Here is a 53,795-nt window from a genome sequence, read left to right on the forward strand (position 1 = left end):
CCTCGCGCGGAGAAGCCGGCGGCGCCGGACGCGGGCGCGCCGCCGATGAACCCGGCGCCGCAGAAGGTTCGGCATCCGGTGGACGGGCATTGGCGCGGCGGAAGGCATCGCCGCCGCGCGCGGCCCCGGCGGGCCGCGAGGACTCGCGGGCGCGCTGGGCGGCCTCCGCCTCCACCTTGCGCACGGCCTCTTCAAGCGAAAGCCGCTCGCGGGTGATCTCGGATTCGGAAAGCGGCGGCTGCACGCTGCGCAACTGCGCGATCAGCGCGGTGCGGGCCCGCTCGTAGAGCGCACGACGGCTCTCGCCGGGGGCACTGGGGTCCAGGCCGGCGATGGCGCGCGCGATCAGCGGGTAATAATCAGCCATGTTTCTTCGATACTTCTGCTCGATAGTGAGGCTCCGCCGGTAACATCCCGTTAAGCCTCAAACGGATTCTGGACCAGAATAGTATCCTCGCGTTCGGGGCTGGTGGAAAGCAAGGCAATGGGACAACCCACCAATTCCTCCACCCGGCGGACATATTTGATGGCCTGGGCTGGCAGATCCGCCCATGAACGCGCGTTGGCAGTGGGCTCCTTCCAGCCCTCGATGGTTTCGTAAACCGGCACCACCCGCGCCTGAGCGCCCTCGCCCGCCGGCAGATGGTCGATCTCCTTGCCGTCCAGCATGTAGCCGGTGCAGACCTCGATGGCGTCAAAGCCGTCGAGAATGTCGAGCTTGGTCAACGCCAACCCGGTGATGCCGCTGGTGCGGACGGTCTGCCGTACCAGCACGGCATCGAACCATCCGCAGCGGCGCGGGCGGCCGGTGTTGGTGCCGAATTCGCGGCCACGCTCGCCGATCCTGCGGCCGATCTCGTTGTCCTGCTCGGTTGGGAACGGGCCCTGCCCAACCCTTGTCGTATAGGCCTTGCAGATGCCGAGCACATAGCCGACAGCGCCCGGGCCCATGCCGGTGCCGGTCGCCGCCTGCGCCGCCACCGTGTTGGATGACGTGACATAGGGATAGGTGCCGTGATCGACATCGAGCAGCGCGCCCTGCGCGCCCTCGAACAGGATGCGCTTGCCCTCGCGGCGTTTGAGGTCGAGCAGCCGCCACACCGTTTCCGCGTAAGGCAGCAGCTGGGGCGCCAGCGCGCTGAGCTCCTTGAGGATTCCGCCACCGTCGATCTCCTCCAGCCCCAGTCCGCGGCGCAGCGCGTTGTGATGCGCCAGCAGCCGGTCGATCTTGTGCGGCAGCGCGTCGAGGTCGGCCAAGTCCATCAGGCGGATGGCGCGGCGACCGACCTTGTCTTCATAGGCCGGCCCGATGCCGCGGCGGGTGGTGCCAATCGCGGTGCCGGCGTTGGAGGATTCCCTGAGCGAATCGAGTTCGCGGTGCAGCGGCAGGATCAGGGTGACGTTTTCGGCGACCCGCAGATTATCAGGGCTGATGGCGACACCCTGGCCTCTCAATCTTGCGACTTCGTCGAGAAAGGCCTGCGGATCGAACACGACGCCATTGCCGATTACCGCAAGCTTGGAGGGACGCAGCACGCCGGACGGCAGCAATGCCAGCTTATAGGTCTCGCCATTGATGACCAGGGTATGGCCGGCATTATGGCCGCCCTGGAAGCGCACGACGATGTCGGCCTGCTCCGACAACCAGTCGACGATCTTGCCCTTTCCCTCGTCGCCCCACTGGGCGCCGACGACGACAACATTGGCCATTGCTACGAAGTTCCCTGCGAGTTCGGTCCAGCATGAAGGCGCCGGACGACCGGTACCCGCTCTTCCGGATCATGTTCCCCTGGTTTGCGATGATCTGGTCAGAAAACCGCTACACACTTTTCCGGATCATCCGCTAGGGCATGATCCGGAAAAGTGTGTAGCGGTTTTCCGAAAAGATCATGCCCAAACAAAGAGCTAGAGTGGGATGACGATTCGAAGAAGAGTCATCCCACTCTAGCCCGCCCAGCCAAAATCACGGCCGGAGGCCGTTTGCATGCACCGCAGCCCCACCGGATAAAGGAAGCGGCTGATCTAGGCAAGCAACAAGGCAGCCTCAAAGACACTTTATAATAGCTACAACCCGTTGATACAATGGGTAAATCCTAACCCCGCGGAACCTTCCTGCGACGGGCGGATGTCCGGGAGTATGTGGCCTGATGTCCAGAACCACCCGTGCGACCCTTGCGCTGCAACGGATTGGCGTGAAATTCAAGCTGCGAAGCTATGAATACGATGCCAATGCCGACAGCATTGGGCTGCAGGCGGCCGAATCGCTCGGCGTCGAACCGGCGCGCGTGCTGAAGACGCTGATGGCGGAGGTCGATGGCAAGCCGGTTTGCGCTGTGGTGCCGTCCGATCGCGACCTCAGCATGAAGAAGCTGGCGAGCGCCTTCGATGGCAAGGCCGCGAGGATGATGCGGCCGACCGACGCCGAACGGCTGACCGGCTACCATGTCGGCGGCATCAGCCCCTTCGGCCAAAAAAAGCAAGTTCCGATCGTGATCGAGGCCAGTGCGCTGGCCCATTCAAGCGTGTTCCTCAATGGCGGCCAGCGCGGGTTGCAGATCGAGATCGATCCCAATGACGTCGTGAAGGCCGCCGGCGCGATCGCGCGGGCGCTGACGGGGTAACCGGCCGTTACTGTCGCACCCCGCCTGCGACTGCGCCCACCACGTCGCCTCGACCATGGCCACCCTTGATGAACCCGACAAATCCGTGTCTGTGAACGAGGCCGGGCCTTGTTGCGGCCCGGCGACGATCGGCGGGCCAGCGGTTGCGGCACCATGGACAGGCCTTGTTTTCCGATGTCGCATCCCCAGCAGTTTTCGCTCGCGCGATCCATAAGCTGGCTCGCCAACCAGCCCTATCTCCTGCTTGGCGTCACGGCGCTATGCTGGGCCGGCAACGCCATCGTCGGACGCATGGCCGCCGGCCATATCGCCCCGGTCACGCTTTCCTTCCTGCGCTGGTCGCTTGCGTTCCTGATCATTCTGCCATTTGCCTGGAATCATCTGCGGCGCGACTGGCTCGCGATCCGCGGCCGCCTCGGCGTCATGACCGTGCTCGCGATCACCGGCATCGGCGCGTTCAACACGCTGCAATACTGGGCGCTCGAGCACACCCAGGCACTGAATACGCTGTTGCTGCAATCGGCGGCGCCGTTGGTGGTGGCGGTATGGTCGCTGGCGCTGTTCGGAATACGGCTGACGCTGGCGCAGGCCGGCGGCGTTCTGCTTTCGCTGGCCGGCGTATTGGTGATCCTGCTGCAGGGCGACCTCACCGCGCTGGCCAACGTCGCGTTCAACAAGGGCGACCTGATCTTCACCGTGGCGCTGGTGATCTTCGGGTTCTATTCGGTGCTGTCGCTGAAGCGCCCCGACATTCACGGCCTGTCCTTCGTCGCCTTTACCTTCGGCGTCGGCGCCGCCTGCCTGATCCCGTTGTTCATCTGCGAGCTTTTCACGCGCCCGCTGATGCAATTCAACGCCGCGAACCTGATGACGCTGGCCTATGTTGCGCTGTTTCCCTCGACGCTCGCTTACCTCTGCTTCAACCGAGGCGTGCAGTTGATCGGCGCCAACCGCGCCGCGCCGTTTTTTCACGTAGTGCCGGTGTTCGGCACCGTGATGTCGATCGCATTCCTGGGCGAGCACCCGCAGGCCTTCCACTTCGTCGGCTTCGCGCTGGTGCTGACCGGGGTCTTCGTGGCCTCGCGCAAGCCCTTTTCGTGAGCCGCGCGGTGACTTGGTGCTGCAAATCCGCTATCTCTAACGGCGTTCCCAAGTGAGGCGGGAACGGGTTCGCGTCGAGAAAACGCGTCAAACCAGGAATCTTGAGCGCGGTTCGGAAGGTTTTCGATGAAGGCGCGCGCCAGCAATCTGATGATCGGCACCTTGACCCTGGCCCTGATCGCCGGGTCGATCGGCACGTTGCTCGGCTACCAGAAGCTCGCGGGCATCAAGCAGAAGACGCCGTTCCGCGTCATCTTCGAAGGTTCGGCCAGCGGGCTGCGCAAGGGGGGCAGCGTGAATTTCGCAGGCATCCGGGTCGGCGAAGTGGTGTCGCTGAAGCTCGACCATCCGCGCCGCGTCGTGGCGCTGACCATGATCGACGGCAATACGCCGGTGCGCAGCGATACCCAGGTCGGCCTCGAATTCCAGGGGCTGACCGGGATCGCGGCGATTTCCTTCACCGGCGGATCGGACGGGGCGCCGCCGCCGCCGACCGGCTCGGACGGCATCCCCGAACTGATCGCGGACCCCGAGGGGACCCTCAACACCCAGGAAAAGATCCGCGTGGCGCTGCGCAATGTCGACAAAATCATCGCCGACAACGAGACTGCGGTGAAGGCGACGCTGCGCAACTTCGAGTCGTTCACCGCCTCGCTGTCGGGCAACAGCGCCAGGATCACCAGCATCGTTTCGACCGCGGAGTCCGGGGTCAATGCCGTCGACGACGCCCTGACCAAGACCAGGGATTTCCTGGGCAGGCTGGCCAGCGACAAATACGGCGGCGAGTTGCTGCCGACGGTGATTTCGATGCGCGAACTGATCGAAAGCTTCGACAAGAAGTCCGACGCGATGATCGCGGATGCGCGCAAGATGCTGGGTGACCTCAGCCAATCCATCAACACCAGCAGGTTCGGCAGCAGGCCTCCCGCCCGGCGCTAGACCGCCGAGTGAACCAGAACAAGGAATGGAACAACCGTGCTCGACAGATCCGCAGCCGTCACCGCGCCGCCCGCCACCGTAGCCCGCGTTTCGACGGCGGTTCCGCGCGCCCTGAAGAAATACCTCGCGCTCGACGATTTCGAGCCGACGGCGCGGCGCAGAATTCCGAAGTTTCTTTACGGCTACATCTCGGGCGGCGCCGAAACCGACGCGGCGGTGCGCGACAACCGCAAGGCGTTCGACGAATACGGCTTCGTGCCGCGCGTGCTCAACGACGTCTCCGGCCGCGACCAGACCACCACGCTGTTCGGCAAGGCCCACGCCTCGCCGTTCGGCATTCCGCCGATGGGCTCCTCGGCGCTCTGCGCCTATCGCGGCGACATCGTGCTGGCGCGGGCGGCGGCCGAAACCAACGTGCCGATGATTCTCAGCGCGTCGTCGCTGATCACGCTGGAGGACGTGCGGCGCGCCAACAACGCCGCCTGGTACCAGGCCTATCTCGCCGGTCTGCCGGAACGGATCGAACCGCTGGTCGATCGGGTCGCGGCAGCCGGCTACGATACTTTCGTCGTCACCGCCGACGTTCCGGTGCCGCCCAACCGCGAGAACAACATCCGCAACGGATTCCAGATCCCGCTCGCGATCACCCCGCGCGTGGCCTGGGACACGCTCACGCATCCGCACTGGCTGTTCGGTACCTGGGCGCGCACCGTGATCAACCACGGCATGCCGCATTTCGAGAACATGGACGCCCAGCGCGGCCCGCCGGCGCTGGCGAAGAACCTGATGCGCAATATCGGCCATCGCGACCAGCTCGCCTGGAAGCACGTCGAACTGATCCGCAAGCGCTGGAAGGGCCGGCTCGTGGTCAAGGGACTGGTCTCGCCGGCGGACGCCAGAATTGCCCGCGAGAGCGGCGTCGATGGCGTGATGCTCTCCAACCATGGCGGACGCCAGCTTGACTACACCATGTCCGGCTTGCGCACGCTGCCGGAGATCGCCGCCGAGGCCGGGGGCATGACGATCATGATCGACGGCGGCATCCGGCGCGGCACCGACGTCATCAAGGCGCTCGCGCTCGGCGCGCATTTCGTCTGGGTTGGACGGCCGTTTCTCTACGCGGCGATCGCCGGCGGCGAGGCCGGCGTGCGCCGCGCCATCACGCTGCTGCAGGCCGAGATCGACCGCGACCTCGCGCTGCTCGGCATCCGCTCGATCGGCGAGATCACGCCAGATCTGGTCAGGAAGTTCTGAGCTACTCCCGCGGTAGGAGGTCGTCGTCACCCGCCACCGGGTCTCGCCTTTGGCGAGCCCGATGACAGGCTCCGGCGGGTGACCCAGTATCCCAGAGGCCGCAGCTGGAGCCGAGAAGCTGCGGCGTACTGGATGCCCCGCTTTCGCGGAGCATGACAGACGGCGGATGTTGGTTCGGGCCGCTCCAGTCTCACCCCACCTTGAACTTGCTGTAGGCCTCGTTGGTCGCGATGATGATGTGTTCGGCGCAGCCATTGATGCGGTGCGGGTCGCAGCGCATCTCGTAGTCGTCCGACGTCATCATGTCGATGAAGGCTGCGACCGTCGGATAATACACCAGCGCCAGATAGTCCCACTGGTTGCCGGCCTCGGACCCGAGCGCGACCGCGCGCGCCTCGCCGGTCCACAACAGCGTGCCGCCGCGCGCCTTGATCATCGGCACGGTGAGCGCGCTGTAGCGCAAATAGGCGTGCCATCCCGATCCGTCGCCGTCCAGCGAGCGTTCGCGAAACCGCATCAGGTTCACCATCACCACCGGCCCCTGGTGGTCCATCTGCTCGAGGCCCCTGACATTCAGTAAGTCCACACCCATGATCGGCTCCTCGCCGGATTCGGCAATGCGCGGGATAACGCGAACGACATTGTAGCATTGCGCGCGCGGGGCTTGTTGCGCGGCGGAGAATCCGGCCCTAATCGGGTCAGGAGATCATGACCGACCCTGATTCTTCGCCGCCCGCCTTCCAACCGGTCCGGTGGCTGAACCACCAGCCCTATCTGCTCCTGACCCTGACATCGCTGTTCTGGGCGGGCAACATCGTGCTGGCACGACACGTTTCTGGCCACGTGCCGCCGCTGACGCTGTCCTGCGTTCGCTGGATCGGGACGTTTCTGATCCTGCTGCCATTTGCGTGGCCACATCTGAAGCGCGATTGGCCGGTGCTGCGGACGCATCTGCCGATGATGGTGCTGCTGTCAGCGACCGGGTTCGCCTACAATAATGCGATTTCCTACTGGGCCATGCAGTATACCGAGGCGCTGAACGCGCTGCTGATCCAGTCGGCGGGGCCGCTGTTCGTGGCGCTGTGGCTGCTGGTCCTGTTCGGCATCCGCCTCACGCCCGCGCAACTCGCCGGCATCACCATCTCGCTTGCGGGCGTGCTGACGATCATCCTGCGCGGCGACTTCGGTACGCTTGCCGGCATCAGTTTCAACCGGGGCGACCTGATGTTCGGCAGTTCGCTGGTGTCGTTCGGGCTGTATTCAGCGCTGATGCCGCGGCGGCCGGTGACGCACGCGCTGTCGCTGATTTCGTTCACCACCTGCTGCGGCGCGCTGCTGCTGTTGCCGTTCTCGATCTGGGAGTTCTCGACCGGCGTCAGGCTCAAGCTCGACCTCCTCTCGATGGCGACGCTAGCCTATGTCGTGATCTTTCCCTCCACGCTGGCCTATATGTTCTTCAACCGCGGGCTGGCGCTGATCGGGCCGAACCGCGCCGCCCCGTTCTTTCACCTGGTGCCGGTGTTCGGCTCGGCCATGGCGATCCTGCTGCTCGGCGAGCAGTTGCGGCTGTTCCACCTGGTCGGCTATGCGCTGGTGCTGGCTGGCGTCCTGATCGCCGCGCGGCGGGCGTCGGCCAGGGCGTAAGCGCGGCAGGCATGCCGGGAGCGCCATTGCCCGGCTTCCGCTTTGATCCCGGGCAGGCTAGCTTCCCGCCGATCCAACCCAGAAACGACCGAGGAAACGACTGAATGTTCGCACAATTTGAACGGCTTAGGCAGGTCGCGGCGACGGCGCCGCTGATGCTGGTGTTAATCGCCACGGCATCCGCCCAGGCCCCCTATCCGAACCGCAACATCACCCTGGTGCTGCCGTTCGCCGCCGGCAGCGGCACCGACACCACCACCCGCATCATCTCCAAGGAACTCGGCACCGCGCTCGGGGTCGGCATGATCATCGACAACAAGGCCGGCGCCAACGGCTCGATCGCGGCGAGCTATGTCGCGCGTTCCACCCCGGACGGCTACACGCTGTTCGTGACGACCAACACGTCGCATTCGGCCAATCCGTACCTCATGAAAAACATGACCTACGATCCGGTCAAGGATTTCACCCCGATCGCGCGAACCGGCGACCTGCCCTTCATCCTGCTGGTCCACCCGGACATTCCCGCCAACTCGGTGGCCGAATTGATCGCGCTCGCCAAGAAAGACCCGGGTAAGTACTCCTACGCCAGCGGCAGTTCGGCGGCGATCGTGTCGGGCGCGACGTTTGCCCGCCTCGCCGGGATCGACCTGCTTCACGTCCCCTACAAGAGCTCGCCGCCGGCGCTGACCGACCTGATCGCCGGCCGCGTCTCGATGATGTTCGTGGACGTCCTGACCGGCCTGCCGCACGTCAACGGCAAGGCTCTGAAGGCGCTCGCCGTCACCACCAAACAGCGCTCGGCGCTGTTGCCGGAATTGCCGACCATGGATGAAACGGTGAAGGGTTTCGACATTACCTCCTGGCAGGGCTATTTCGGCCCGGCCAACCTGCCCCGGGATATCGTCGTCAGGCTGAACGCGGAAATCCGCAAGGTGGTCGAGCGCCCCGACATCAAGAACCAGCTCGCCGAACGCGGCATGGAGGCGTTCTCGAGCACGCCGGAAGAGTTCGACAAGTTCGTGAAGGAGCAGCTGGTGGTCTGGGAGAAGCTGATCACGGCCGCCGGGATCGAGAAGCAGTAACGCGAGCCGGACACCAAGACGGCGGCGCTCGGCCGCCGTCGGCAACAACACCGAAGAATCAAGTCGGGAGCAGGATATGGCAAAGTTCAGGGTGGTGACGCCGAAAGGCGCGAGCTTCACGGTAGCCGGCGGTGGCTATGATTATGAGAAGGAGGCGCTCGACCCGATCGGCGCCGAAATCGTCGAGGCGCCCGCCAACGAGGCCGAGTTCATCGCCGCCGCCAGGACCGCGGACGCGATCTACGCCAAGGGCATGCCGATCACCAAGGCGGTGATCGACAGCTTGCAGAACTGCAAGGTCATCACGCTCGGCAGCGTCGGCGTCGACAGCGTCGACGTCAAGGCCGCCACCGCCCGCGGGATCCCCGTCACCAACGTCCCCGACACCTTCATCGAGGAGGTCGCCGACCACGCCATGATGCTGCTGCTGGCGGGCTTCCGGCGGCTCGTCGAGCAGGACCGGATGGTGCGCTCCGGTCGCTGGACCGAGGGCCGCCCGGCGCTCTTGAAGATTCCCCGGCTGATGGGACAGACGCTGGGTTTCGTGTCGTTCGGGCGGGTCGCGCGCGCGGTCGCCAAGCGCGCAGCGCCATTCGGGCTTCGCATGATGGCCTACGATCCCTTCATCCAGGAGACGCTGATCTCCGACCATGGCGTGATCCCGGCGACGCTGTCGGAGGTGCTGTCACAGTCCGATTTCGTCTCGATGCACGCCCCGGCCCGGCCCGAGGTTCATCACATGCTGGGCGAGAAGCACTTCCGGCAAATGAAGAAGAGCGCCATTTTCATCAACACCGGCCGCGGCGCCACGGTGGACGAGGACGCGCTGGTCAAGGCGCTGCAGGAAGGCTGGATCGCGCACGCCGCCCTCGACGTGCTGGAGACGGAGCCGCCGTCCCACAACAACCCGATGCTGTCGATGGACAACGTCACCCTGACCGCGCATGTCGCCTCGGCCTCGGCGCGGTTCGACGAGGCGCGCAAGCGCCGCGTCGGCCACGAATTGTCGCTGGTGCTGTCGGGGATGTGGCCGGTCAGCTGCGTCAACCCCTCGGTGCTGCAAGACACCGCGCTGCGGCGCTGGCAACCGGTCGGCATGGACCGTGGCCCCAACAGCTGAAGGCCGCGATCAACGCTTCGAAATGGCGGCGGCGTAAGCTCGCACGTCTGGCGTTGCCCACAGCCGTCACCGGGCCTTCACGGAACCGTCAGCGCGACGTCACATGCGTCCACCAGAACACCGCCTGACCCACATCAGGAGGCTGCCCATGCGGATGTCGTTTCTATGCTCCATTGCGTCGATCGCTCTCGCCTCCGGCGCCGCCTTTGCGCAAGGCGAAGGCGAGTTTCCCGCCACGCTGAAGGGCCACGCCCTGCTCCCGCCGGAATCGTTCGTCGATGTGCCCGCTGACGCGCCTGATGATCTCAGGACCGCCGGCAAATACACCACCGGTCGCAAGATCGACGCCATCGGCAGCGTGTTGGGAAAATCCCAGGAACGCCCGACCGGCGTCGCCCTGCCCTTCAAGGGTCAGCCGCTGCAGGGCCATTCCGGCATCAAGGTGATGCCGGACGGTTCGTTCTGGGTGTTGACCGACAACGGCATGGGCTCGCGCTTCAACTCCGCGGATTCGATGCTGCATTTGAACCGGCACAAGATCGACTGGGCGAGCGGCAAGATCGATCGCCAGGAAACCATCTTCCTGCATGATCCCGACCGGAAGGTACCGTTCCGCATCGTGCATGAGGACACCGCCAAGCGCTATCTCACCGGCGCTGATTTCGATCCTGAAGGCTTGCAGATCATCGGCGACACCTTCTGGATCGGCGACGAATTCGGGCCTTACGTCGTGAAAACCAATCGCAGCGGCAAGGTGCTGGCGGTATTCGAAACCATGGCCGACGGCAAGCCGGTGCGTTCGCCCGACCATTGGTCGGTGCAGTCGCCGGCCGCGCCCGGCATGAGCTACACCACCGTCAACCTGCGCCGCTCCAAGGGCTATGAAGGCTTTGCGGCATCGAAGGACGGCAAGTCCCTGTACGGCCTGCTGGAAGGTCCGCTGTGGGACGCCGAGAAGAAGGACTGGGAAAAGGTTGACGGCAAGGAAGCCGCGAGGATCCTCGAATTCGATGTTGCAGCGGAGAAATTCACCGGGCGCTTCTGGCACTATGTCTTCGAGCAGAACGGCAACGCGATCGGCGACTTCAACATGATCGACGCTACCACCGGACTGATCATCGAGCGCGACAACGGCGAAGGCACCGCCGACAAGGCCTGCCCGCAGGGTCAACGCGCCGAAACCTGTTTCCACGACATCGCCAGGTTCAAGCGCGTCTACAAGGTCGAACTCTCCGACGCCAATGTCGGCAAGGCCGTGCGCAAGGTCGCCTATGTCGACCTGATGAAGATCAGGGATCCCGACAAGAAGGCGCGCAAGCCGCTCAACGACGGCGTGCTGACCTTCCCGTTCTTCACCATCGAGAACGTCGACCGCGTCGACGACACCCACATCATCGTCGGCAACGACAACAACCTGCCGTTCTCGTCGAGCCGCGATCCCAACAAGGCCGACGACAACGAGTTCGTGCTGCTGGAAGTCGGCGATTTCTTGAAGGCGAAGTGAGCTTCGCCGCTTTCGTCACACCACAACTGTCATCGCCCGGCTTGACCGGGCGATCCAGTATGGCAGAGGCGTTTGTGATTGACCGCGAGGCCGCGGCGTACTGGATGCCCCGCCCGAGGCGGGGCATGACAGCGGGGCGGCCTCACGTATTCTTCGTCCGATAATCTCCAAACGTCGTGTCGCGCTGGTCAAGCTGCGCCTTGACGCTGGCGCCGTCGCGGCGGAACGTCGACATGTAGTTTCTGCTGGCCTCCGTGGTGAAGGCCAGCGCCTGGATTTCGGTGCCGGCGCGCATCGCCGCGCGCGCGCCCATGATCTCCATGGCGCGGTGCACCGAGCGCTTGTTAAGCTGTTGCAGTTCGATCGGCACCTTGGCGGCGCGCTCGGCGAAATCCAGCGTGCGCGCTTCAAGCTCGGCCAGCGGAAACGAACGCGTCGCAAAGCCCCATTCGGCGGCCTCCCGGCCGGTCATCGCGTCGCCCGTGAGCATCAGCTCCATGGCGCGGCGCATCCCGACCAGCCAGGGATGATACTGCATGTCCGGCGGGCTCATCAGCCTAACCGGCGGGTAGCCGATCTGCGCGTCGTCGGCGACGAAGACGACGTCGCAGGCGGTTGCAAGCTCGGTGCCGCCGGCGAGGCAATAGCCGTGCACCTGCGCTACCACGGGCTTGGCGAGGTCCCAGATCGAGAACCAGCCTTCGAGGACATGGCGCGACCACTGGCCCGGCCCTGCGGCCGAGTGATAGGGCTGGCCGACGCGATTGTCCGCCGACAGGTCGTAGCCGGCCGAGAAACACGGGCCGGCGCCGCGAACGATCGAAATCGACACTTCAGGGTCGCGGTCGGCCTGTTCCAGCACCTCGAACACCTCCGCCCGCAGGCGGTTGTTGAGTGCGTTGCGCTTCTCCGGCCGATTGAGCGTGATGCGCCGGACCCGCGGCCGCGGATCGTCGACGATGATGTGTTGATAGGACATGCCTGGCTGCTCCCGAGCGCGGACCTGTGTTCGGTCCCTGGGCGCCTTCTTGCCCGAGATCGGCATCCAAGTCACGGCGGGGGTCACACCCCGAACGGATAGGTATCCGGAAGCCCCCTGATCTCGGCAGTGTCCAGCGGGGTCACCGCGCGGGTGTGGTCGAACCAGATGTACTCATCGAATTGTTGCGGCAGGTTGGCCCTGAAATAATGGCTGGCCATCTCGGTTTCGGGCCGGTAGATCACGCCGATCGCGCGCTCAAGCCGTTCCTTGCCGAGCCGGTTCGGACCGCACAGATCGACCCGACCGCGCAGGCCCAGCATAAAGCGAGCATGGCCCGTCGCATGGCATAGTCGCTCGTAGCTGTCCGGAAGCGCCGGCCGCACCTCCTTCACTTCCATCGGGCCATCCCACGCGGATGCCGCGGCAACCGTTCCGCTGTTGGTGCCAAACCCGACCATGTAGGCCTGTTCGCCGAACTGCTCGCGGCATAGCTGGCCGATATTGTGCTCGCCGCGCGCTGCCATCTCCGTGGCGCCGGCGTTCCCGACGTGAGAATTGTGCGCCCACACGACGGCCTTGCTGTCAGTGCCATGAAACGTCAGCAGGTTCTTCAGCGTTTCGAACATGTGGGTGTCGCGCAGGTTCCACGAGGCGCGCGAGCCGTAGTACATGATGCGGTAATAGCGCTCCGCGTTCGCCACCAGCCGGGCATTCTGTTCGGCATCGAGGAAGCGCTCGCCGTCATGCTCGGCATAGGCCCGGCGTTTGGCTTGAAGATCGCTCAGCGCGCGAACCACGTCGGGTTCGCAGGTCGGGTACGAGCCCGTCAGCGCGGCATGACCATAGGTGGCGGGATCGTGCTGCCACGGCGTCAGGCAGCCGTAGCGCTCGCGGGCGACCCTGGCCGACCGCGGATCGACCTCGTCGAGATAATTCAAGACCGAGCGAATCGAATCGTAGAGGCTGTAGAGATCAAGACCGTGAAATGCGACGCGCTGGCTCTTCTCCAAGGTCCCGTTGTGCTTGCGCAGCCAGTTCACGAAATCGCGCACCTCGGTGTTGCGCCACATCCAGGTTGGAAATCGCGCGAACGCCGTCCATTCCGACGGCGGATACTGGAAATGCCGCACATAGTGATCCACGCGGGCGGCGTCGGGCCAGTCCGCCTCGATGGCGACAAACCGGAAGCCCTTCTTGACGATGAGTTCGCGGGTGATCCGTTCCCGCATCCGGTAGAATTCGCTGGTGCCGTGGGTCGCTTCGCCGAGCAGCACGATGCGCGCCGATCCGATCCGCTGCAGCAGCGAAGTGAGGTCGGCGGTCTCGATCGACGGAAACGATTCCGCGGCATCCGCGAGGTCCCGGACCAGCACCTCCTCGCCTGGCGAAGGGAGCCGCGGCGCCCGGCGTTTTCGCGCAGGTTCCGCGCCAGACACAACCGGCCAACCCTGTTCCCCGATCAACGGAACGAAACGGACGTCAGCGATATCTTCGCTGCGATATCGTTCTTTGGAAATCCGGGTGACGCGCACCAGTTCCTGGGCGCGCTGATCGACGCCGACCGGAATCACCAGCCGCCCGCCGATTTTCAGTTGCTCCTTGAGTTGTGCCGGCACCTGCGGGCCGCCGGCCGCCACCACGATCGCATCATAGGGCGCGTGCTCGGGCCAACCTCTGGTGCCGTCACCGTGCAGCACGTGAACATTGTCATAGCCGAGTTCCGCCAGCCTTGCCGCGGCTTGCTCGGCCAGCTGACCGATGCGTTCGACCGTATAGACCTCAGCCGCGATCTCAGACAGCACGGCGGCGGCGTAGCCGGAGCCGGCGCCGATCTCGAGAACCTTTTCTCCGCCCATAAGCGTCAAGGCCTCGGCCATGAAGGCAACGATATAGGGCTGGGAGATGGTCTGTTCCTCGGCGATCGGCAGCGGCGAGTCCTCGTAGGCGAACTCGCGCAGCCGTTCCGGCAGGAACAATTCGCGCGGAACCTTCCCCATCGCTTCGAGCACGAGTTCGTCGCGCACGCCGCGCGCCGCGATATTATCGGCAACCATCTGCCTGCGAAGCAACTCAAACGATTTCGCGGCCTCGAACTTGCCGTCCTTCGATGCTGGCGATCCCATGACAAGACGCCTCCGATGTCGCAACGAAACTCCGCGAAGCCTGCGGCAGGCTACGATCGCGGCGCGGCGGCCGGATTGATCAGCATCAAAGCCGGGAGCTGCCGCAGGACTCAAGCCGTCACAGGGCTGAGGTTTGCTGCGCCGGCGCCGGGCGCAGCGGAGCAAATTCCTCCGCGGTCAGCACCTCCTTTGCGATCAGGAGCCTGACGCCTTCGTCCAGATCATGCCGGTGCTTTTCCAGAATGTCGCGCGCACGGGCGTCGCCCTCCTCGACCAATTCGCGCACCGCAAGGTCAATCTCGCGTCCGGTCAGTTCGGCCGCGCTGACGACGGTATCCTGGGTGCTTTGCAGAAACGCCTGGGACCTGGAAGCGTAGGTTCGCTGTCCGATCTTGGCGTCCATTCCATGCTTGGTGACCATCTCCACCGCGATCTCGGTGGCCCGCTGCAGGTCGTCGGCCGCCCCGGTCGAGACGTCTCCGTCATAGATCAGCCGCTCGCACGCACGTCCTCCCATGAGGACGGCGATCCGGTTCTTCAGCTCGCGCACGGACAGCAGGAAGCGGTCCTCGGTCGGCCGTTGCATTGTGTAGCCGAGCGCGCCGACGCCGCGGGGAATGATGGACACCTTCTGCACCGGATCGACGCCGGGCAGGTTTGCAGCGACGAGGGCATGCCCCATCTCGTGATAGGCGACCCTTCGGCGCTCCTCTTTGCCCAGCACCCTGCTCTTTTTCTCGATTCCGGCGACGATCCGTTCGATCGCAACCGTGAAGTCGTCAAGGGACACGTCGTCGGCGTTGCGCCTGGTCGCGGCGATGGCCGCCTCGTTGATCAGGTTGGCGATATCGGCGCCGGTAAAGCCCGGGGTCAGCGCGGCGACCTTTTCCAGATCGACATCCCCGCCAACCCTGATCTTGCGAACATGCACCTTGAGGATGGCGAGACGTCCGTTCTTGTCGGGACGATCGACCAGCACCTGACGATCGAAACGGCCGGCCCGCAGCAGCGCGGGATCGAGAATTTCCGGCCGGTTCGTCGCCGCAAGCAGGATTACCCCCGCGCGAGGATCAAAGCCGTCAAGCTCCGCAAGCAGTTGGTTGAGCGTCTGCTCCTTCTCGTCATAGCCGCCGAACGCGCCGATCGAGCGGCTGCGTCCGAGCGCATCGAGTTCGTCGATGAAGATGATGCAGGGCGCCGCCTTGCGCGCCTGATCGAACAGGTCGCGGACGCGGGCTGCGCCGACGCCGACGAACATCTCGACGAATTCAGAGCCAGAAATCGAGAAGAACGCGACCCCGGCCTCGCCGGCTACCGCGCGGGCGAGCAGCGTCTTGCCGGTTCCCGGCGGCCCGACCAGCAGAATGCCCTTGGGAACGTGAGCGCCCAGCCGCCCGTAGCTCTTGGGGTCCTTGAGAAAGGACACGACTTCCTGCAACTCGAATTTCGCCTCGTCGACGCCGGCCACGTCGGCGAAGGTGACCTTGGTGTCGGTCTCGACATAAACCTTGGCGCGCGATTTCCCGATCGACATCAAGCCGCCAAATCCCTGGCGATCGGCCAGCCGGCGGCCGAGAAATATCCAGATCAGGTAGAACATCAGTGCCGGGACGATCCAGGACAGAATGGTCTGAAACAGCCCGCCCGAGGGGACGCCGGTCACGATGACGCCCTTGCTCTCCAGCTTCTCCGCCAGCGCCGGATCGACGCGGGCGGTGATGAAGCAGACCTGCCGCTCGGCAGCTTGTCCTTCAGTTTTCCCTGTATCATGTCCTGAGCGACTGTCACCTCGGCGACACTGCCCTGGGCGACCAGCCGCTCGAATTCGCTATAGGGAATGGTTTCGATGGAATTATAGGTCGCCAGCAGCCATTGCAGCGCCAACAAGGCGATCCCGGCCAGCAGGAAATATCCAACCGTAACCGCCTGTTTGCGCGCAGACGGGTCAGACTCCATCATGTTCTCCGCTCCCGTGGACCCAGGAGGCAGCTGCCCCCGGCCCCGGCTGAGGTGATGGAATTCTTAGCTGCTCACTTTCCGCTCCACTTGACCTGAATCAACGACAGCAGCGGGGCGGCGGCATTCGATTTGAATTAGCGTTTTATGAGGGAGGTCTATCATGCTTGTCCGTGACGTCATGGTTGCACCGGTTGTCACCGTCGGGCCCTCCGCAACCGTGCAGGAGGTTGCAAAGCTGTTTCTGCAGAAGAAGATCAGCGCCGTCCCCGTACTGGACGGCAAGGGCAAACTGGTCGGCATCGTCAGTGAAGGCGATCTGCTGCACCGCGTCGAGGCTGGTACGGAGCGGCACCGCTCCTGGTGGCTTCGCGCATTGGTCGATGGCGACACGCTGGCGAGCGAGTACGTCAAGTCCCACAGCCGCAAGGTTTCGGATGTCATGACCCGGGACGTCATCACGGTTTCCCCGCAAACGCCGCTGCATGAAGTCGCCGCCGTGATGGAGAAGAACGCCGTCAAGAGATTGCCCGTTCTGGAGAACGGTCAGCTGGTCGGCATCGTGAGCCGGGCCAATCTGCTCCAGGCGGTCGCCAGCGCGCGCCAGTTGCTCGACATTACGCCGTCGGACAAGGCCATCCGCGACCGCATCCTCGCCGGCCTGAAGAAGGAGGCGTGGGCCCATATCGGATTGTTAAACGTCACCGTCTCCAACGGCATCGTCGATCTCTGGGGCCTTGCAGATTCGGAAGCCGAGCGAAAGGCAATCAGGGTTGCGGCCGAGTCTGCCCCCGGCGTCGGCGCCGTTCATGACAATCTGGTCGTGTACCGGGGCGCTGGCTGGGCCTGAGCGTTCATCTGCGCGCGCACGGCCCCGATCATTGGCATTTGAACCGCCGCGTAGTCGTCCGGGAGACAAAGTTTGCCCTATGCTTCGATCGACGATCTCCCGCCTCCCCTACGAGCGCATTTGCCGCCGCATGCGCGGGAGATCTATCTCGCCGCTTTCAACAGCGCATGGCTGCAATACGCTTCGCGCGATCCGGCGCAGCGCGAGAGAACGGCTCACCGCGTCGCCTGGGCAGCGGTGAAGCACAAATACCAGAAGGTCGGCGACCGCTGGATCGTGCGCAAATCCGCCTGAGCGATCCTGATGAGAGCTTAGAACACCAGCGCCTTGGCCTGCTTCACCTGCGGCAATGCCTGCACCTTCGCCAGCACGTCGGCGGGCACGGGCCCGTCGATCTCGACCAGCGCGATGGCGTCGCCGCCCTGCCTGACCCGGCCGAGATGGAAAGTCGCGATGTTGATCTGGGCCGCGCCGAGCAGGCCGGCGAAGCTGCCGATGAAGCCCGGCTTGTCCTCGTTGGTGACGTAGATCATCGATTTGCCGAACTCGGCGTCGACCCGGATGCCCTTGATGTCGACCAGCCGCGGCTTGCCGTCGTGATAGACAGTGCCGGACACCGCGCGTTCCTGCCGTTCGGTGGTGACGGCGACGGTGATCAGGCTTTCATAATCGCTCTGCGCGGCGCGCACGATCTCGTCGACCACCATGCCGCGCTCCTTGGCCACCACGGGTGCCGAAACCACGTTGACGTCGCCCAGCATCGGCCGCAGCAGGCCCGACAGCACCGCCGAGGTGATCGCCTTGATCTTCATCTCAGCGACGTGGCCCTCATAGGTGATCTGCACCTTCAGGATCCCGCTCTCGGTGAGCTGGCCCGCGAACGAGCCGAGCTTTTCGGCGAGCTCAATGAAAGGTTTCAGTTTCGGCGCCTCTTCGGCCGTGATCGACGGGAAGTTGACCGCGTTGGAGATCGCGCCGGTGAGGAGATAGTCGGACATCTGCTCGGCGACCTGCAATGCCACGTTTTCCTGCGCCTCGGTGGTGGAGGCGCCCAAATGCGGCGTGCAGATCACGTTGGGATGGCCGAACAGGACGTTCCTGGTGGCGGGCTCCTCGGCGAACACGTCGAAGGCGGCGCCCGCGACATGCCTGGAATCGAGCGCATCGACCAGCGCCTGCTCGTCGACCAGCCCGCCCCGCGCGCAGTTGACGATGCGCACGCCCTTTTTCATCCTGGCGATGGCCGCCGCATCGATGATGTTCCGGGTCTTCTCGGTCAGCGGCGTGTGGAGCGTGATGAAATCGGCGCGCCGGAGCAATTCGTCGAGATCGACCTTTTCGACGCCGATATCCCTGGCGCGCTCCGGCGACAGGAACGGGTCGAAAGCGACCACCTTCATGCGCAGGCCGAGCGCGCGGTCGGCGACGATCGCGCCGATGTTGCCGCAGCCGATCACGCCCAGCGTCTTGCCGGTGATCTCGACGCCCATGAAGCGGTTCTTCTCCCACTTGCCGGCCTGGGTCGAGGCGTCGGCCTGCGGAATCTCGCGCGCCAGCGCCAGCATCAGGGTGATGGCGTGTTCGGCTGTTGTGATCGAATTGCCGAACGGCGTGTTCATAACGATGATGCCCTTGGCGGTGGCCGCGGGAATTTCGACATTGTCGACGCCGATCCCGGCGCGGCCGATCACCTTCAGGCGCGTCGCCCTGGCGATGATCTTGGCGGTCGCCTTGGTCGCCGAGCGGATCGCAAGCCCGTCATAATTGCCGATGACCTCGGCAAGCCTGTCCTTGTCCTTGCCGAGCTCGGGCTGGAAATCGACCTCGATGCCGCGATCCCTGAAGATCTGCACGGCGGCGGGAGACAGCGCGTCGGAAATGAGAACCCTGGGTTTTGACATCGGTTGGTTCCTTCCTTCCCTGAAGAAGGTTCGGCCTCCGGGGCCGGAATGAGTGAAAGTCGTTGGAAACTATTTCTTCTCCCTCTCCCCGTTCTCACGGGGGGAGGGTTGGGGTGAGGGGCAACTGCAGGCGAGGTGCGAGCGGAGAGAGCCCCTCACCCGGCGCCAGGCGCCGACCTCTCCCCGTAAGTACGGGGCGAGGTAAGAAGGAAACTATGCCGCCTTCGGCAAGGCCGTTTTGGTTTCGGCGAACGCCCAGTCGATCCATTGCGTCAGCAAGGCGACGTCGGAGGCTTCCACGGTGGCGCCGCACCAGATCCGCAGGCCCGCCGGCGCGTCGCGGTAATAGGCGAAGTCGTAGCCAGCGCCTTCCTTCTCCACCAGCGCCACCAGCTTCTTCGAAAACTCCGCCTGCGCATCCGCCGTCAGCGAGGTGATCGCGGGGTCGGTGAATTTCAGGCATACCGAGGTGTTGGAGCGGATCGACGAATCCTTCGCCAGGAAATCGATCCAGGGCGTTTTCGCCTTCCAGTCGGCCAGCACTTTGGCGTTGGCGTCGGCGCGCGCGATCAGCGCCTTGAGGCCGCCGATCGATTTCGCCCATTTCAGCGCGTCGAGATAGTCCTCGACGCACAGCATCGACGGCGTGTTGATGGTCTCGCCCTCGAAGATGCCCTGGTTCAGTTGGCCGGCCTTGGTCAGGCGGAAGATCTTCGGCAGCGGCCAGGGAGGCGTGTAGCTTTCCAACCGAGCCACCGCGCGCGGGCTCAGGATCAGCATGCCATGCGCGGCCTCGCCGCCCAGCGCCTTCTGCCAGGAGAACGTCACCACGTCGAGTTTGGCGAAATCGAGCGGCTGCGCGAACGCCGCCGACGTCGCGTCGCAGATCGTGAGGCCTGCGCGGGTCGCGCTGATCCAGTCGGCGTTGGGCACGCGAACGCCCGAAGTGGTTCCGTTCCAGGTGAAGACGATGTCGGACGCCGGATCGGCCCTGGCGAGGTCGGGAATGTCGCCATAGCCGGCATGCAATCTGGTGACGTCCTTGAGCTTCAGTTCCTTGACGATATCGCTGACCCAGCCCTCGCCGAAGGATTCCCAAGCGATGGTGGTGACCGGGCGCGCGCCCAGCAGCGACCACAGCGCCATCTCGACCGCGCCGGTGTCGGACGCCGGCACGATGCCGATCTTGTAGTCGGCCGGGACTTCGAGCACCTCGCGCGTCAGATCGATCGCGAGCTTGAGCTTCGCCTTGCCGACCTTCGCCCGATGCGAGCGGCCGAGTGCTGCGTCCTTGAGATTTTGCGGGTTCCAGCCAGGGCGCTTGGCGCAGGGGCCGGAGGAAAAATGCGGCACGTTCGGCCGCGAAGCGGGCTTCGCCACGGTCATGTTCTATCCTTCCAGATAGCAAGCCTCCCGTTGGGGGGAGGTGTCCCGCGGCGGTGATTAGGGGAATCACGCCCAATCGTCAAGAAACTTTGGCGGGAGCGGACTTGACCTTGGGGACTAGATGACAGCGGGGATCAGGCGCGATCCCGCGGATCGGGGGTGACATCTGCGCCCTCGGCCGCGGTTGATGCGGCTTCGCCAGAAAAGTTATCCCGCGCCTGCCCCAGCAACTCCGCGGCGTCCGAGATCAGTTTGACGGCCCGCCGCCGGCTCGCGACCTTCAGGATGCCCCCGTCGCCAACCCGCACGACGTAGTCGTTTCCAACCTGGACAATCGAATAATTCTTCATCGGACATCCCCGGACTGCCCACGCCCCATGGGAGCGGCCGGCTTAGCGGAGACGTTGGCGCCCGTAAAACCATGCGCGTCCGCATGGTTCATCGGTTGTTAACGCGATCGCAGTACGCGCATGGCACCGCCATTGATTCGCCCTGCTCCCGCCGCGATTGGTTCTGATCAAAATCGGATCGTCATGCCGACATGGCTGCGCGCGAATCCGATTCGCTCGTAGAACCGTTGCGCATCGACACGGGTGTGATGCGTGAGCATTTCAACCAGCTTGCAGCCCCGGCTTCGCGCTTCCGTGAGCGCCCATTGCACCAGCTGCCCGCCGATACCGCGACTGCGGCAATGGCTGGCGACGCGGACATCCTCGATCAGGCCGCGCGCGGCGCCTTGCGAGCTCAGCCCCGGCAGGATGCACAGCTGCAGGCAGCCGACAACGGCGCCCTCGCCGTCCTCGGCGACGACAAGAAGGAGGTTCGGGTCGTGCCTGATCCGATCGAACGCCGTGAAATAACTTTCCGGCAACGGATCCGCGATCCGCTCACGCGCCCCGCCGAGCGGGTCGTCCGCCAGCATGGCGACGACAATGCCGACGTCCTCGCGGCGGGCCGGACGTATCGTAACCTTCGAAAAAGCCATCGCGGTTTCCGGGGAGGTCAGCGCGCCGGCGGCAGGCCAAGGGATTTCTCGGTGCGGCCAATCCAGCGCCGCAACGCGGCGTAGCCGTCGAGATGGAAGCCGCCTTCATGCGCCAGCCGCGTATAGGCCAATAGCGATACGTCGGCGAGCGTGACGGTGTCGTCAACCAGGTACGGCGTGACGGCGAGCTGCTGCTCCATCCGCGCCAGCGCCGCATAGCCGCGCTTGACCTTGTCGGGATCGAGGTCGGACGCCGCCTTGCCCAGATAGAACATCTGGAAGCGGCAGACGGCGACGTAAGGCTCGTGGCTGTATTGTTCCCAGAACAGCCACTCGTCCATCTTGGCCTGCGCAAAGGCGTCGGACGGAATGAGATCGGAGCCGCGGGCGAGATAGCGGATGATGGCGTTGGACTGCGCCAGCGTGCGGCCGTCGTCGAACACCACCGTTGGCACCTGCCCGGCGCCGTTGAGCTTCAGGAATTCCGTCGTCCGCGTCTCGCCCTTCATCGTGTCGACGGCAATCCAGCTATAGGGCAGCGCCAGATGGTCGCACACCCATTTAACCTTCAGGCAATTGCCGGAATTGATGTCGCCGTAAATCTTCATGCGCGTCACCCCTGGTCAGGGTGACAGTGCAACAGCAGGCGGCGAATCTGTCAACGGCGGCGGGGTCGGCGCGGATCGGACTGGGTCAGAACTTGTAGCCGAGGCCGGCGCGCACCGTGTTGATGTTGGTTTCGACGTCCGACGCCACGCGGCGGTATTCGTACTCGGCGCGCAGGAACAGGCCGCTCAGCAGCATCACGTCGACGCCGGCGCCGGCGCTGTAGCCGTAAACGAGCTTAGTCTTGGTGGCGGTTGCCGTTCCCGACGTCGGACGCACAGGGTTAGGGAACGCCGAAACGCCGCGATCAAGCGTTTGGCTGCCAAGGCCGGCGCCGGCGAACAGGTAGGGCAGAAAGTTTCCCATGATATAGCCGCCGCGCACGCGTAGCGAGCCGAAATCGGAGAGCCGCACGGTTACGTTCGAATCGGTGACGCTCTGGATTGTGACATTGTCGGCCTCGTATCGCAGCCCCGCCGATTTCGTGACCGAGGCGATTCCGTCGCGGATGTAATTCACCTCGATGCCGACGACGACGTCCTCCCATTGCGAATTGTATCCGGCAAATGCTCCGTAGCCGGTGGGATTGCTGTGCGCGTTTGCGAGGGGACGCCAAGTGTAGCCGATGCCGGGCGGCGGAAGAAACGTCGACTGCAGGTCGCTGTTGATGTCGCTCGCCACCCGTGAGTTTACCGAGCCGTAACTTGCCTGACCGCCGAAATAATAGCCTTGCCAGCTGACGCTGCTTCTGGTCAGGCCTTCGGTGAAACTGCCGCGGAGGAACGGCAAGTCCGCCGCCTGCGCGCCGGCCGCCGCTCCGCACATCGCCGCCGCCACCAGAAAAAAACGACGCATTGCAACGCTCCATCGGCACTCCGAACTCGCGGACATCATCACCTGTTAACCTTAACCAATCGTTCTTGCGGCCCCGCTTGGCGCGATCTTGTCCGAAGCCGCGGCAGATTTTTCTGCCGGTGGCCACGCCCTGCGGACATCGCGCAGACAAGAACGCGGCGCGGAAAATTCCCGCGCCGCTTTCAAACCGTTAACGGATGGAAACCGGTTCAGCCTTTGCGCATCAGCGGCGGCGCGTAATATTGCGGGCTGATCAGATCCCAGCGCACGCCGAGCTTGAGGTCATGCGAGGTGATGCTCTTGAAGGTCATCGGGTTGTTGATGGCGTTGACGCCGTCGAAGGTGCGCAGGTCGCCGGTCAGGCCGTCGCCCATGTCGAGATAGCGATAGGCGAGTTCGACGGTGAAGTGCGGCGTGACCTGGTAGGCGAGACCGGCATGGACGGCCCAGGCCAGGTTCCACTTCGCGACATTGGCGCCATAGGCGAGGCCCGGCTGGGCGCCGGCGCCGTTGTTGGCGATCCCCTGGTCGGTGAAGCCGTTGATCGCGACCCGCGCGCCGCCGACGCCGGCGCCGATGAACGGGGTGACGTTCCACCAGGTGCCGAGATCGACATAGGCGTTGGCGAGGACCACCCACTCGTTCTTGGTGGCGTGGTAGGTGTCGGTGCCGACGCCGCCCGGATAGGTGATGCGGTCGGTGCCGAAAAACTGCGAGTTGCCGCGGTATTCACCGGTGACGTCGCCGCGGAACCAGTTGTTGAACTTGTAGCCGACGCCGAGGCCGAAGATGCCGGCGGAGTTGAAGTTGAGGTTCTGGGTCGACGAGGTGAGGCCGGCGTCGAGCACGTTGTTCAAACGGCTGACCCGCTGATTGCTGAAGCCGATGTCGCCGCGCAGGTACCAGCCGCCGAAATCTTCCACCGGGGCGGGATACATCGGAGGCGGCGCGATGGCCATGTCGGCGGCGAACGCCGCCGAGGAAAACACAACAGCCGCTCCGGCGGCGACGAGTGACTTAACGCTACGCATTGGCTTCGTCCTTTTTTCCCGTGAGGCAGAGTGCGGAGGCCCCACTTAAAAACTCAACGGGCGGACGATGGCATAGAATGTTTAAGCGGCGCTTAACCCTAATTGTTAAGGTTGACAATCTGTTACTGGTCGCTGAGGCGACGCATTTATCGAATGCGAAGGCAGACACATTCACCGCACCAATAATGGCGCGCGCCGTCACACATACTAACGACAGGTTACTCAGCGCGACTGCCGGGGCATCTTCGGCAGCAACACCGCGAGCAGCCCGAGCGCCGGCAGGAACGCGCAGAGCTGATAGACGAACGCGATCCCGCTGTTGTCGGCAAGCTTGCCGAGCACGGCGGCGCCAAGCCCGCCGATGCCGAAGGCAAAGCCGAAGAACACACCGGAGATCATTCCGAACCGGTGCGGCATCAGTTCCTGCGCGAACACGATGATCGACGACGTCGCCGAGGAAATGATCAGGCCGATGAACACGGTCAGCACGGCGCTTCCGACCAGACCCGCATAGGGCAGCGCCAGCGTGAACGGCAGCGCGCCCAGGATCGAGAACCAGATGACGTGTTTGCGGCCGAAGCGGTCGCCGAGCGGTCCGCCGAAGAAGGCGCCCACCGCGTTGGCGGCAAGGAAAATGAACAGATAGAGCTGGGCCGTCTGGGTCGAGACCTCGAACTTCTCGATCAGGTAGAAGATGTAATAGCTCGACAGGCTCGACACGTAGAGCTGCTTTGAAAACAGCAGCGCGACCAGCACCACCAGCGCAATCCGGGCGCGCCGAAAATCCGGCAGGTCTGGATGCCTGTCCACCGCCGCAGGCTTCCTGGCGCCGATCTGCGGCCGGTACCAGAGCCCGATCCGCCACAGGATCACGATCGCCAGAAACGCGATCGATGAAAACCAGGCGATGCTCGGCTGGCCGAACGGCACCACGATCAGCGCCGCCAGCACCGGCCCCATCGAGGTGCCGAAACTGCCGCCGAGCTGAAACACCGATTGCGCGAATCCGTAGCGCCCGCCGGAGGCCAGGCGCGCGATCCGCGCCGACTCCGGATGAAACACCGCCGACCCGAGCCCGACCAGCGCCGCCGCGATCAGGATGACAGGGTAGTGCCGCGCGGCGCTCAGCAGCAGCAATCCGAAAAAGGTGAAGCCCATCCCGAGCGCGAGCGAGAACGGCTGCGCCCTTCTGTCGGTGTAGTGCCCGACCACCGGCTGCAGCAGCGAGGCGGTGAACTGGAATGCCAGCGTGATCATGCCGATCTGCGCATAGTCGAGCGCGTAGGAGTCTTTCAGGATCGGATAGACCGAAGCGATCAGCGACTGCATGGTGTCGTTGAGGAAATGCGAGAAGCTGATGCCGGCAAGCACGACATAGGCCGGCCCCGCCGCGGTCGCCGGTGGCGTCACGCCCGCCACGTCCACCGGTGCGGCCGGCGCTGCCTCGGACACGCTGACGGGCTTGTTCAAAGGTGACGTCCCAGAGGATTCGCGGTTGGCGATGCCCGTCTTCTACGGCGCGCGCAGCCGCGCGACCAGCGCCAATAGCCGATGGCTGAAATGCGCTGCCATGCGTGACCGATCAGAAATCGCGCGCCGCTCATGTGGCCTAGGCGGCGCCGGCGTGACCCAGCGCATCGACGATCCGATCGACGACTTCCTCGACCAAGATGCGGTCGTCGCCCTCGCCCATCACGCGGATCACAGGCTCCGTGCCGGAGGAGCGGACCAGCAGCCGGCCGTGGCCGTTGAGGCGTCTTTCGCCGTCGACGATCGCCGATTTCACCTCGGCATGGTCGAGCGGCTTGCCGCTGCGGTAGCGCACGTTCTTGAGGATCTGCGGCAGCGGATCGAACAGATGGCAGACTTCCGACACCGGACGGCGCAGCTTCTGCACCACGGCCAGCACTTGCAGCGCGGCGACGAAGCCGTCGCCAGTGGTGGCGTAGTCGGATAGGATGATGTGGCCCGAGGGCTCGCCGCCGAGATTGTAGCCGTGCTTGAGCATCTGCTCCAGCACATGGCGATCGCCGACCGGCGTCCGCACCATGCCGAGCCCCTGGCCTTCGAGGAAACGCTCGAGGCCGAGATTGGACATCACGGTGGCGACGATGCCGGGCTTGGCGAGGCGGCCGTCTTCCTTCCAGCTTTGCGCAATCACCGCCAGCAGCTGATCGCCGTCGACCAAATGGCCGCGTTCGTCGACCAGGATGACGCGGTCGGCGTCGCCGTCGAGCGCGATGCCGATGTCGGCGCGCATTTCGCGCACCTTCCTGCTCAGGGCTTCCGGCGCGGTGGAGCCGCATTCCTTGTTGATGTTGAAGCCGTCCGGATCGACGCCGATCGCAATGACGTCGGCGCCGAGCTCCCACAGCGCTTCCGGCACCACCTTGTAGGCCGCGCCGTGCGCGCAATCGACCACCACGCGCAGGCCGTCAAGCGAAAGCTCGCGCGGCAGCGTGCGCTTGGCGAATTCGATGTAGCGGTCATGGACGCCGTCGATGCGGCGGGCGCGCCCGAGGCTGGCGCTCTGCGCCAGGCGGCGGTCGATCGGCTCGTCGAGCAACTGCTCGATCTGCATCTCGACGTCGTCGGACAGTTTGAATCCCTGCGGACCGAACAGCTTGATGCCGTTGTCCTCGAACAGATTGTGCGAGGCCGAAATCATCACGCCGAGATCGGCGCGCATCGACTTGGTCAGCATCGCCACCGCCGGCGTCGGCATCGGGCCGAGCAGCAGCACGTCCATGCCGACCGAGGTGAAGCCCGCCACCATCGCGTATTCGATCATGTAGCCGGACAGACGGGTGTCCTTGCCGATGACGACGCGGTGGCGGTGGTCGCCGCGCTGAAACACCAGTCCGGCGGCCTGCCCGACCTTGAGCGCAAGCTCGGGCGTGATCAGTCCGTTGGCGCGGCCCCGAATCCCGTCGGTACCGAAATATTTGCGGCTCATGCGACCCCCAGCGATTCCGGAGCGTCCTTGAGACCGTCACGGCCAGGAATCCCCGAACGCCCACCTGGCGTGCTCAGGTTATAATCCCTCAGCCGCTAAAATGGCTTCAAAAAATATGATGAATCGTTACCGCCGCGGGGAACCGAAAATACCACATAACCAGCTGTTGTCGCTGGACATTCCAGCCCAACCGATGACACCGGGAAGCACGGCGACGCTTCGCGGGCGGGATGGCGATACCGCCGCGGGGGGCGATTTGGCGGGCCGCTTAACCATGGTAGAGGACAACGCAGCGACAGCAAGGGGCCGGGGACGCCATGAAGCACATCACCTGCATCGAGGATCTGCGCCAACTGCACAAGCGCCGCGTTCCCAGGGCCTTCTTCGACTATGCGGATCGCGGCTCCTACACCGAGGACACGCTGCGCGCCAATTCCGAGGATCTGCAGCAGATCAAGTTCCGCCAGAGGATCCTGGTCGACGTCTCCAGGCGCCACCTCTCCACCACCATCCTGGGCGAGCCCGCCGCGATGCCGCTGATCCTCGCGCCGGTCGGCCTGCTCGGCATGCAGCATGGTGACGGCGAGATCCACGCCTGCCGCGCCGCCCAGGCCGCCGGCATTCCCTTCACCCAAAGCACGATGTCGATCTGCTCGATCGAGGACATCGCCGCAGCCGTGGACAAGCCGTTCTGGTTCCAGCTTTACGTCATGAAGGACCGCGGCTTCATCAAGTCGCTGATCGAACGCGCGATCGCGGCCAAATGCAGCGCGCTGGTGCTGACCGTAGACCTGCAGGTGATCGGCCAGCGCCACCAGGACATCAAGAACGGCATGGCGGTGCCGCCGGAATGGTCGCTGTCGAAACTGCTCGACTTCGCCAGCAAGCCGGCCTGGGTCGCCGGCGTGCTGCGCGGCAAGCGCCGCAGCTTCGGCAACATCGTCGGCCACGTCAAAGGCACCGAAGACCTCACCAAGCTTTCGGAATGGACGGCGTCGCAGTTCGACACCTCGCTGAACTGGAAAGACCTCGACTGGATCCGCAGCATCTGGCCGGGCAAGCTGATCCTGAAAGGCATTCTCGACGTCGAGGACGCCGAGGAAGCCGCCAAAACCGGCGCGCAGGCGCTGGTCGTGTCCAACCATGGCGGCCGCCAGCTCGACGGCGCGCCGTCCTCGATCGAGGTATTGCCCGAGATCGTCGACGCGGTCGGCTCGAAGATGGAGATCATGTTCGACGGCGGCATCCGCTCCGGCCAGGACGTGATGCGGGCGCTGGCGCTCGGCGCCAAATCCTGCATGATCGGCCGCGCCTATGCCTACGGGCTCGGGGCCGGCGGCCAGGCCGGCGTCGCCAAGGCGATCGACATCATCGCCAAGGAGCTCACCACCACCATGGGCCTGTGCGGCGTCAACACGATCGCTGAGATCGACGATAACGTGCTGGCGATCTGAGATACCAAACGCAGTCATTCCGGGGCGATGCAAAGCATCGGACCCGGAATCTCGAGATTCCGGATTCGCGTCTTCGACGCGCTCCGGAATGACGCTTAGCCTCACGCCGGCGGTGTGATCCCGTCACAGCCGACATGGACGCGGCCCGCCTCTAGCGCGCCATGTTGGCCAGATCCGCCTCGACCAGCGCGCGAAGCTCGGCCGTCACCTCGGGGCGTTGCCCGAACCACAGTTCGAAGCCGCGCACCGCCTGGTGCAACAGCATGCCGAGTCCGTCGGCCGTCTTCAGCCCGCGCGCCCTTGACGCTTCCAGCAACGGCGTCTGCAGCGGCACATAGACGAGATCGGCGACGACGGCGTGGGGCGGCAGCCGGCCGACATCGAGCTCGAGCGGCGGCTGGCCGTGCATGCCGAGCGAGGTGGTGTTGACCAGCAAGGCCGCGCGCGGCAGCAGCTCGCTGATTGCATCCCACGCCACCGGCACCACGTCCGCGCCGAACTGGTCCGCCAGTGCTTTGGCGCGCGCGATCGTGCGGTTGGCGACATGCACGCGCCTGATCCCGCGTTCGAGCAGGCCGAACACCACCGCGCGCGACGCGCCGCCGGCGCCCAGCACCAGCGCGTCCTCGCACCTCGCCCAGCCGGGCGCGCAGGTGTCGAGGTTGTTGATGAAGCCTTCGACGTCGGTGTTGGTCGAGCACAGCTCGCCGTCCTGGTACCACAGCGTGTTGGCGGCCCCGACGACGCGCGCCTGCTCGTCCGGCTTCGACAGCGCCAGCGCGCGCTCCTTGTGCGGAATGGTGACGTTGGCGCCGACAAAGCCGCGCAAGGACAGCCGGAACAGGAAATCCTTGAACTCGTCGGGCGGCACCGCCTCGATCACATAGCCACCCTCGATGCCGAGCTTGCGCAGCCAGTAACGATGGATCAGCGGCGAGCGCGAATGCGCGGCCGGCCATCCGATCAGGCAGGCGGCGCGGGGTTTGGTCACGACAGCAACCTCCTCAAAGACGTCGATGGCCGGGATGAACCCGGCCACGACGATCAATTTATCTTCCCCGGAGGTGTGTCAAGCCGAACGCGCCGCCGCGGCCGATGAGACCGCGGCGATCCTGACGGCTAATCACGCCGCAACCCGGTGCGCGGCGATGATCTGGTCGGCGGCGCGGCCGGTGACCTCGGCCATGCGGTCGAACTGTCGGGTAAAGCCGCCGGCGCCGGCGGTGGCCGAGCGCAATTCCACGATCAGGTCGCCGATCTCGGCCTCCGGCATGGTGGCGCGGACGCAATCCCATCCCGGCCAGTTCTCGCGGGTGTCGAAGCCCAGGATCTGGCCGCGCCGCGATGACAGAATGGCGTTGATCTTTGCCGTCGCCTCGGTCGGGCAGACGATCTCCACCAGGTGGATCGGCTCCAGCAGCACCGGCTGGCACTGCGGCAGCGCCTCGCTCATGCCGATCCGCGCCGCGGTGCGGAAGGCGAGGTCGGAGGAGTCGACGCTGTGGTAGGAGCCGTCGGTCAGCGTCACCTGGACGTCGATGACGGGGAAGCCGAGCGGGCCCTTGGCGAGGCCGTCCACCACCCCCTCCTCCACCGCGCCGATATAGTTGCGCGGCACCGCGCCACCGACCACCTTTTCGTGGAATTCGAAGCCTGAGCCGCGCGGCATCGGCTTGATCTCCAGCACCACGTCGCCGAACTGGCCATGGCCGCCAGATTGCTTCTTGTGGCGGCCGCGCTGGGTGATCGATTTTCGGATGGTCTCCTGATAGCCGATCGCCGGCGGTTGCGATTTGACGTTGACGCCGAAGCGCTCCTTGAGCCGTTCCAGCGCCACGCGCAGATGCATCTCGCCCTGCCCCCATAGCACGATGTCGTGGGTCTGGGCGTTGTGGATCATGGTCAGCGACGGATCTTCCTCGTTCAGCCGTAACAGCGCTTGGCCGAGCTTGACGTCGTCCTTGCGGTCGATCGCCGCAAGCGACATCGCCAGCACCGGCGGTGTCGGCGCGATGCGGACCAGCGCCGTCGGCGCGGTCTTGCCGCTCGCCAGCGTGTCGCCGGTCTTGATCGCGTCGAGCTTGCCGAGCGCGACCGTCTCGCCCGCCTCCGCCGTCGCCCGCTTGGTGTCGTGCCCACCGCTGACCCCAAGGATGCCGGAGACCCGCCCCGCCTCGCCGGAGGAGGATTGCAGGATGGCGCCGTCGTCGAGGCGGCCGGCCAGCAGCCGCGACAGCGACAGCTTGCCGCCGTGTTGCGCATGCAGGGTCTTGAACACATAGGCCAGCGCGTCCTTCGGCGAGGATGCGCCGAGGCGTTTCGCGGTTTCGCTCACGCCGGGCGCTTCATGCCGCAGCGCCTTCATCAGCCGCAGCACGCCGTTTTCGCGCGAGGCCGCGCCGAGCAGCACCGGACAGATCAGGCCCTCGCGCAGTTCGCGGGCGAGGTCGTCGAAGACAGTGTCGCGGGGCGGCGGGATATCTTCCAGCAACTGCTCCATCAGCACGTCGTCATGATCGGCGAGCTTTTCCAGCATCGAGAACCGCGCTTCCTTTTCGCGGTCGAGATTGCCGCCTTCGAGCGCGATGACTTCGGAAGGCTTGTGCTCGCGGTAGACGAAGGCGCGCTCCAGTGCCAGATCGACGAAGCCTTCGATCAGGTCGCCGTTCCAGATCGGTATCTGCCGCAGCACCAGCGGCACGCGCGAGGCCGGCTGCAGGGTCGCCAGCGTTTCGCGGATGCGCTTGCTGGCACGGTCGATCTTGTTCAGGAAAAGAAAACGCGGAATCCGGAGATCCTCCAGTTCGCGCAGGATGATCTGCAGCTGCGGCAGCTTCTTCTCGTCAGCTTCGCAGACCACGACCGCGGCGTCGACCGCCGGCAGCGCGGCCCGCATGTCGTGCGCGAACTCGATCGAGCCGGGACAATCGATGAAGGTGTAGCTGTCGCCCATGAAGCTGGTGGTGGCGGCGGAGAGGCCGACGCCCATCTTGTGGTGGCGCGCCTCGGGGCTGGCATCGCCGACCGAGGTTCCAGCTTCGACGCTGCCGGCGCTCTTGATGGCGCCGGTTCGCGCCAATATCGCTTCGAGGAGTGTGGTTTTACCGCTCTGGAAAGGGCCCACCAGCGCAATGCACCGTGGACCACGGGGACTTCTGACGTCTTGTCCCATTGCCGCCTCCTTGTTTGGAGCTCGGCCCGTGATTGGGTCGGCGGTGCCGATGCTCCGCCCGCCGCGGGATTTTGGCAAGCGGGAAAATGTCGCTGTGTTGCGGCGTCAAATGCTTTCCGCTTGGACCGCTCCCCGCAACGACGAGGGAGAAAGTTACCGCCCCGGCCGCAGTTCCAGGCTTTCCAGCCCGGCGGCGATGGCAATGCCGACCTGGCCCTGCAGGCTGAGCGGCTGCAGCGCGATCGAATTCGCGGAGCCGCCGACCAGCACGTTGCCGCCGACGCCGACGCCGAGCGTCGCACTGCCTTGCACCCCGACATAGTTGCCGGACAGGTCGCCCGGCCCGAGCCGCACCACCGGCGCGAACACCGCCCAGGCCAGGGCCGATTCCTGGGTGATGCCGAGATCGAGGCCTACTTTACGGATGGTGGCGACGTAGCGATCTTCCGGCATGCCGTCGGCACGCAATACGCAGCCGAGATTGGTGACGGACCCGACGATGAAGCCGATGCTGGCGCCGCCGCGGCACTCCAGCACCCCGACCTGCACGCGCTGCATCGGCTGCGCGTGCGCGCCGCCGATCGACGAAGCCAGAGCGGCGAGCGCGCCAAGGATGAGGAAACGACGCATGAAAAATCTCCGGCTGAAAACTGTGACACGAGCGAAGAACCAAGAAATGCGCCGTGCCCGCGGCGCTTTGCGATTTGTGCCACAGCCTCGCAGGCCATGCCAGACCTTAACGGGGCTGAAGCGGGCCGTCTCCACGCGTTCGTCATTCCGGGGCGGCGCGAAGCGACGAACCCGGAATCTCGAGATTCCGGGTTCGATGCTGCGCATCGCCCCGGAATGACAGTTCAATAATCCAGCAAAACGGTCCGCTTGCGCGGGCCTGTCTAGACCATAACCTCGCTGGTGGCGCCAGAATTTGCGCAGGGATACGCGACGCCCCCCGCGCCACGAGGGAGACCGGCTATCTCAGATTGCCGCAAAAGCGCTGGATGCGCTTGCAGGCGTCTTCCAGATCGGAGGTCTTGGTCGCGTAGGAAACCCGGAACGCCGGCCCGAGCCCGAACGCCGAGCCCTGCACGACGGCGACGCCTTCGCTCTCCAGGAGTTCGGTGACGAAATCCTCGTCGTTGGCGATCACCTTGCCGGAGGGCGAGGTCTTGCCGATGGTGCCGGCGCAGGACGGATAGACGTAGAACGCGCCCTCGGGCCGCGGGCATTCTAGCCCCTTGGCCTGGTTCAGCATGGCAACCACGAGGTCGCGGCGCTCCTTGAACACCTTGTTGTGGGCCGGGATGAAGTCCTGCGGACCGTTCAGCGCCTCGACCGAGGCCCACTGCGCGATCGACGACGGGTTGGATGTCGATTGCGACTGGATCGTCGCCATCGCCTTGATCAGTTCGGCGGGACCGCCGGCATAGCCGATACGCCAGCCGGTCATGCAATAGGCTTTCGATACCCCGTTCACCGTCAGGGTGCGGTCGTACAGTTTCGGTTCGACCTGTGCGGGCGTCGCGAACACGAAGTCGTCATAGACCAGGTGCTCGTACATGTCGTCGGTCATCACCCAGACATGCGGATACTTCACCAGCACGTCCGTGATCGCCTTCAACTGGGCGCGCGTATAGGCGGCGCCGGTCGGGTTCGACGGCGAGCAGAGAATGATCCATTTGGTCTTCGGCGTGATCGCCTTTTCCAGATCAGCCGGACTAAGCTTGAAGCCGTTCGCCGCGGTACAGACGATCGGCACCGACTCGCCGCCGGCCAGCGCCACCATTTCCGGGTAGCTCACCCAGTACGGCGCGGGGATGATGACCTCGTCGCCAGGGTTGATGGTCGCCATCAGCGCATTGTAGAGCACCTGCTTGCCGCCGGTGCTGACGATGATCTGGTTGGCCTTGTAGGTCAGCCCGTTCTCGCGCAGGAACTTGGCGGCGATCGCCTCCTTCAACTCGGGAATGCCGCCGACATCGGTGTACTTGGTCTTGCCGGCCTCGATGGCGCGGATCGCCGCCAGCTTGATGTTGGCCGGGGTGTCGAAATCCGGCTCGCCGGCGCCCAGCCCGATGACGTTGCGCCCCGCCGCTTTCAGCGCACGCGCCTTGTCCGTGACCGCGATGGTCGCGGACGGCTTCACACGGGCGAGCGCAGCGGACAGGAAGGGCATCATTGTCTCCTGGCAAACGTCGTGAATTCACGATTCCACGACGGTTCTGGATGGGATCGGGCCACCCTACGGCGCAGCGCGTTGCACCGCAAGAAGCTTGGCTGCGCCGACCCAAGCTTTAAACCGGCTCGGTACGGTCGGAGCAATGCGAGCGCAAGATTCAAAAACCGCGTCAAAATGGCTCACAAAAGGAAAGGGTTGCAAGTCTGCGATCCATCTAACGGAAAATGCCTTCACCCCTCGCCTGCAGTCTGAACCTGCCGCTCCGTCTGCGGCTCGCCCTGCATCGCGCGTGCCCGATCTTGTATGATTGGGCCGGACAACAGAATCATTCCGCCCGGGTGCAGTGCGGTAGAGGTTTTCGACTTTTTCGATGTGCAGGTCTTGCTCCATATTCGTATCGGCACCATTGTTTGGCCGCGTTGCGGCGCGAAAGCTTGCGGTTGATGCGCGGCGTGATCGCAGCCCCTGATCGAATGAAACCTGGAAGACATGTACAAGCTCTATTCGATGCAGCGTTCAGGCAACAGCTACAAGGTCCGCCTTGCGCTGGCGCTGCTCAACGCACCCTATCAGTCGATCGAAGTCGACATTCTCAGCGGCGAGAGCCGCACGCCGGAGTTTCTTGCGAAGAACCCGAGTGGGCAGGTCCCGCTGCTGGAAGTCGCCGACGGACGCTATCTCGCCGAGTCCAACGCCATCCTCTGGTATGTTTGCGGCGGCACCTCGCTGGCTCCGGAGTCGCGGATCGAGCGCGCCGAAGCGCTGCAATGGATGTTTTTCGAACAGCATGCGCTCGAGCCCAATATCGGCGCCGCCTATTTCTGGCTGTCGCTGGTCAAAGGCGGCCGCGACTTGCAGACCCACGCGCTTGAAGACTGGATGGAGCGCGGCTACGCGGCGCTTCAGGTGATGGAAAACCATCTCAAGACCCACGCCTATTTCGCCGCCGGGCAACTGACGGTCGCCGACATCGCGGTGTACGGCTACACCCACGTCGCCGACCGCGCGGACTTCGAACTCTCAACCTTCCCCGCCATTCGCGCCTGGTTGCACCGGGTCGAGCAAACCCCTGGTTTCGTCACCATGGACTGGCAGCCTGGAACCGAAATCAACGACCCCTCCCGCATCGCCGCCGGGGCGTGAGCGCCGACGCTGCCTGCAGAGTCTTCTCACTTTCGCGCGAGAACGCGCCTCCATGACAAAAATGCGCTGGAATGGCGTTAGTCTCTGAACGCCTTGGCCACTTTGACGCCGCATCGCGATCGGAGCGAGATGAAAACCCCTGCTGGACTTGCGACCGTCGCACTGACGGCAGCGACATTGTTTTCGGGATCAGTCCTGAGCCTCACCGGCGCGCGTGGCGAGGCGCCGACGTTCGCTTCGTCAGCGGGCGAACTCGAAGTCCGCACCATTGCGCGCGGCCTCGTCAATCCGTGGGCGCTGGCCTTTCTGCCTGATGGAACCATGCTGGTCACCGAGCGGCCGGGACGTTTGCGGGTCGTAAAGTCGGACGGAAACATCTCGCCGCCCGTCAACGGCGTTCCCGAGGTCTGGGCCTCCGGCCAGGGTGGCCTGCTCGACGTCGTCACCGACAGATCCTTCACACAGAACAGGACGATCTATTTCTGCTACGCCGAGCGGGCCGATGGCGGCGGGCGTACCGCGGTCGCGCGGGCGCGGCTCGGCGACGGCAACAGCCGCCTTGACGAGGTCAAGGTGATCTTCCGCCAGCAGGGACCGCTATCATCGGGCAATCATTATGGCTGCCGCATCGCTCAGGCGGACGACGGCAATCTGTTCGTCACGCTCGGCGATCACTTTGCTGCCCGCGATCAGGCGCAGTCGCTCGGCGATCATCTCGGCAAGGTGATCCGGATCGCGCCCGACGGCTCGGTACCGTCAGGCAACCCGTTCCTCGGCCGCGCCGACGCCAGGCCGGAAATCTGGAGCTATGGCCACCGTAACGCCCAGTCGCTCGCCATCCGTCCCTCTTCCGGCGAACTCTGGGAAATCGAGCACGGCCCGCGCGGCGGCGACGAGGTCAATGTGATCGGAAAGGGCAAGAATTACGGCTGGCCCGTGATCGGCTACGGCGTGGACTATAGCGGCGCCAGAATCCACGACGCCACCGCGAAGGACGGCATGGAGCAGCCGGTCAAGTACTGGGTGCCGTCGATTGCGCCGTCGGGCATGACCTTCTACACCGGCGCGCTGTTTCCGCAATGGTCGGGCAGCCTGTTCACCGGCGCCTTGCGCGGCGCGATGCTGGTGCGGCTGACGCTAAACGGAAACACGGTCACGGCGGAGGAACGCCTGCTGCAAGACCTGAACGCGCGGATCAGGGACGTGCGCCAGGGTCCGGACGGCGCGCTGTGGTTGCTGACGGACAGTTCGTCGGGCCGACTGTTGCGGGTGGCGCCGGCCGGGAAATGACCTGCGCTTGCGCCGGATTGATCTGGTCGGGCCGCACCGGTAACAGGGATGGGCCACCCGCGCGGCTCGGCGCCGCTCCCTCCATCGAGACGGAATCACCTGATGACCGGCGATCGCACCATCCGCTTCGTCACCCGCCAGGACTACGCGCAATGGCTGCCGCTGTGGGACGGCTACAACGCTTTCTACGGCCGTTCGGGACCGACCGCGCTGGCGCCCGAGATCACTGCGATGACATGGTCGCGCTTCTTCGACGACTATGAGCCGATGCATGCGCTGGCGGCGGAAAGCGGCGGCGAACTGCTCGGGCTGACGCATTACCTGTTTCACCGCAGCACCACCCTGATCGAGCCGAACTGCTATCTGCAGGATCTCTTCACCAGCGCCGCAGCGCGCGGCAAGGGCGTCGGGCGCGCGCTGATCAACGGCGTCTACGAACAGGCGAAGCTCGCCGGCGGATCCCGCGTCTACTGGCAGACGCACGAAACCAACCTCACCGCCATGCAGCTCTACGACAAGGTGGCGGAGCGCTCCGGCTTCCTGATCTATCGCAAGCTGCTGTGAGGCCCCGGTGGCGGATCTTGCCGGCGCCATATGGATGATCGAGCATGTCATGGGCGCGTAACACGACGCGGCTAGCCTGCGCCCGCGCGTGATCGGGCCCCCCGTCTTGGATCCCGCGCCCCAAGCGGTCCCCGTCAGTCGCCGCGCCTGACCGGGACCGCAATTTTTTTTGCCGACATCTGACCCTATTCTCCCAAGATAGGTGCCGCGCCCTGAGGTCGCGGTAGTCGCGCACCTTGCGGCCATTGTTGGCGCGGGCCACAATGCGGGCCTCTCGCCCCGCGCTTTTCCGACAGGATCAAATTATGCAAATTCGCAATCTCGGCGGCTCCGGCCTGCGCGTTTCCGCCGTCGGTCTTGGCTGCAACAATTTCGGCCAGCGCACCGATCTGGAAACCTCACGCAAGGTGATCCACAAGGCGATCGACCTCGGCATCACGCTGTTCGACACCGCCGACATCTATGCCGGCATGGGCGGCTCGGAGACCGTGCTCGGCGCCGTGCTCGGCGACCGCCGCAAGGACATCGTGCTGGCGACGAAATACGCCAAGCCCATGAGCAACGACGGCACCAAGCAGGGCGCCTCGCGCCGCTACATCATGTCGGCGGTCGAAGCCAGCCTGACCCGGCTGAAGACCGACTACATCGACCTCTACCAACAGCACGATTACGACCCGCTGACGCCGATGGAAGAAACCTTGCGCGCGCTCGACGATCTCGTTCGCCAGGGCAAGGTGCGCTACCTCGGCAATTCGAATTTTCCGGCCTGGCGCATCGCCGAAGCCGAACTGATGGCGCGGCAGATGAACCTCAACCGCTTCGTCTCGTGCCAGGACGAATACAGCCTGGTGGTGCGCGGCATCGAAAATGATCTGTTGCCCGCCGCGCAGGAATACAAGCTCGGCCTGCTGCCGTTCTTCCCGCTGGCGAGCGGGCTTCTCACCGGCAAATATAAGCGCGGCGCGGCAGCGCCCGCCGACACCCGCTTCGCCAAGGCGCCCGCGCTGAAGGATCGTTACGTCACGCCGCGCAACGAGGACATCGTCGAAAGGCTGCAGGCGTTTGCGCAAGTGCGCGGCCACACCATGCTCGAACTCGCCTTCTCCTGGCTGGCCTGCCGCCCGCAGGTCGCAAGCGTCATCGCCGGCGCCACCCGCGTCGAACAGATCGAGCAGAACGTGAAAGCGATCAGCTGGAACTTGAGCGCGGAAGAGATCGCGGAGATCGACGGGATCACGAAGTAACCCTCGTCATTCCGGGATGCGCCAAAGCCGCAGACCCGGAGTCCATTTCACCGCTGCCTATATGAGAATTGGGACGCCGCCCTGTCGATGACAAACCGCCTTGAAAACCAGTCCACGCGCCGCCTCGCCTGCGCCGGCTGCGGCGTCGAATTCGGCTGCAGCCCGTCCGGGCCGTGCTGGTGCAGCGCGGAGGCCTTCCGTCTGCCGATGCCGACCGACGGCGGTGACTGCCTGTGCCCGGACTGCCTGCGCAAGGCCGCCGCCGCGAGGCCCCCATCGGCCATACTTTCTGAGGGAGACCCGGTATGACCGAACAAACCATTCGCTTCGAGGACGGCGCAGGCTACGAGCAGATGATGGGCGTCTGGAGCCGGCTCGTGGGCGAGGTGTTTCTGCCCTGGCTGGCGCCGCCGCCGGGCCAGCGATGGATCGATGTCGGCTGCGGCAACGGGGCCTTCACCGAGTTGCTGGTCGATCGCTGCGCCCCCGCGGCGGTCGAGGGGATTGATCCGTCCGAGGGACAGCTTGCGTTCGCGCGCACGCGGCCCGCGGCGCGGCTGGCAAAATTCACCATCGGCGACGCCATGGCGCTGCCGTTCCCCGCTGCCAGCTTCGATATGGCCGTGATGGCGCTGGTGCTGGTGTTCGTGCCCGATCCGCGCAAGGGCGTCGAGGAGATGGTTCGGGTCGTGAGGCCGGGCGGCACCGTCGCGACCTACATGTGGGATATGCTGGGCGGCGGGTTTCCGCTGGACCCCGTTATTGTCGAGATGCGGGCGATGGGCCTCGCGCCGACCCGCCCGCCGCAGATGGAGGCATCCCGGACGCAAGCGCTGCGCGATCTGTGGAACGAAGCCGGCCTCCGGGAGGTGGCGACGCGGGAGATTACCGTGTGGCGCACCTTCGAGAATTTTGACCAGCTATGGTCGGCCAAGCAGAAGTCGCCGACGATTGGCCCGACCATCGCGGCGCTGAAATCTCGGGACCTCCAAACGCTGCAGGATCGGGTGCGGACCCGCCTGCCCGCCGACGCCGAAGGACGCATCACCTACGCGGCGACGGCGAACGCGATCAAGGGCCGCGTGCCGGCGTGACGCCCGCCGCCTCGGATGGCGTGACGCGTTCAAGAAAACACCCGCGCCGGCAGAAGCGGGCGCGGGTGATTCGGTAAACGAGTCGTTGAGTTTGCTTCCACCGGAAGAGTCCCGATCTGTCGGACTCTTCCGGCCTCGTTGATGGATATCAGTAACGCATCGCTGCCGGGCCGCCGAAGCGGTAGTTGATGCGGGCCGTCACCAGGTCCACGTCCTGACCGATGCTGTTGGTGGTGGCTACTCCGGCCGGAGCGGCGGCGAAGGCCAGCGTGTCGCGTTCGAGGAAGATGTGGTTGTATTCGACGCCGAACGACCAGTTTGGCGCGAAGCCGAACTCCATGCCGACGCCGACGGTGCCGCCCCAGCGCGTGTCGTCGGTCGAGTTGATCAGCGCGTTGCCGGCGGTGAAGGTATGGAAGTATCGGTTGTCGACCACCGCCGCGCCGCCCTTGACGTAGAGCAGGACGTTGTTCCAGGCGTAACCGACCTGGCCGGTGAACAGCCCGAACGCCCTGAGCCTGGAGTTGATGGTCAGGTCTCCGGGCGCGACGACGAAGGCCGGGGACGAAACCCGCGAGCCATCCAGATCAGCCCAATTGCCCTGCGCTTCGAGACCGAACACGAAGGCGTTGCTCTGCCAGCGATAGCCGACCTGGCCGCCCGCGACGATACCATCGGAATCATGGCAGCCTTGGTCGGCGGTGAATGGCGCGCCAGCGAAGCTAACGAAGTTCCAGCAATTGCGCGTCGTTCCGTAGCCGGCGTTGCCGCCGATGTAGAAGCCGCTCCAGTCGTAGACGGTAGCGACCGCCGGCGGCGGGGCCTTGGTATAGGGGCGGGCAGCCATGTCGGCCGCCGACGCTGAAACCACCATCGCGCCCGTCGCGGCAGCGACGGTGAGCGACAGCAAGGACAACTTCTTCATCTCATTCTCTCCTGATCGAATTGGTGACGGGAGAATAGGCTGATTTGTTCATCTTGCATGTATCCGGGGAGTCACATCGAACGGTAAGTGTTCCCAAGTTGGGTTCCATCGCGGGGCGGCCAGCCTACCGGTCTGCTTCCGTTGACTGCCTGCCATACCGGAGCTTCTCGCGCTCGAAGGCAATGTAGTCCTTGACCAGCTTCTCAAGGCTGCTGGCCAACAGCTGCCGGCGTGCAGGCGTATTCAGGCCGCGCTCGCTGGAAAGGGCAAAACCCGCCAGTTCACGGCACTTTTCAGTAACGGAATCGGACATGAGCATCCAAGAAAGAATATCGAATCTTTAGAGAAACGCTGGGGTCAACGTGGGAGAACGAGGGCCGTTGACCCTTGGATCACTCGCCCGTGGAAGTTGTTTTTTCAGCGGCATCTCGCAAAAAAGGTGGGAGTTCTAGGCGTCGTCGACGGCATCGCGGTTGCGCCACAAAGAAGTCAGGGAATGGTCACGATTGACTTCGACGTGTCGCCCCCAGCCTCGACCTGATGGGCCGCGCCGCTGCGGCCACGCTCGCGCAGCAACCTGGCCCCGCCCTCGGTTACCGTCACCTGCAGCCCCTCAATTGTCGGTCGGCGCGCGACATAACCGCGATCGACGGCGTCCTCCCAGATGGTCAGCCGCGGACACGAGGTCCGCCACGTTTCGATCACGTCGGAATAAGACCTTGGCTCGCGCGCGATCCATTCGACGAGATCGAGCAACAGCGCGTCCGTCGTCTCGGTCATCGGGCTCCTCCGCTCAAAAACCTTCAACTCAAAACGCCATCGCGCCCTCGCGCGTGACCAGCAGCCAGCTGCCATAGAGGATGTAATAGCAGGCGACCGTGGTGATCAACCGGTTGGCCCAGGTGCGAAACTGCAGGTCGCTCATCGCCTCGAGGATCCGCCGCGCCAGCGTGGTGCCGAGCATCGAGGCTGCGATCGCCACCGCCGCCAGCACCGGATCGAGGGTCGCGGCCTGCTCGATGATGCCGCCGAAATAGACCAGTTTGATGAAGTGGCTGGCGACCTGGCAGGCGGCTTTGGTGGCGACCACCTCGCGGCGGCCGAAATTGCCGCCGAGAAAGAAGGTGTCCATGAGCGGACCCGACACCCCGGTCATCAGCATCAGCCCGAGGCAGATGAAGCCGTAGAAGCTTCCCTGCCAGATGCTTTCGGGATTGGGCTTCAAATTCCTCGGCATCAGCCGTGCCATGAACGGCGTGACCCCGAGCAGCAAGAGCGCGATCGGCTTGTCCGGCACGTAGCGGGTGAGCGACCAGACGCCGAGCGCCAGCGCGGCGCCCATCAGATAGACCAGCACCGGCCGCCAGCGGATATGCGCCCGCCACAATATCGCGCGCCAGCCGTTCGAGGCCATCTGCGTGATCGCGTGCAGCACCATCGCGGTCGGCAGCGGCATCAGCGTCAGGAGCACGCCGATCAGGATCATGCCGCCGGCCATGCCGAACAGGCCCGACAGGAAGGCGGTGGCGACCATCAGCGCGCCAAGGGCCGCGATCATCAGCGAGGTCATCGAAGAATCTCCCGCGCAGGGCTGAAAAAATTGGCGCCCTGCCTCTTCTCCCTCTCCCCGCACTTTTGCGGGGAGAGGGTCGGGGTGAGTGGCTGCTTCCGCGAACCCGGTGACTTCCGGACTCGCGGAAACTCCCCCTCACCCGATATTCAAGCTGCGCTCGAATATCGACCTCTCCCCGCGAGCGGGGCGAGGTCAGGAAGCGAGCACTCTGAAATCACCCTAAGGCCCTTACGCCTACCCTTCTGCCTTGCTTGTCGCGCGCGCGCAAACCGGGTTACCGTGCCGGGCACCTTTTCCACGGCGTCAAGGCGTTCGAAGCGCGCCGCCAGGGCCCGCCATGCCGGACGAGAAAATCGAGACGCTGGTGATCGGCGGCGGCCAGGCCGGCCTGGTCATGAGCCATCGACTCAAGCAGCGCGGGCTTCCGCACCTCGTGCTGGAGCGGCGACGGATCGCCGAACGCTGGCGCAGCGAGCGCTGGGACGGGCTGGCATTCCAGTTTCCGAACTGGTCGGTGCGGCTGCCGGACTTTCCGTTTCCGCACGGCGATCCCGATGCGTTCGCGACCACCGCCGAGATCGTGAAATTCATCGACGCCTACGCCGAATTCGTCGCCCCACCGATCCGCTGCGGCGTCGAGGTGACGCGGCTGTCGCGGCGCGACGGTGCCGGCTTCGTCGCCGAGACGCCGAGCGGCGCGATCGAAGCCCGCAATGTCGTTGTCGCCACCGGCCCCTATCAGCGCGCGCTCATTCCGCCGCTGTTGCGCGGGCATCCGGTGTTTCAGGTCCATGCCAGCAATTACAAGAATCCCGAGCAGCTTCCCTCGGGCGCGGTGCTGGTGGTCGGCGCCGGCGCGTCGGGCGCGCAGATCGCCGAGGAGTTGCTGCGGGCCGGCCGCCGCGTCCATCTCTCGGTCGGCACCCACCGCCGGCTGCCGCGCCGCTACCGCGGCCGCGACCTGATCTGGTGGCTCGCCGAAATCGGCATCGACCGGACCCCGACTGCGCAGCGCGGTCCCTCGGTGTTGGGGCCGGTGATCTCGGGCGCCTATGGCGGCCGCACCATCGACCTCAGGCGCTTCGCCGCCGACGGCATGGTGTTGGTCGGACGCCTGACGGCCGCGCGCAACGGGGTGATCGAAATCGCGCCCGATCTCGCCGCCAATCTCGCAGGCGGCGATCTCGTCTATGCCGGCTTCCTCGACATGGTCGACGCCTATGTCAGGCAGCGCGGCCTCGATTTGCCTGACGATCCGGACGCGCGGGCGATGCTGCCCGATCCCGCTTGCGTCACCGTGCCGCGGCGCCGTCTCGACCTCGGCGCCGATGGGATCAGCGCGGTGATCTGGGCCACCGGCTACGGCGTCGATTTCGGCTGGATCGATCTGCCGGTTATCGACGGCGGCGGCGAAGCGGTGCACCGGGACGGCATCACCGCCCTGCCCGGCCTGTATTTCCTCGGCCTGCCCTGGCTGTCCAGGATGAACTCCTCGTTCCTGTCCGGCGTCGGCGACGACGCAGAGGTGATCGCCGAGCATATTCTCGCGCGGCGCTGGCGATGACGGCCGTTGCTTGAAAAACTTCACAACATGTGAAGCCGTTCACAACCGGCTCCGCCGCGCCGTGGTTGGCTGCCGCTACGGAAACCGCGGGAGACAGCCATGATCTATGCCGGCTTTGAAATTCAGTCGTTCGAGGCGGGCCAAGGCCTGTGGCACGCGCGGATTCAGCGAACCGACCGCAAACCTGTCGTGATCGACGGCACCGCGTTCCCGACGCTGGAAGTCGGTTTCGCGTGGTCGAATCCGGACGCCGCGATCGCCGACGCCAAGGCCCATATCGACCGCATGAGTCAGCGCTTCCACGCATAGCGCGTTTTCGCCGCGAAGCCGCCCTTTCCTCGCCGGCGGACTCGCCCCATATTCGCGGGATGGCGAAGAAACCAGACGCTCCCAAAAAGCCCGGCAAGATCCCGAAATCCAAAGCCCCCAACTCGAAGGCGCACCGGCCCGAGGTGCAGCCGATCGGGCCGGCGCTGGCCGAATTGCTCAATCCCGCCATCAACCGCGGAGACGCCGGCATGGGCTCCGGCACCGGCCTGCGGCCGCCACCCGACAATTCCTGGGACCGCCGCGCCGGCGGCGAAGCCGCCGCCCACCGCGCGCGGGCATCGACCAAAGGCACGAGCGGCGATGTGGCGAACAGCCCGTCGCGTGGCTTTCCCCCTCCCAACCCTCCCCCGCAAGCGGGAGAGGGCTCCAGGCGGCTCACACCGGGTGACGTCGAAAAAAATGAATCAGTGAATGCGCAACCTGCGTCCCCTCTCCCGCTTGCGGGGTCCGAGGCGGGCGAAGCTCGCTCTCGAGGTAAGGGTGGGGGTCTCTCCACACGGCAAGGCCTCCACGAATCCCCGCAAGCCAATTACGGCACCGCGGCGACCATCCCCACCCTCGATCCCGAACTGGCGCGGCAGCTCGGGCTGCCTACGGCGGAGGACGATGACGAGGCGCTGGCGCGGCCGCCGCGCAGCAAGATGGAGGCGTTCGGCGTCAAGGCCACCGCCGACGCGCTGGAAAGCCTGATCCGCGACGGCCGCCCGGAATTCAAGGGCGACGACGGCCAGGTCAGGATCTGGACGCCGCACCGGCCGCCGCGCCCGGAGAAATCCGAAGGCGGCGTGCGCTTTGCGATCAAGTCCGAATACGAGCCGAAGGGCGACCAGCCGACCGCGATTAGGGAACTGGTCGAAGGCATCAACCGCAACGACCGCACCCAGGTGCTGCTCGGCGTCACCGGCTCGGGCAAGACCTACACCATGGCCAAGGTAATCGAGGCGACCCAGCGCCCCGCCATCATCCTGGCGCCGAACAAGACGCTGGCCGCCCAGCTCTATGGCGAGTTCAAGAGCTTCTTCCCCGACAACGCGGTGGAGTACTTTGTCTCCTACTACGATTATTACCAGCCCGAAGCGTATGTGCCGCGCACCGACACCTACATCGAAAAGGACTCCTCCATCAACGAGCAGATCGACCGCATGCGCCATTCGGCGACGCGGGCGCTGCTGGAGCGCGACGACGTCATTATCGTGGCGTCCGTGTCCTGCATCTACGGCATCGGCTCGGTCGAGACCTATACCGCGATGACCTTCGCGCTGAAGAAGGGCGAGCGCATCGACCAGCGCCAGCTGATCGCCGATCTCGTCGCCCTGCAGTACAAGCGCACCCAGGCCGATTTCGCCCGCGGCACCTTCCGCGTCCGCGGCGACGTCATCGACATCTTCCCGGCGCACTACGAGGACCGCGCCTGGCGCGTGAATTTGTTCGGCGACACCGTTGAGAACCTTGAGGAGTTCGATCCGCTCACCGGCCACAAGCAGGACGAGCTCGAATTCATCAAGATCTACGCCAATTCGCATTACGTGACGCCGCGCCCGACCCTGGTGCAGGCGATCAAGTCGATCAAGTCGGAACTGAAGCTGCGGCTGGACGAACTCAACCACCACGGCCGCCTCCTGGAAGCGCAGCGGCTGGAGCAGCGCACCACCTTCGACCTCGAAATGATGGAGGCGACCGGAAGCTGCGCCGGCATCGAGAACTATTCGCGCTACCTCACCGGCCGCCGCCCCGGCGAGCCGCCGCCGACGCTGTTCGAATACGTGCCCGACAACGCGCTTGTGTTCGCCGACGAAAGCCACGTCACCGTGCCGCAGATCGGCGGCATGTTCAAAGGCGACTTCCGCCGCAAGGCGACGCTGGCCGAATACGGTTTCCGCCTGCCCTCCTGCATGGACAACCGGCCGCTGCGGTTCGAGGAATGGGACATGATGCGGCCGCAGACGGTGGCGGTGTCGGCGACCCCGAGCGGTTGGGAGCTGAACGAGAGCGGCGGCGTGTTCGTCGAGCAGGTGATCCGCCCGACCGGGCTGATCGACCCGCCGGTCGACATCCGCCCGGCGCGCACCCAGGTCGACGATCTCGTCGGCGAGGTCCGCGCCACCGCGCAGGCGGGTTACCGCAGCCTCGTCACCGTGCTCACAAAACGCATGGCGGAAGATCTGACCGAATACCTGCACGAGCAGGGCATTCGCGTGCGCTACATGCACTCTGATATCGACACCATCGAGCGGATCGAGATCATCCGGGATTTGCGCCTTGGCGCGTTCGACGCGCTTGTTGGCATCAATTTGTTGCGCGAGGGCCTCGACATTCCCGAATGCGCGCTGGTGGCAATCCTCGACGCCGACAAGGAGGGTTTTTTGCGCAGCGAGACCTCGCTGATCCAGACCATCGGCCGCGCCGCGCGCAACGTCGATGGCAGGGTGATCCTCTATGCCGACCAGGTCACCGGCTCGATGCAACGCGCGATCGCCGAGACCGACCGCCGCCGTGAGAAGCAGGTCGAGTACAACACCGAACACGGCATCACGCCGGAAAGCATCAAGAAGTCGATCGGCGACATCATGAACTCGGTCTACGAGCGCGACCACGTGCTGGTCGAGATCGGCGACGGCGGCATGGCCGACGACGTGATCAGCATCGGCCACAATTTCGAAGCCGTCCTCGGCGACTTGGAGACCCGCATGCGCGAAGCCGCCGCCGACCTCAACTTCGAGGAGGCTGCGCGGCTGCGCGACGAAGTCAAACGCCTCCGCGCCACCGAACTCGCTGTCGTCGACGACCCCACCGCCAAGCAGCGCACCGTGCAGGGCAAGGCCGGCGCCTATGCCGGCACGAAGAAATACGGCGAAGCCGCGAATCTGCCGGTCAGCGCGATGAAGAAGAAAGGCGTCTCTTCCGCACTCAAAGCCAGCCGCAGCGGCGGTGCGCCTGCTCCCTCGCCCCGCCCTTCGCGGGGTCGGGACGAGCGAAGCTCGCTCCTGGAGGGTCGGGGTGAGGGGCGCGACACGGGAGGTCCCTCCACCTCCAAAATCCACAAACCCCACCTCGACGAAATGCACGGCCCGGAGTCCCTGCCCTACCGCCCCGACCGCGCCACCCCGCGCAAGCCCGACCTCGGCGCCGGCAGCAAGATCATCCAGCCAACGGACTCCCGCCAGTCCGGCCCGGAGTTCGGCCCCGCGCCACGCTCGACCGGCGGCGCGCCGGGGCATCGGGGTGGGTGGAAGAAGCGGTAGGGAGTCGAACTGCGAAGCAATGTTGATCCTCACTACTAAGTTGCTCGTCATTGCGAGCGAAGGAATCCAGCTCTTCCTCTGGCTGGATTGCTTCGTCGCTTCGCTCCTCGCAATGACGCAGGAAGGGACAGCGCGCGGCTAGGCGATCATGTTCTGGTAAATTAAAGGAATTCCGCTACGCTGCCGTCATGAAACTTGGCTTCGAAGAATCCCAATCACCCTACACTGGCGGCACGCAGAAGGCCCGCGCATGGACCGAAGCCTGGGTGAGCGCGTGGGCGTATTGCCCGCACTGCGGCAATGCGAAGATGTCGCAATTCCCGAACAACAGCCCCCTCGCCGACTTCCTGTGCGGATCGTGCAGCGAGGAATTCGAACTCAAGAGCCAGAAAGGCAAGTTCGGCGCGAAGGTCGCCGATGGCGCCTACAAGGCAAAATGTGAGCGGCTTGCGGCCAGCAACAATCCAAACCTGTTGTTGATGAACTACGACCTGACATCGCTGTCGGTCGTCAATCTCCTGATCGTTCCAAAACACTTCTTCGTCCGCGAGATCATCGAAGAGCGCAAGCCTCTGGCGGCCACGGCGCGGCGAGCCGGCTGGATCGGATCGAATATCATTTTGTCGCGCGTGCCCGAGTCCGGCAAGATTCATATCGTGAAGAGTGGCGTCGTTCGCCCGAGGGACGCAGTCCTGGAAGAATGGCAAAGGACGCTGTTTCTGAGGAACGAATCTCCGGAAACGCGAGGCTGGCTGCTCGACGTGATGAAGTGCGTGGAATCGCTCGGCAAGCGTGATTTCACGCTTGATGAAGTCTATGCTTTCGAGCGGCATCTCGGCGAGAACTATCCGGGTAACCAGAACGTCAAGCCGAAAATACGACAGCAGCTCCAATATCTCCGCGATCGCGGATTTATCGATTTCGTTTCACGCGGAAACTATCGTTTGCGATCCTAGGAGACCCGCATGGCCTGGTTTTTGAATCGCTATAGGTGTGACCGTTGCAAACGTCGGTGGACCGATCAATGGTCCTGCATGTGCGACGATGAATGCCCGCATTGTGGCGCTCGCGATATGACGCCGTATGAAAGCGAGGAATTGACGACGTTGATCGAGCACGAGGGCAATGAGTTCGTCGTCTTGTGGTCGCCGGAAACGGCCGAGCACGATCCGGACTACCGCGAACTCGGCCGCTTCCCAAGCCGCGAGAAGGCTCTGGAATTCTTGGCGGCTGACGGATGACGGGATCGGCGCACAAACTCCCCCGTAACACCGCGCGCGACCGGATCACCCATCCCGGCCACGCGCTCCGCCGGAAAACCGCCCCCGCGGGCGCTGCGCGCAAACGCGAATTTTCCAAGCGGGATCAACGTGATTTGGGGCGTCCAGTCCTCGCCGCAAAAATAATCCGCTTCGCCGCGCCCCCAAATCAGCAGTAAAACTCCCGCCATCCCGACCCACCAGAGGGGCGTGCGCACGTCACGGACGTAGGGTGCGGGATGCGGTGGACGCGGCAGCGTCGGGCGCGCGAGGGAATTGCAGGGCGGGCTTTTGCCCGTGAGCGATCAGCCGGCGCGCAGACGAACGACGCTTAAACGCCTTCGCCAGAACTGCGGTCGGCGGCATACGGGCCGGTCGCAGCCTTTGGCGCCAGGAAGCCGTGGGACGGCCAAGTTGTGTGGTCCTGGCGCCCGTGGCTGGCGTCAAGCCGGCGGAGATCGTGAAAGCCCAACCGGGCTTGAGCGATCGTCAATTCGCCGGCGATGGAGGCAAGACGAATTCGTCTCCAGGGAGAGCGCAAAGTACGCCGTAAAACCATCGCGCAGGGAAGGCCGGGTGTTCCGGCGCACCTGTGGTCTACCGTGTGCGGTTTGCACACGACCGCGGGTGCTGAGGGCACCCGGCTTTCCCTGCGCCCTCTGACTTTCATGGCGCGAACGATCGATGCAAATCCCCGGGCGCGTGGCGCCGCGGGGTTTGCCGCTGTTTGAAATCTGAAAAAGAGCGCGCGGCGCACGACTCGGGAACGTCGCAGGAATCGCACCGCCCTCACCCCGACCTTCGGTTGCTGGTGTTCTGCGTCACGTTGCCATGGTCGCCCTGTTCACGCAGGTTGTTCTTCTCGTCGTCGCGATGGCCCTTGGTGGTGTCAACAGGCACGTCGGGTGTGCTGCCGGGGCCCTTGTGGCTGCGGTTGTCTTCGGGGACGGGCGGAACGGTCTTGGACATGATGGTCTCCGTTGCTGACGCGAGAGAGCAACGCGGGCGGCGACGCATCGGTTCCGGCCCCGAGAAATCGCATTGACGCGCGTTTGCCGGAGCGCCACCGGCCCACTCCCGAGAATGAACCAGCATTGCCGCAGATCGGCCCAGATGCGGTCACGATCGCTAGAACAGATGGCCGCTCACTGCGTCGTGCGGGGGACATCCGCGCATTAAAGCGAACAGGGAAATAGCCGATGAAAGCCAGCAGCCGCTCCGAACCGATCGAATCAGCACTTGAAATCGAAAGCGATCTCGTCGCCGAGACCGAGGTCGAGGCCGGGATCCGCGACTTCGTCCGCAACGACATCGCCTATCTGCGCCGGCCGACGGCCGCGGAGACCGCGCATGTCGATGGCGCCGCCGAGGCTACCGTCAACAACGTCAACTCGCTGATCCAGCGCGTCGCCGGCACTTCGCTCGGGGAAATCGAGAAGCTGATTGCCGAACTCGAAAGCCTGCGCGACCTCCTGCATGCCGAAGGCCAGCGGGTCCAGCGCGAGATCTCCGGCTACGCCCAGCTCAGCCAGGCCGCGATGAAGTCGACGCGGATGATCGCCGACAGCGTCTCGCAGTGGAAGCGCGCCGCCGACGGGATGCGCAACAGCTAAGGCATGATCCGGAAAAGCGTGCAGCGGTTTTCCGAAAAAGATCATGCTCAAGCAAAAAACTACAGCGGGATGACGGTTCAAAGAACAGCCAGCCCGGAATCACGCACCGCAGGCGTTGCAAAAATCTGACACTCCGCCGCGTTCCGCACGGGAGCGCGGCGGTTTCATTTGGCTGTGTTGGAATTGAACTTTATAGACACCCGAACTTCATCGATCCACGCGCGACAGGCGATTCGTGGCGTGACGAAAAATGTCTTGAGGAAAAACGGCGATGCAAAACGCTCAGCGCGACAACACCGATTCGATGCCGCTACGGCAATCGCCGCACGGCGTCGGCACGATCACGATCAGGTTTGTCGGATTGCTGACGCTCGCGATTGTGGCGATGACGCTGCTCTGGGGATAGATGCCAGGCGAATCACGCGCCCGGGTTTTGGCGTTTGATCCTCACTCAGAGACTGGCATAGGCGGCCGGCTCGGGCGTGTAACCGCGATCGGCATGGGTCGTCACCACCATGGTGGCGGTCAGCATCACCACCAGGGTGACGGTTGCAAAGATAAAGCCGACGAATTTCAGCCCGCTGTGATCTGCCATGGTCTCAACCCCTCGCGACGTCCCCGCCACAGATATGGCCGAGGAAAGTTCACAATGCGTTAGCGAGGCGCTTGTTCCGCATTTCCAGGCCTTGAGGGGCGAATCAACCGCGGGATTTGGTAACCATACCCGGTTGCCGGGTCAGATATCCGCGTTCCGCCGCGGCACAAAGGCGGTCGCCAGCATCGAATAAACAGGCTCGCCGCGCTGATTGGCGCCGCTGTTGCGGGCCTGCAGGATGCCCCATTCAGGGCGCTTCTCCGAAATCCGCTTCGATTCGATCACGCTGGAAAAGCTGATGGTGTCGCCGGCCAGCACCGGCCTGATCCAGCGCAGTTCGCGAAAACCCGGCGACGGCCCCCAGACCGCGACCGGCTCGCCACGCGCCGCCGCCTCCTTCATCTGGCGCTGGCCGTCGGCGACTAGGAGCTTCATGCAGACCGAGCCGACGTGCCAGCCCGATGCGGCAAGGCCGCCGAACAGCGATTTGCGTCCGGCCTCCTCGTCGAGGTGAAACGCCTGCGGATCGAACTGCGCGGCGAATTTCTTGATCGACTCCGCCGTGAAGGTGAATGCGCCGATCTCGCGCCGCGCGCCGATTTCCATGTCCTCGAAGAAACGCATCGCCGGCCCCTATTCCGCCGCGACGCCGGCGCGCCGCACGATGATCGGCGAAAGCATTTCGCACAGCGCCACGCCGGCCGCATTGCGCACCACGCCCTTGAAGGTCACGATGCCGGTGTCGGGGCGGCTGCGCGACAGCCGCGCCTCCGCAACCTCGATCTCGAGCGTGAGGTCGTCGCCCGGGCGCAGCGGCGCCAGCCAGCGCAGTTCGTTGACGCCGGGCGAGCCCAGCGAGGCGGTGCGGCAAATGAAGCCGTCGAACATCATCCGCATCAGGATCGCGCAGAGGTGCCAGCCCGAACCGGACAGTCCCTGCAGCATCGAGGCATTGGCGGCCGCCTCGTCCAGATGCATCGGCTGCGGGTCGTACTCAGCGGCAAACGCCAGCATCTCCTCGCGCGTGACGTGGCGCGGTCCGAAGCTGCCGAAATGGCCGGGCTTGAAATCTTCGAATATCAGCGTCGTCATGATGGGGGATGGACCTTGAGGGAGCCTGATTGTGGCCGCTATTTGCGGCAATCTCAACCCGCCCACCCCGATGGCGCGTTCGCCGCGGGCGAGCAGCGGCCCTGGCGCTCGCCCTGACTTGCCCGAAGCAGCGTTCGGAGCTAGCCCTTGTTCCATCTGGTTGTCTGACTCGCCGGGAGAACTACCGATGCTCGACTTTCAGGATCTGTTCCAGTGGGACCGCTTCATCACCCCCACGATCATCAAGACGTTCTACTGGCTGGCCATCTGCCTGATCGCGCTGTTCGGCATCGCCGGCATTTTTTCCGGCCTCGCGGAGATGGCGATCAGCCCGTTCGGCGGGTTCATCCGGCTGTTGTCCGCGATCACCGGCGTCGTGGTCGGCGTGGTGTTTTCGCGCATCGCCGCGGAATTCGTCCTGATCGTGTTCCGCATCAACGAGCATCTCGGCGCCATCCGCGACCAGGGCCAGATGCGGTAGGCAGCCCACCGTCATTGCGAGCCACCGGGTCGCGCGAATGCGCGCCCGATGACAGGCTCCGCGAAGCAATCCATCTATCCCCGCGTCAAAGTATGGATTGCTTCGTCGCTTTGTTTCTCGCAATGACGTGGAGAAATCTCAGGTATTGAAGCGAAAATGCATCACGTCGCCGTCGGCGACGACATACTCTTTGCCTTCCAGCCGCAGCTTGCCGGCGTCGCGGGCGCCGGCTTCGCCGTTCAGCGCGACATAGTCGGCATAGGCGATGGTCTCGGCGCGGATGAAGCCCTTTTCGAAATCGGTATGGATCACGCCGGCCGCGGCGGGGGCCCTTGTGCCGCGGTTGACGGTCCAGGCGCGCGCCTCTTTCGGGCCCACCGTGAAATAGGTGATGAGGTCGAGCAACTGATAGCCGGCGCGGATCAGGCGGTCGAGGCCGGCCTCCTCCAGCCCGAGCGTGTCGAGGAAATCGGCGCGCTCCTCGCGTGACAGGGTGGCGATCTCGGACTCGATCTTCGCCGAAATTACCACTGCGACCGCGCCTTCTTTCTTCGCATGCTCAAACACCTGCCTGGAAAAGCCGTTGCCGTCCTTCGCCGATCCTTCCTCGACGTTGCAGACGTACAGCACCGGCTTGGAGGTCAACAGGCCCAGCATGCCGAAGGCGCGTTCTTCCTCCGGCTTGCGCTCGAGAAACCGCGCCGGCTTGCCTTCGCGCAGCAGCACCAGCGCGCGGTTGACGAGGTCGAGTTGTTCCTTGGCGTCCTTGTCGTTGCCCTTGGCCTTTTTCGCCAGATTGTCGACCCGCTTCTCGAGGCTGTCGAGATCGGCCAGCATCAGTTCGGTTTCGATGGTCTCGATGTCGGCCAGCGGCGCGATCTTGCCCTCGACATGGGTGATGTCGGAATCCTCGAAGCAGCGCACCACATGCGCCACCGCATCGACCTCGCGGATGGTGGCGAGGAACTGGTTGCCGAGACCTTCGCCCTTGGACGCGCCGCGGACCAGGCCTGCGATATCGACGAAGGTGAGCCGGGTCGGAATGATCTGAGCGGAGCCCGCGATCGCCGCCAGTCGGTCGAGCCTGGGATCTGGCACCGCGACCTCACCGACATTCGGCTCGATGGTGCAGAACGGATAGTTGGCCGCCTGCGCCGCGGCGGTCTCGGTCAGCGCGTTGAACAGCGTCGACTTGCCGACATTGGGCAGGCCGACGATACCGCATTTGAATCCCATTTCGTCCTCAATCTCGGTGTTCGCCATGCCCAGCCAAAGCAGTCCGCTTTACGCAGACCGCGCAAATTTGGCTGCGATGCCGGCTATCGCGGTGGAGAGGTCACGCCGGCTTTTCGCCGGTGTCCTCATTCGGCGGAAAAAATCCTTTGGCCTGCAGCGCAAGATGCACCTTGTTCTGGAATGTCGAATCCTTGCCGATCGCCAGCAGTCCCGCATTGTCCGCAAGCGCGGCGCACAGCGCCTCGACCCAGGGGCGATCGGTTTTAGCGAAGTCCGACAGCACGTGACTGTGCACCATCTCCTTGATGCCGGGATGCCCGATCCCGAGCCGCACGCGGCGATAATCGTTGCCGACATGCGAGGAGATCGAGCGCAGCCCGTTGTGACCGGCAATGCCGCCGCCGACCTTGACGCGGACCTTCCCCGGCGGCAGTTCGAGTTCGTCCTGAAACACGGCGATCTCGCCGGCGCCGAGCTTGAAGAAGTTCGCGGCTTCCTGGACCGCGCGCCCGGACTCGTTCATGAAGGTCTGAGGCTTCAGCAGCACCACGCGTTCGCGATCGAGCGTACCTTCGGCGGTCTCGCCCTGAAAACGACGGCGCCATGGTGCGAAACCATGACGCCGCGCGATTTCATCGACGGCCATGAACCCGATATTGTGCCGGTTGTTCGCGTGTTTCGCGCCGGGATTGCCGAGGCCAACAAACAGGTGCATGACGCGGCATCCTGCCGCCGCTTACTTCTTCTTGTCGCCGCCACCGGCCGGGGCTTTCGCACCCGCCGCTGGGGCCTTGGCACCTGCCGCTGGAGCCGCAGCGCCCGCTGCCGGCGCGGCCGCGCCCGCCGCCGGAG

Annotated in this window: 53 protein-coding genes and 2 pseudogenes; 26 read left to right on the forward strand and 29 right to left on the reverse strand. The window is 64.7% G+C overall.

What is annotated here, in order from left to right; all coding sequences use genetic code 11:
• Positions 1-367, reverse strand: a pseudogene (locus tag Q0D31_RS23020) (hypothetical protein); the annotation flags it as partial.
• Positions 368-417: 50 nt separating this feature from the next.
• Positions 418-1,710 (reverse strand): adenylosuccinate synthase, encoded by a 1,293-nt coding sequence (locus tag Q0D31_RS23025; protein WP_291856431.1) that lies wholly within the window; start codon positions 1,708-1,710, stop codon positions 418-420.
• 437 nt (positions 1,711-2,147) lie between these two features.
• On the opposite strand from Q0D31_RS23025, the gene ybaK reads away from it, so the two are divergent.
• From ybaK to Q0D31_RS23045, 4 genes are all read left to right on the forward strand, one after another.
• Positions 2,148-2,621: a Cys-tRNA(Pro) deacylase gene (gene ybaK / locus Q0D31_RS23030; RefSeq protein WP_291856433.1), complete on the forward strand. Its 474-nt coding sequence runs from the start codon at positions 2,148-2,150 to the stop codon at positions 2,619-2,621.
• A gap of 174 nt (positions 2,622-2,795) precedes the next feature.
• Positions 2,796-3,722 carry a DMT family transporter gene (locus Q0D31_RS23035; RefSeq protein ID WP_291856435.1) on the forward strand — a complete coding sequence of 309 codons (927 nt, stop codon included), beginning with the start codon at positions 2,796-2,798 and terminating at the stop codon, positions 3,720-3,722.
• A 126-nt stretch (positions 3,723-3,848) separates the two neighbouring features.
• Positions 3,849-4,661: an MlaD family protein gene (locus tag Q0D31_RS23040; protein ID WP_291856437.1), complete on the forward strand. Its 813-nt coding sequence runs from the start codon at positions 3,849-3,851 to the stop codon at positions 4,659-4,661.
• Positions 4,662-4,697: 36 nt separating this feature from the next.
• A complete protein-coding gene (locus Q0D31_RS23045; RefSeq protein ID WP_291856439.1) occupies positions 4,698-5,915 on the forward strand; it encodes an alpha-hydroxy acid oxidase in 1,218 nt (405 codons plus the stop codon).
• Positions 5,916-6,105: 190 nt separating this feature from the next.
• On the opposite strand, the gene Q0D31_RS23050 is transcribed toward Q0D31_RS23045, so the two are convergent.
• Complete coding sequence (locus Q0D31_RS23050; RefSeq protein ID WP_291856441.1) at positions 6,106-6,507, reverse strand: DUF1330 domain-containing protein; 402 nt, start codon at positions 6,505-6,507, stop codon at positions 6,106-6,108.
• A 116-nt stretch (positions 6,508-6,623) separates the two neighbouring features.
• Here Q0D31_RS23050 and Q0D31_RS23055 point away from each other — a divergent pair, with 116 nt between their 5' ends.
• The 4 genes from Q0D31_RS23055 (at position 6,624) to Q0D31_RS23070 (ending at position 11,265) form a co-directional block, all read left to right on the forward strand.
• On the forward strand, positions 6,624-7,559 hold the full coding sequence (locus Q0D31_RS23055) for a DMT family transporter (protein ID WP_291856444.1): 936 nt from the start codon (positions 6,624-6,626) through the stop codon (positions 7,557-7,559).
• Positions 7,560-7,714: 155 nt separating this feature from the next.
• Positions 7,715-8,641 carry a tripartite tricarboxylate transporter substrate binding protein gene (locus Q0D31_RS23060; RefSeq protein WP_291856537.1) on the forward strand — a complete coding sequence of 309 codons (927 nt, stop codon included), beginning with the start codon at positions 7,715-7,717 and terminating at the stop codon, positions 8,639-8,641.
• Between the two features lie 76 nt (positions 8,642-8,717).
• Positions 8,718-9,761 (forward strand): C-terminal binding protein, encoded by a 1,044-nt coding sequence (locus Q0D31_RS23065; protein WP_291856446.1) that lies wholly within the window; start codon positions 8,718-8,720, stop codon positions 9,759-9,761.
• Between the two features lie 148 nt (positions 9,762-9,909).
• Entirely contained in the window at positions 9,910-11,265 is a 1,356-nt protein-coding gene (locus tag Q0D31_RS23070) for an esterase-like activity of phytase family protein (protein WP_291856447.1), read from the forward strand.
• Positions 11,266-11,407: 142 nt separating this feature from the next.
• Here Q0D31_RS23070 and Q0D31_RS23075 read toward each other — a convergent pair whose 3' ends face one another.
• From Q0D31_RS23075 to ftsH, 3 genes and pseudogenes are all read right to left on the reverse strand, one after another.
• Positions 11,408-12,244 (reverse strand): enoyl-CoA hydratase-related protein, encoded by an 837-nt coding sequence (locus tag Q0D31_RS23075; protein WP_291856449.1) that lies wholly within the window; start codon positions 12,242-12,244, stop codon positions 11,408-11,410.
• A gap of 83 nt (positions 12,245-12,327) precedes the next feature.
• Entirely contained in the window at positions 12,328-14,370 is a 2,043-nt protein-coding gene (locus tag Q0D31_RS23080; protein WP_291856450.1) for a protein-L-isoaspartate(D-aspartate) O-methyltransferase, read from the reverse strand.
• Between the two features lie 118 nt (positions 14,371-14,488).
• Positions 14,489-16,326: pseudogene (gene ftsH, locus Q0D31_RS23085) on the reverse strand (ATP-dependent zinc metalloprotease FtsH).
• Between the two features lie 163 nt (positions 16,327-16,489).
• Here ftsH and Q0D31_RS23090 point away from each other — a divergent pair.
• Positions 16,490-17,176 (forward strand): CBS domain-containing protein, encoded by a 687-nt coding sequence (locus Q0D31_RS23090; RefSeq protein WP_291856452.1) that lies wholly within the window; start codon positions 16,490-16,492, stop codon positions 17,174-17,176.
• Positions 17,177-17,248: 72 nt separating this feature from the next.
• Positions 17,249-17,470 carry a ChaB family protein gene (locus Q0D31_RS23095; protein ID WP_291856454.1) on the forward strand — a complete coding sequence of 74 codons (222 nt, stop codon included), beginning with the start codon at positions 17,249-17,251 and terminating at the stop codon, positions 17,468-17,470.
• 17 nt (positions 17,471-17,487) lie between these two features.
• On the opposite strand, the gene serA is transcribed toward Q0D31_RS23095, so the two are convergent.
• The 9 genes from serA to glmM form a co-directional block, all read right to left on the reverse strand.
• Positions 17,488-19,077 carry a phosphoglycerate dehydrogenase gene (serA, locus tag Q0D31_RS23100; protein WP_291856456.1) on the reverse strand — a complete coding sequence of 530 codons (1,590 nt, stop codon included), beginning with the start codon at positions 19,075-19,077 and terminating at the stop codon, positions 17,488-17,490.
• 213 nt (positions 19,078-19,290) lie between these two features.
• Positions 19,291-20,463, reverse strand: a complete 1,173-nt coding sequence (locus tag Q0D31_RS23105) for a phosphoserine transaminase (protein WP_291856458.1) — start codon at positions 20,461-20,463, stop codon at positions 19,291-19,293.
• Positions 20,464-20,597: 134 nt separating this feature from the next.
• A complete protein-coding gene (locus tag Q0D31_RS23110; RefSeq protein WP_291856460.1) occupies positions 20,598-20,813 on the reverse strand; it encodes a hypothetical protein in 216 nt (71 codons plus the stop codon).
• A gap of 167 nt (positions 20,814-20,980) precedes the next feature.
• Positions 20,981-21,448: a GNAT family N-acetyltransferase gene (locus Q0D31_RS23115; RefSeq protein ID WP_291856462.1), complete on the reverse strand. Its 468-nt coding sequence runs from the start codon at positions 21,446-21,448 to the stop codon at positions 20,981-20,983.
• A 17-nt stretch (positions 21,449-21,465) separates the two neighbouring features.
• A complete protein-coding gene (locus tag Q0D31_RS23120) occupies positions 21,466-22,056 on the reverse strand; it encodes a glutathione S-transferase family protein (RefSeq protein ID WP_291856464.1) in 591 nt (196 codons plus the stop codon).
• Positions 22,057-22,141: 85 nt separating this feature from the next.
• Positions 22,142-22,909 (reverse strand): outer membrane beta-barrel protein, encoded by a 768-nt coding sequence (locus Q0D31_RS23125; protein WP_291856466.1) that lies wholly within the window; start codon positions 22,907-22,909, stop codon positions 22,142-22,144.
• 209 nt (positions 22,910-23,118) lie between these two features.
• Entirely contained in the window at positions 23,119-23,940 is an 822-nt protein-coding gene (locus Q0D31_RS23130; RefSeq protein WP_291856469.1) for an outer membrane beta-barrel protein, read from the reverse strand.
• Between the two features lie 222 nt (positions 23,941-24,162).
• Positions 24,163-25,410, reverse strand: coding sequence for an MFS transporter (locus Q0D31_RS23135; RefSeq protein ID WP_291856471.1), 1,248 nt, complete (start codon positions 25,408-25,410; stop codon positions 24,163-24,165).
• Between the two features lie 139 nt (positions 25,411-25,549).
• Positions 25,550-26,896: a phosphoglucosamine mutase gene (gene glmM / locus Q0D31_RS23140; protein WP_291856473.1), complete on the reverse strand. Its 1,347-nt coding sequence runs from the start codon at positions 26,894-26,896 to the stop codon at positions 25,550-25,552.
• Between the two features lie 317 nt (positions 26,897-27,213).
• Between glmM and Q0D31_RS23145 the strand changes: the two genes are divergently transcribed.
• A complete protein-coding gene (locus Q0D31_RS23145; RefSeq protein WP_291856476.1) occupies positions 27,214-28,350 on the forward strand; it encodes an alpha-hydroxy acid oxidase in 1,137 nt (378 codons plus the stop codon).
• A 151-nt stretch (positions 28,351-28,501) separates the two neighbouring features.
• Here Q0D31_RS23145 and Q0D31_RS23150 read toward each other — a convergent pair whose 3' ends face one another.
• The 4 genes from Q0D31_RS23150 to Q0D31_RS23165 all read right to left on the reverse strand — a co-directional run bounded on the left by Q0D31_RS23150 (position 28,502) and on the right by Q0D31_RS23165 (position 33,695).
• A complete protein-coding gene (locus Q0D31_RS23150; RefSeq protein ID WP_291856478.1) occupies positions 28,502-29,341 on the reverse strand; it encodes a shikimate dehydrogenase in 840 nt (279 codons plus the stop codon).
• A gap of 132 nt (positions 29,342-29,473) precedes the next feature.
• Positions 29,474-31,522: an elongation factor G gene (locus tag Q0D31_RS23155; protein WP_291856480.1), complete on the reverse strand. Its 2,049-nt coding sequence runs from the start codon at positions 31,520-31,522 to the stop codon at positions 29,474-29,476.
• Between the two features lie 153 nt (positions 31,523-31,675).
• Positions 31,676-32,152: a DUF992 domain-containing protein gene (locus Q0D31_RS23160; protein WP_291856482.1), complete on the reverse strand. Its 477-nt coding sequence runs from the start codon at positions 32,150-32,152 to the stop codon at positions 31,676-31,678.
• 340 nt (positions 32,153-32,492) lie between these two features.
• The gene (locus Q0D31_RS23165) at positions 32,493-33,695 is read right to left on the reverse strand and encodes a pyridoxal phosphate-dependent aminotransferase (RefSeq protein WP_291856484.1); all 1,203 of its coding nucleotides are present in this window, start codon (positions 33,693-33,695) and stop codon (positions 32,493-32,495) included.
• Positions 33,696-34,187: 492 nt separating this feature from the next.
• On the opposite strand from Q0D31_RS23165, the gene Q0D31_RS23170 reads away from it, so the two are divergent.
• The 6 genes from Q0D31_RS23170 to Q0D31_RS23195 all read left to right on the forward strand — a co-directional run bounded on the left by Q0D31_RS23170 (position 34,188) and on the right by Q0D31_RS23195 (position 39,033).
• On the forward strand, positions 34,188-34,841 hold the full coding sequence (locus Q0D31_RS23170) for a glutathione S-transferase family protein (protein WP_291856487.1): 654 nt from the start codon (positions 34,188-34,190) through the stop codon (positions 34,839-34,841).
• 129 nt (positions 34,842-34,970) lie between these two features.
• Positions 34,971-36,131, forward strand: coding sequence for a PQQ-dependent sugar dehydrogenase (locus tag Q0D31_RS23175; RefSeq protein WP_291856489.1), 1,161 nt, complete (start codon positions 34,971-34,973; stop codon positions 36,129-36,131).
• Positions 36,132-36,233: 102 nt separating this feature from the next.
• Positions 36,234-36,695: a GNAT family N-acetyltransferase gene (locus Q0D31_RS23180; RefSeq protein ID WP_291856491.1), complete on the forward strand. Its 462-nt coding sequence runs from the start codon at positions 36,234-36,236 to the stop codon at positions 36,693-36,695.
• A 305-nt stretch (positions 36,696-37,000) separates the two neighbouring features.
• Positions 37,001-37,939, forward strand: a complete 939-nt coding sequence (locus tag Q0D31_RS23185; protein WP_291856493.1) for an aldo/keto reductase — start codon at positions 37,001-37,003, stop codon at positions 37,937-37,939.
• An 87-nt stretch (positions 37,940-38,026) separates the two neighbouring features.
• Entirely contained in the window at positions 38,027-38,248 is a 222-nt protein-coding gene (locus tag Q0D31_RS23190; protein WP_291856495.1) for a hypothetical protein, read from the forward strand.
• On the forward strand, positions 38,245-39,033 hold the full coding sequence (locus Q0D31_RS23195) for a methyltransferase domain-containing protein (RefSeq protein ID WP_291856498.1): 789 nt from the start codon (positions 38,245-38,247) through the stop codon (positions 39,031-39,033). Before Q0D31_RS23190 ends, Q0D31_RS23195 begins: the two co-directional genes overlap by 4 nt.
• Before the next feature lie 148 nt (positions 39,034-39,181).
• Here the strand turns inward: Q0D31_RS23195 and Q0D31_RS23200 are convergent, their stop codons facing one another.
• From Q0D31_RS23200 to Q0D31_RS23215, 4 genes are all read right to left on the reverse strand, one after another.
• Positions 39,182-39,958, reverse strand: a complete 777-nt coding sequence (locus tag Q0D31_RS23200; RefSeq protein WP_291856500.1) for an outer membrane beta-barrel protein — start codon at positions 39,956-39,958, stop codon at positions 39,182-39,184.
• A 124-nt stretch (positions 39,959-40,082) separates the two neighbouring features.
• The gene (locus Q0D31_RS23205) at positions 40,083-40,271 is read right to left on the reverse strand and encodes a hypothetical protein (RefSeq protein ID WP_291856503.1); all 189 of its coding nucleotides are present in this window, start codon (positions 40,269-40,271) and stop codon (positions 40,083-40,085) included.
• A gap of 176 nt (positions 40,272-40,447) precedes the next feature.
• The gene (locus tag Q0D31_RS23210) at positions 40,448-40,738 is read right to left on the reverse strand and encodes a hypothetical protein (protein ID WP_291856505.1); all 291 of its coding nucleotides are present in this window, start codon (positions 40,736-40,738) and stop codon (positions 40,448-40,450) included.
• Positions 40,739-40,766: 28 nt separating this feature from the next.
• Positions 40,767-41,528, reverse strand: coding sequence for a sulfite exporter TauE/SafE family protein (locus Q0D31_RS23215; protein WP_291856506.1), 762 nt, complete (start codon positions 41,526-41,528; stop codon positions 40,767-40,769).
• Positions 41,529-41,868: 340 nt separating this feature from the next.
• On the opposite strand from Q0D31_RS23215, the gene Q0D31_RS23220 reads away from it, so the two are divergent.
• From Q0D31_RS23220 to Q0D31_RS23240, 5 genes are all read left to right on the forward strand, one after another.
• Positions 41,869-43,095, forward strand: a complete 1,227-nt coding sequence (locus tag Q0D31_RS23220; protein ID WP_291856508.1) for an NAD(P)-binding domain-containing protein — start codon at positions 41,869-41,871, stop codon at positions 43,093-43,095.
• Between the two features lie 99 nt (positions 43,096-43,194).
• The gene (locus tag Q0D31_RS23225; RefSeq protein WP_291856510.1) at positions 43,195-43,404 is read left to right on the forward strand and encodes a hypothetical protein; all 210 of its coding nucleotides are present in this window, start codon (positions 43,195-43,197) and stop codon (positions 43,402-43,404) included.
• Between the two features lie 59 nt (positions 43,405-43,463).
• Positions 43,464-46,667: an excinuclease ABC subunit UvrB gene (gene uvrB, locus Q0D31_RS23230; RefSeq protein WP_291856512.1), complete on the forward strand. Its 3,204-nt coding sequence runs from the start codon at positions 43,464-43,466 to the stop codon at positions 46,665-46,667.
• Between the two features lie 188 nt (positions 46,668-46,855).
• Positions 46,856-47,623: a DpnI domain-containing protein gene (locus Q0D31_RS23235; RefSeq protein WP_291856514.1), complete on the forward strand. Its 768-nt coding sequence runs from the start codon at positions 46,856-46,858 to the stop codon at positions 47,621-47,623.
• A 9-nt stretch (positions 47,624-47,632) separates the two neighbouring features.
• A complete protein-coding gene (locus Q0D31_RS23240; protein ID WP_291856517.1) occupies positions 47,633-47,908 on the forward strand; it encodes a hypothetical protein in 276 nt (91 codons plus the stop codon).
• An 807-nt stretch (positions 47,909-48,715) separates the two neighbouring features.
• Here Q0D31_RS23240 and Q0D31_RS23245 read toward each other — a convergent pair.
• Entirely contained in the window at positions 48,716-48,895 is a 180-nt protein-coding gene (locus Q0D31_RS23245; protein ID WP_291856518.1) for a hypothetical protein, read from the reverse strand.
• Positions 48,896-49,125: 230 nt separating this feature from the next.
• On the opposite strand from Q0D31_RS23245, the gene Q0D31_RS23250 reads away from it, so the two are divergent.
• A complete protein-coding gene (locus Q0D31_RS23250; protein ID WP_291856520.1) occupies positions 49,126-49,539 on the forward strand; it encodes a hypothetical protein in 414 nt (137 codons plus the stop codon).
• A gap of 271 nt (positions 49,540-49,810) precedes the next feature.
• On the forward strand, positions 49,811-49,945 hold the full coding sequence (locus tag Q0D31_RS23255) for a hypothetical protein (protein ID WP_291856522.1): 135 nt from the start codon (positions 49,811-49,813) through the stop codon (positions 49,943-49,945).
• 45 nt (positions 49,946-49,990) lie between these two features.
• On the opposite strand, the gene Q0D31_RS23260 is transcribed toward Q0D31_RS23255, so the two are convergent.
• From Q0D31_RS23260 to Q0D31_RS23270, 3 genes are all read right to left on the reverse strand, one after another.
• Entirely contained in the window at positions 49,991-50,134 is a 144-nt protein-coding gene (locus Q0D31_RS23260) for a hypothetical protein (RefSeq protein WP_291856524.1), read from the reverse strand.
• A 141-nt stretch (positions 50,135-50,275) separates the two neighbouring features.
• Positions 50,276-50,758 carry a MaoC family dehydratase gene (locus Q0D31_RS23265; protein ID WP_291856527.1) on the reverse strand — a complete coding sequence of 161 codons (483 nt, stop codon included), beginning with the start codon at positions 50,756-50,758 and terminating at the stop codon, positions 50,276-50,278.
• Between the two features lie 9 nt (positions 50,759-50,767).
• Positions 50,768-51,226: a MaoC family dehydratase gene (locus Q0D31_RS23270; protein WP_291856529.1), complete on the reverse strand. Its 459-nt coding sequence runs from the start codon at positions 51,224-51,226 to the stop codon at positions 50,768-50,770.
• Between the two features lie 187 nt (positions 51,227-51,413).
• Here Q0D31_RS23270 and Q0D31_RS23275 point away from each other — a divergent pair, with 187 nt between their 5' ends.
• On the forward strand, positions 51,414-51,707 hold the full coding sequence (locus Q0D31_RS23275; RefSeq protein WP_291856531.1) for a DUF4282 domain-containing protein: 294 nt from the start codon (positions 51,414-51,416) through the stop codon (positions 51,705-51,707).
• 138 nt (positions 51,708-51,845) lie between these two features.
• On the opposite strand, the gene ychF is transcribed toward Q0D31_RS23275, so the two are convergent.
• Both ychF and pth read right to left on the reverse strand, forming a co-directional pair.
• Positions 51,846-52,943 carry a redox-regulated ATPase YchF gene (ychF, locus tag Q0D31_RS23280; RefSeq protein ID WP_291856533.1) on the reverse strand — a complete coding sequence of 366 codons (1,098 nt, stop codon included), beginning with the start codon at positions 52,941-52,943 and terminating at the stop codon, positions 51,846-51,848.
• A gap of 100 nt (positions 52,944-53,043) precedes the next feature.
• Entirely contained in the window at positions 53,044-53,658 is a 615-nt protein-coding gene (gene pth, locus Q0D31_RS23285; RefSeq protein WP_291856535.1) for an aminoacyl-tRNA hydrolase, read from the reverse strand.
• Here pth and Q0D31_RS23290 point away from each other — a divergent pair.
• Positions 53,560-53,795 (forward strand): hypothetical protein (locus Q0D31_RS23290; protein WP_291856539.1); only part of this gene is annotated, 236 nt, incomplete at its 3' end. The two genes, pth and Q0D31_RS23290, sit on opposite strands and share 99 nt — an antisense overlap.

This window comes from Bradyrhizobium sp. (assembly GCF_022844465.1).
Lineage (GTDB): Bacteria > Pseudomonadota > Alphaproteobacteria > Rhizobiales > Xanthobacteraceae > Bradyrhizobium.

Bases quoted from the DNA above. Each gene is read 5' to 3' on its own strand.
- Q0D31_RS23025 (WP_291856431.1), bottom strand. From the start codon at position 1,710: ATGGCCAATGTTGTCGTCGTCGGCGCCCAGTGGGGCGACGAGGGAAAG.
- ybaK (WP_291856433.1), top strand. From the start codon at position 2,148: ATGTCCAGAACCACCCGTGCGACCCTTGCGCTGCAACGGATTGGCGTG.
- Q0D31_RS23035 (WP_291856435.1), top strand. From the start codon at position 2,796: ATGTCGCATCCCCAGCAGTTTTCGCTCGCGCGATCCATAAGCTGGCTC.
- Q0D31_RS23040 (WP_291856437.1), top strand. From the start codon at position 3,849: ATGAAGGCGCGCGCCAGCAATCTGATGATCGGCACCTTGACCCTGGCC.
- Q0D31_RS23050 (WP_291856441.1), bottom strand. From the start codon at position 6,507: ATGGGTGTGGACTTACTGAATGTCAGGGGCCTCGAGCAGATGGACCAC.
- Q0D31_RS23055 (WP_291856444.1), top strand. From the start codon at position 6,624: ATGACCGACCCTGATTCTTCGCCGCCCGCCTTCCAACCGGTCCGGTGG.
- Q0D31_RS23060 (WP_291856537.1), top strand. From the start codon at position 7,715: ATGCTGGTGTTAATCGCCACGGCATCCGCCCAGGCCCCCTATCCGAAC.
- Q0D31_RS23065 (WP_291856446.1), top strand. From the start codon at position 8,718: ATGGCAAAGTTCAGGGTGGTGACGCCGAAAGGCGCGAGCTTCACGGTA.
- Q0D31_RS23070 (WP_291856447.1), top strand. From the start codon at position 9,910: ATGCGGATGTCGTTTCTATGCTCCATTGCGTCGATCGCTCTCGCCTCC.
- Q0D31_RS23075 (WP_291856449.1), bottom strand. From the start codon at position 12,244: ATGTCCTATCAACACATCATCGTCGACGATCCGCGGCCGCGGGTCCGG.
- Q0D31_RS23080 (WP_291856450.1), bottom strand. From the start codon at position 14,370: ATGGGATCGCCAGCATCGAAGGACGGCAAGTTCGAGGCCGCGAAATCG.
- Q0D31_RS23090 (WP_291856452.1), top strand. From the start codon at position 16,490: ATGCTTGTCCGTGACGTCATGGTTGCACCGGTTGTCACCGTCGGGCCC.
- serA (WP_291856456.1), bottom strand. From the start codon at position 19,077: ATGTCAAAACCCAGGGTTCTCATTTCCGACGCGCTGTCTCCCGCCGCC.
- Q0D31_RS23105 (WP_291856458.1), bottom strand. From the start codon at position 20,463: ATGACCGTGGCGAAGCCCGCTTCGCGGCCGAACGTGCCGCATTTTTCC.
- Q0D31_RS23110 (WP_291856460.1), bottom strand. From the start codon at position 20,813: ATGAAGAATTATTCGATTGTCCAGGTTGGAAACGACTACGTCGTGCGG.
- Q0D31_RS23115 (WP_291856462.1), bottom strand. From the start codon at position 21,448: ATGGCTTTTTCGAAGGTTACGATACGTCCGGCCCGCCGCGAGGACGTC.
- Q0D31_RS23120 (WP_291856464.1), bottom strand. From the start codon at position 22,056: ATGAAGATTTACGGCGACATCAATTCCGGCAATTGCCTGAAGGTTAAA.
- Q0D31_RS23125 (WP_291856466.1), bottom strand. From the start codon at position 22,909: ATGCGTCGTTTTTTTCTGGTGGCGGCGGCGATGTGCGGAGCGGCGGCC.
- Q0D31_RS23130 (WP_291856469.1), bottom strand. From the start codon at position 23,940: ATGCGTAGCGTTAAGTCACTCGTCGCCGCCGGAGCGGCTGTTGTGTTT.
- glmM (WP_291856473.1), bottom strand. From the start codon at position 26,896: ATGAGCCGCAAATATTTCGGTACCGACGGGATTCGGGGCCGCGCCAAC.
- Q0D31_RS23145 (WP_291856476.1), top strand. From the start codon at position 27,214: ATGAAGCACATCACCTGCATCGAGGATCTGCGCCAACTGCACAAGCGC.
- Q0D31_RS23155 (WP_291856480.1), bottom strand. From the start codon at position 31,522: ATGGGACAAGACGTCAGAAGTCCCCGTGGTCCACGGTGCATTGCGCTG.
- Q0D31_RS23160 (WP_291856482.1), bottom strand. From the start codon at position 32,152: ATGCGTCGTTTCCTCATCCTTGGCGCGCTCGCCGCTCTGGCTTCGTCG.
- Q0D31_RS23165 (WP_291856484.1), bottom strand. From the start codon at position 33,695: ATGCCCTTCCTGTCCGCTGCGCTCGCCCGTGTGAAGCCGTCCGCGACC.
- Q0D31_RS23170 (WP_291856487.1), top strand. From the start codon at position 34,188: ATGTACAAGCTCTATTCGATGCAGCGTTCAGGCAACAGCTACAAGGTC.
- Q0D31_RS23175 (WP_291856489.1), top strand. From the start codon at position 34,971: ATGAAAACCCCTGCTGGACTTGCGACCGTCGCACTGACGGCAGCGACA.
- Q0D31_RS23180 (WP_291856491.1), top strand. From the start codon at position 36,234: ATGACCGGCGATCGCACCATCCGCTTCGTCACCCGCCAGGACTACGCG.
- Q0D31_RS23185 (WP_291856493.1), top strand. From the start codon at position 37,001: ATGCAAATTCGCAATCTCGGCGGCTCCGGCCTGCGCGTTTCCGCCGTC.
- Q0D31_RS23190 (WP_291856495.1), top strand. From the start codon at position 38,027: ATGACAAACCGCCTTGAAAACCAGTCCACGCGCCGCCTCGCCTGCGCC.
- Q0D31_RS23195 (WP_291856498.1), top strand. From the start codon at position 38,245: ATGACCGAACAAACCATTCGCTTCGAGGACGGCGCAGGCTACGAGCAG.
- Q0D31_RS23200 (WP_291856500.1), bottom strand. From the start codon at position 39,958: ATGAAGAAGTTGTCCTTGCTGTCGCTCACCGTCGCTGCCGCGACGGGC.
- Q0D31_RS23205 (WP_291856503.1), bottom strand. From the start codon at position 40,271: ATGTCCGATTCCGTTACTGAAAAGTGCCGTGAACTGGCGGGTTTTGCC.
- Q0D31_RS23210 (WP_291856505.1), bottom strand. From the start codon at position 40,738: ATGACCGAGACGACGGACGCGCTGTTGCTCGATCTCGTCGAATGGATC.
- Q0D31_RS23215 (WP_291856506.1), bottom strand. From the start codon at position 41,528: ATGACCTCGCTGATGATCGCGGCCCTTGGCGCGCTGATGGTCGCCACC.
- Q0D31_RS23220 (WP_291856508.1), top strand. From the start codon at position 41,869: ATGCCGGACGAGAAAATCGAGACGCTGGTGATCGGCGGCGGCCAGGCC.
- Q0D31_RS23225 (WP_291856510.1), top strand. From the start codon at position 43,195: ATGATCTATGCCGGCTTTGAAATTCAGTCGTTCGAGGCGGGCCAAGGC.
- uvrB (WP_291856512.1), top strand. From the start codon at position 43,464: ATGGCGAAGAAACCAGACGCTCCCAAAAAGCCCGGCAAGATCCCGAAA.
- Q0D31_RS23235 (WP_291856514.1), top strand. From the start codon at position 46,856: ATGAAACTTGGCTTCGAAGAATCCCAATCACCCTACACTGGCGGCACG.
- Q0D31_RS23240 (WP_291856517.1), top strand. From the start codon at position 47,633: ATGGCCTGGTTTTTGAATCGCTATAGGTGTGACCGTTGCAAACGTCGG.
- Q0D31_RS23245 (WP_291856518.1), bottom strand. From the start codon at position 48,895: ATGTCCAAGACCGTTCCGCCCGTCCCCGAAGACAACCGCAGCCACAAG.
- Q0D31_RS23250 (WP_291856520.1), top strand. From the start codon at position 49,126: ATGAAAGCCAGCAGCCGCTCCGAACCGATCGAATCAGCACTTGAAATC.
- Q0D31_RS23255 (WP_291856522.1), top strand. From the start codon at position 49,811: ATGCAAAACGCTCAGCGCGACAACACCGATTCGATGCCGCTACGGCAA.
- Q0D31_RS23260 (WP_291856524.1), bottom strand. From the start codon at position 50,134: ATGGCAGATCACAGCGGGCTGAAATTCGTCGGCTTTATCTTTGCAACC.
- Q0D31_RS23265 (WP_291856527.1), bottom strand. From the start codon at position 50,758: ATGCGTTTCTTCGAGGACATGGAAATCGGCGCGCGGCGCGAGATCGGC.
- Q0D31_RS23270 (WP_291856529.1), bottom strand. From the start codon at position 51,226: ATGACGACGCTGATATTCGAAGATTTCAAGCCCGGCCATTTCGGCAGC.
- Q0D31_RS23275 (WP_291856531.1), top strand. From the start codon at position 51,414: ATGCTCGACTTTCAGGATCTGTTCCAGTGGGACCGCTTCATCACCCCC.
- ychF (WP_291856533.1), bottom strand. From the start codon at position 52,943: ATGGGATTCAAATGCGGTATCGTCGGCCTGCCCAATGTCGGCAAGTCG.
- pth (WP_291856535.1), bottom strand. From the start codon at position 53,658: ATGCACCTGTTTGTTGGCCTCGGCAATCCCGGCGCGAAACACGCGAAC.